Origin of the sequence: Kitasatospora sp. NPDC087271, from assembly GCF_044744605.1 — a bacterium.
Classification (GTDB): Bacteria; Actinomycetota; Actinomycetes; order Streptomycetales; family Streptomycetaceae; genus Kitasatospora.
In genome coordinates this window covers 156692-211478 of the sequence record NZ_JBIUYQ010000010.1, presented here as the reverse complement: position 1 = coordinate 211478, position 54787 = coordinate 156692, and the positions used below count along the sequence as shown (strand labels likewise).

46 protein-coding genes and 1 riboswitch (1 of these 47 only partly in view) are annotated in these 54787 nt (G+C 72.4%); of the genes, 21 read left to right on the top strand and 25 right to left on the bottom strand.

Going from position 1 to position 54787, the window contains the following annotated elements:
• From ACIO9K_RS19345 to ACIO9K_RS19320, 6 genes are all read left to right on the top strand, one after another.
• A partial coding sequence (locus ACIO9K_RS19345; RefSeq protein ID WP_400331289.1) for a carbohydrate ABC transporter permease occupies positions 1-943 on the top strand: 943 nt, incomplete at its 5' end.
• Positions 940-1767: a carbohydrate ABC transporter permease gene (locus tag ACIO9K_RS19340; RefSeq protein ID WP_363619338.1), complete on the top strand. Its 828-nt coding sequence runs from the start codon at positions 940-942 to the stop codon at positions 1765-1767. The genes ACIO9K_RS19345 and ACIO9K_RS19340, both read left to right, overlap by 4 nt.
• Positions 1768-1772: 5 nt before the next feature.
• A complete protein-coding gene (locus ACIO9K_RS19335) occupies positions 1773-3326 on the top strand; it encodes a glycoside hydrolase family 3 protein (protein WP_400331286.1) in 1554 nt (517 codons plus the stop codon).
• Between the two features lie 431 nt (positions 3327-3757).
• Positions 3758-5053 carry an extracellular solute-binding protein gene (locus ACIO9K_RS19330; RefSeq protein ID WP_363588830.1) on the top strand — a complete coding sequence of 432 codons (1296 nt, stop codon included), beginning with the start codon at positions 3758-3760 and terminating at the stop codon, positions 5051-5053.
• A gap of 191 nt (positions 5054-5244) precedes the next feature.
• Positions 5245-6303, top strand: coding sequence for an SIS domain-containing protein (locus ACIO9K_RS19325; protein ID WP_063347859.1), 1059 nt, complete (start codon positions 5245-5247; stop codon positions 6301-6303).
• A 468-nt stretch (positions 6304-6771) separates the two neighbouring features.
• Positions 6772-8292: a PAS domain-containing sensor histidine kinase gene (locus ACIO9K_RS19320; protein WP_363588832.1), complete on the top strand. Its 1521-nt coding sequence runs from the start codon at positions 6772-6774 to the stop codon at positions 8290-8292.
• 507 nt (positions 8293-8799) lie between these two features.
• Here ACIO9K_RS19320 and ACIO9K_RS19315 read toward each other — a convergent pair.
• Both ACIO9K_RS19315 and ACIO9K_RS19310 read right to left on the bottom strand, forming a co-directional pair.
• The gene (locus tag ACIO9K_RS19315; RefSeq protein WP_014138019.1) at positions 8800-9051 is read right to left on the bottom strand and encodes a WhiB family transcriptional regulator; all 252 of its coding nucleotides are present in this window, start codon (positions 9049-9051) and stop codon (positions 8800-8802) included.
• A 383-nt stretch (positions 9052-9434) separates the two neighbouring features.
• Positions 9435-10406 (bottom strand): diacylglycerol kinase family protein, encoded by a 972-nt coding sequence (locus ACIO9K_RS19310; protein WP_363588834.1) that lies wholly within the window; start codon positions 10404-10406, stop codon positions 9435-9437.
• A gap of 50 nt (positions 10407-10456) precedes the next feature.
• On the opposite strand from ACIO9K_RS19310, the gene ACIO9K_RS19305 reads away from it, so the two are divergent.
• Entirely contained in the window at positions 10457-10885 is a 429-nt protein-coding gene (locus ACIO9K_RS19305) for a hypothetical protein (protein ID WP_363588836.1), read from the top strand.
• Positions 10886-10933: 48 nt separating this feature from the next.
• Here the strand turns inward: ACIO9K_RS19305 and ACIO9K_RS19300 are convergent, their stop codons facing one another.
• The 7 genes from ACIO9K_RS19300 to sodN all read right to left on the bottom strand — a co-directional run bounded on the left by ACIO9K_RS19300 (position 10934) and on the right by sodN (position 16884).
• On the bottom strand, positions 10934-11938 hold the full coding sequence (locus tag ACIO9K_RS19300; protein ID WP_363588838.1) for an RNA polymerase sigma factor SigF: 1005 nt from the start codon (positions 11936-11938) through the stop codon (positions 10934-10936).
• A 159-nt stretch (positions 11939-12097) separates the two neighbouring features.
• Positions 12098-12508 carry an anti-sigma regulatory factor gene (locus ACIO9K_RS19295; protein ID WP_350879653.1) on the bottom strand — a complete coding sequence of 137 codons (411 nt, stop codon included), beginning with the start codon at positions 12506-12508 and terminating at the stop codon, positions 12098-12100.
• 249 nt (positions 12509-12757) lie between these two features.
• On the bottom strand, positions 12758-13237 hold the full coding sequence (locus ACIO9K_RS19290) for a GNAT family N-acetyltransferase (protein WP_363619335.1): 480 nt from the start codon (positions 13235-13237) through the stop codon (positions 12758-12760).
• A gap of 71 nt (positions 13238-13308) precedes the next feature.
• Positions 13309-14304 carry an ABC transporter substrate-binding protein gene (locus ACIO9K_RS19285; RefSeq protein ID WP_400331278.1) on the bottom strand — a complete coding sequence of 332 codons (996 nt, stop codon included), beginning with the start codon at positions 14302-14304 and terminating at the stop codon, positions 13309-13311.
• Between the two features lie 21 nt (positions 14305-14325).
• On the bottom strand, positions 14326-15090 hold the full coding sequence (locus ACIO9K_RS19280) for an ABC transporter ATP-binding protein (protein ID WP_363588844.1): 765 nt from the start codon (positions 15088-15090) through the stop codon (positions 14326-14328).
• The gene (locus ACIO9K_RS19275; protein ID WP_400331275.1) at positions 15090-16172 is read right to left on the bottom strand and encodes a FecCD family ABC transporter permease; all 1083 of its coding nucleotides are present in this window, start codon (positions 16170-16172) and stop codon (positions 15090-15092) included. Before ACIO9K_RS19275 ends, ACIO9K_RS19280 begins: the two co-directional genes overlap by 1 nt.
• 89 nt (positions 16173-16261) lie before the next feature.
• Positions 16262-16400: riboswitch (cobalamin riboswitch) on the bottom strand.
• A gap of 88 nt (positions 16401-16488) precedes the next feature.
• Positions 16489-16884: a superoxide dismutase, Ni gene (gene sodN, locus ACIO9K_RS19270; RefSeq protein ID WP_063347853.1), complete on the bottom strand. Its 396-nt coding sequence runs from the start codon at positions 16882-16884 to the stop codon at positions 16489-16491.
• A 223-nt stretch (positions 16885-17107) separates the two neighbouring features.
• Here sodN and sodX point away from each other — a divergent pair, with 223 nt between their 5' ends.
• A complete protein-coding gene (sodX, locus tag ACIO9K_RS19265) occupies positions 17108-17542 on the top strand; it encodes a nickel-type superoxide dismutase maturation protease (protein ID WP_363588859.1) in 435 nt (144 codons plus the stop codon).
• A gap of 26 nt (positions 17543-17568) precedes the next feature.
• Here the strand turns inward: sodX and ACIO9K_RS19260 are convergent, their stop codons facing one another.
• The 4 genes from ACIO9K_RS19260 to ACIO9K_RS19245 form a co-directional block, all read right to left on the bottom strand.
• Complete coding sequence (locus ACIO9K_RS19260) at positions 17569-18159, bottom strand: CGNR zinc finger domain-containing protein (RefSeq protein ID WP_363619332.1); 591 nt, start codon at positions 18157-18159, stop codon at positions 17569-17571.
• A gap of 113 nt (positions 18160-18272) precedes the next feature.
• Positions 18273-19070 (bottom strand): amino acid ABC transporter ATP-binding protein, encoded by a 798-nt coding sequence (locus ACIO9K_RS19255; protein WP_363588850.1) that lies wholly within the window; start codon positions 19068-19070, stop codon positions 18273-18275.
• A complete protein-coding gene (locus ACIO9K_RS19250; RefSeq protein ID WP_350879646.1) occupies positions 19067-20041 on the bottom strand; it encodes an amino acid ABC transporter permease in 975 nt (324 codons plus the stop codon). The genes ACIO9K_RS19255 and ACIO9K_RS19250 overlap by 4 nt, the downstream gene beginning before the upstream one ends.
• Before the next feature lie 37 nt (positions 20042-20078).
• Positions 20079-21008, bottom strand: a complete 930-nt coding sequence (locus ACIO9K_RS19245) for an ABC transporter substrate-binding protein (protein ID WP_363619331.1) — start codon at positions 21006-21008, stop codon at positions 20079-20081.
• Positions 21009-22016: 1008 nt separating this feature from the next.
• On the opposite strand from ACIO9K_RS19245, the gene ACIO9K_RS19240 reads away from it, so the two are divergent.
• Positions 22017-23210 carry an NADP-dependent malic enzyme gene (locus tag ACIO9K_RS19240; protein WP_363619330.1) on the top strand — a complete coding sequence of 398 codons (1194 nt, stop codon included), beginning with the start codon at positions 22017-22019 and terminating at the stop codon, positions 23208-23210.
• Positions 23211-23335: 125 nt separating this feature from the next.
• Complete coding sequence (locus ACIO9K_RS19235; RefSeq protein ID WP_363588857.1) at positions 23336-24298, top strand: zinc-binding dehydrogenase; 963 nt, start codon at positions 23336-23338, stop codon at positions 24296-24298.
• Between the two features lie 169 nt (positions 24299-24467).
• On the opposite strand, the gene ACIO9K_RS19230 is transcribed toward ACIO9K_RS19235, so the two are convergent.
• The 6 genes from ACIO9K_RS19230 to ACIO9K_RS19205 form a co-directional block, all read right to left on the bottom strand.
• Entirely contained in the window at positions 24468-25499 is a 1032-nt protein-coding gene (locus ACIO9K_RS19230) for a PadR family transcriptional regulator (protein WP_363619329.1), read from the bottom strand.
• A gap of 1 nt (position 25500) precedes the next feature.
• Complete coding sequence (locus ACIO9K_RS19225; protein WP_363619328.1) at positions 25501-26409, bottom strand: DUF4097 family beta strand repeat-containing protein; 909 nt, start codon at positions 26407-26409, stop codon at positions 25501-25503.
• Positions 26410-26634: 225 nt separating this feature from the next.
• The gene (locus ACIO9K_RS19220) at positions 26635-26814 is read right to left on the bottom strand and encodes a DUF6104 family protein (protein WP_063347844.1); all 180 of its coding nucleotides are present in this window, start codon (positions 26812-26814) and stop codon (positions 26635-26637) included.
• 110 nt (positions 26815-26924) lie between these two features.
• Positions 26925-30695, bottom strand: coding sequence for a multifunctional oxoglutarate decarboxylase/oxoglutarate dehydrogenase thiamine pyrophosphate-binding subunit/dihydrolipoyllysine-residue succinyltransferase subunit (locus ACIO9K_RS19215; RefSeq protein WP_363619327.1), 3771 nt, complete (start codon positions 30693-30695; stop codon positions 26925-26927).
• A 282-nt stretch (positions 30696-30977) separates the two neighbouring features.
• Positions 30978-32108, bottom strand: coding sequence for a HAMP domain-containing sensor histidine kinase (locus ACIO9K_RS19210; RefSeq protein WP_363619326.1), 1131 nt, complete (start codon positions 32106-32108; stop codon positions 30978-30980).
• Positions 32109-32200: 92 nt separating this feature from the next.
• Positions 32201-32938, bottom strand: coding sequence for a response regulator transcription factor (locus tag ACIO9K_RS19205; protein ID WP_063351140.1), 738 nt, complete (start codon positions 32936-32938; stop codon positions 32201-32203).
• Between the two features lie 563 nt (positions 32939-33501).
• Between ACIO9K_RS19205 and ACIO9K_RS19200 the strand changes: the two genes are divergently transcribed.
• The 4 genes from ACIO9K_RS19200 to ACIO9K_RS19185 all read left to right on the top strand — a co-directional run bounded on the left by ACIO9K_RS19200 (position 33502) and on the right by ACIO9K_RS19185 (position 38725).
• Positions 33502-34299, top strand: coding sequence for a rhomboid-like protein (locus tag ACIO9K_RS19200; RefSeq protein ID WP_363619325.1), 798 nt, complete (start codon positions 33502-33504; stop codon positions 34297-34299).
• A gap of 168 nt (positions 34300-34467) precedes the next feature.
• Entirely contained in the window at positions 34468-36864 is a 2397-nt protein-coding gene (lon, locus tag ACIO9K_RS19195) for an endopeptidase La (protein ID WP_363581929.1), read from the top strand.
• 79 nt (positions 36865-36943) lie between these two features.
• Complete coding sequence (locus tag ACIO9K_RS19190; RefSeq protein ID WP_363619324.1) at positions 36944-37486, top strand: GtrA family protein; 543 nt, start codon at positions 36944-36946, stop codon at positions 37484-37486.
• Between the two features lie 18 nt (positions 37487-37504).
• On the top strand, positions 37505-38725 hold the full coding sequence (locus ACIO9K_RS19185; protein ID WP_400331265.1) for an ROK family protein: 1221 nt from the start codon (positions 37505-37507) through the stop codon (positions 38723-38725).
• Positions 38726-38794: 69 nt separating this feature from the next.
• Here the strand turns inward: ACIO9K_RS19185 and ACIO9K_RS19180 are convergent, their stop codons facing one another.
• A complete protein-coding gene (locus ACIO9K_RS19180) occupies positions 38795-39847 on the bottom strand; it encodes an ABC transporter permease (protein WP_363581935.1) in 1053 nt (350 codons plus the stop codon).
• A 112-nt stretch (positions 39848-39959) separates the two neighbouring features.
• Here ACIO9K_RS19180 and ACIO9K_RS19175 point away from each other — a divergent pair, with 112 nt between their 5' ends.
• Positions 39960-40409, top strand: coding sequence for a MarR family transcriptional regulator (locus tag ACIO9K_RS19175; RefSeq protein WP_363581937.1), 450 nt, complete (start codon positions 39960-39962; stop codon positions 40407-40409).
• Positions 40410-40618: 209 nt separating this feature from the next.
• Positions 40619-42166: an MDR family MFS transporter gene (locus tag ACIO9K_RS19170; RefSeq protein ID WP_063347836.1), complete on the top strand. Its 1548-nt coding sequence runs from the start codon at positions 40619-40621 to the stop codon at positions 42164-42166.
• Between the two features lie 102 nt (positions 42167-42268).
• On the opposite strand, the gene ACIO9K_RS19165 is transcribed toward ACIO9K_RS19170, so the two are convergent.
• Together ACIO9K_RS19165 and ACIO9K_RS19160 are read right to left on the bottom strand one after the other, a co-directional pair.
• Positions 42269-42517 carry a hypothetical protein gene (locus ACIO9K_RS19165; protein WP_063347835.1) on the bottom strand — a complete coding sequence of 83 codons (249 nt, stop codon included), beginning with the start codon at positions 42515-42517 and terminating at the stop codon, positions 42269-42271.
• 26 nt (positions 42518-42543) lie between these two features.
• Entirely contained in the window at positions 42544-43728 is a 1185-nt protein-coding gene (locus tag ACIO9K_RS19160) for an anion permease (protein WP_400331260.1), read from the bottom strand.
• A 333-nt stretch (positions 43729-44061) separates the two neighbouring features.
• Between ACIO9K_RS19160 and ACIO9K_RS19155 the strand changes: the two genes are divergently transcribed.
• Positions 44062-45681 (top strand): NlpC/P60 family protein, encoded by a 1620-nt coding sequence (locus ACIO9K_RS19155; RefSeq protein WP_400331258.1) that lies wholly within the window; start codon positions 44062-44064, stop codon positions 45679-45681.
• 53 nt (positions 45682-45734) lie between these two features.
• Here ACIO9K_RS19155 and ACIO9K_RS19150 read toward each other — a convergent pair whose 3' ends face one another.
• From ACIO9K_RS19150 to ACIO9K_RS19140, 3 genes are all read right to left on the bottom strand, one after another.
• Positions 45735-48020: an FdhF/YdeP family oxidoreductase gene (locus tag ACIO9K_RS19150; RefSeq protein ID WP_400331255.1), complete on the bottom strand. Its 2286-nt coding sequence runs from the start codon at positions 48018-48020 to the stop codon at positions 45735-45737.
• Between the two features lie 198 nt (positions 48021-48218).
• Positions 48219-50270: an FAD/NAD(P)-binding protein gene (locus ACIO9K_RS19145; RefSeq protein WP_400331252.1), complete on the bottom strand. Its 2052-nt coding sequence runs from the start codon at positions 50268-50270 to the stop codon at positions 48219-48221.
• Positions 50267-51250: an amino acid ABC transporter permease gene (locus ACIO9K_RS19140; RefSeq protein WP_363619318.1), complete on the bottom strand. Its 984-nt coding sequence runs from the start codon at positions 51248-51250 to the stop codon at positions 50267-50269. The genes ACIO9K_RS19145 and ACIO9K_RS19140 overlap by 4 nt, the downstream gene beginning before the upstream one ends.
• A 659-nt stretch (positions 51251-51909) precedes the next feature.
• Between ACIO9K_RS19140 and ACIO9K_RS19135 the strand changes: the two genes are divergently transcribed.
• The 4 genes in view from ACIO9K_RS19135 to ACIO9K_RS19120 are tightly spaced (at most 28 nt apart) and all read left to right on the top strand, a layout consistent with a single transcriptional unit that may run on beyond the window.
• A complete protein-coding gene (locus tag ACIO9K_RS19135; RefSeq protein ID WP_400331249.1) occupies positions 51910-53079 on the top strand; it encodes an LLM class flavin-dependent oxidoreductase in 1170 nt (389 codons plus the stop codon).
• Entirely contained in the window at positions 53076-53588 is a 513-nt protein-coding gene (locus tag ACIO9K_RS19130; RefSeq protein WP_363619316.1) for a GNAT family N-acetyltransferase, read from the top strand. Before ACIO9K_RS19135 ends, ACIO9K_RS19130 begins: the two co-directional genes overlap by 4 nt.
• Before the next feature lie 10 nt (positions 53589-53598).
• Entirely contained in the window at positions 53599-54549 is a 951-nt protein-coding gene (locus tag ACIO9K_RS19125) for an ABC transporter substrate-binding protein (protein ID WP_363619315.1), read from the top strand.
• Between the two features lie 28 nt (positions 54550-54577).
• Positions 54578-54787: the 5' portion of an amino acid ABC transporter permease gene (locus ACIO9K_RS19120; RefSeq protein ID WP_363619314.1), read on the top strand. 894 nt of this gene lie beyond the right edge of the window; 210 of the gene's 1104 nt are visible here — the first part of the coding sequence; it begins with the start codon at positions 54578-54580; its stop codon lies beyond the right edge, outside the window.

Genomic DNA, 54787 nt, shown 5'->3' with positions numbered 1-54787 from the left:
CGGCGGTGCCAAGGGCTCCGCCCCGAAGGGCACCAGATCCGCGGACGGCCCCGGCCTGGGCTCCCGTCTCGCCCCGTACCTGCTGCTGCTGCCCGCCACCGTGGCGACCGTCGCCCTGCTCGGCTGGCCGCTGGTGAAGACGGTCCTGCTGTCGTTCCAGAACCTCAACAAGCGCCAGTTCGTCCAGCACCTGACCGAGTGGAACGGCTTCGACAACTACAAGGAGCAGCTGACCGACCCGGACTTCTGGGCGGTCACCGGGCGCACCGTCGCCTTCACCCTGGTCAACGTCGTGCTGATCATGGCCGGCGGCACCCTGATCGGCCTGCTGCTCAACCGCCTCGGCAAGCGGATGCGGCTGCTCCTCTCGGTCGGCCTGCTGATGGCCTGGGCGATGCCCGTGGTCGCCGCGACCACCGTCTACACCTGGCTGTTCGACCAGCAGTGGGGCGTCGTCAACTGGTTCCTGGACAAGCTGGGTTGGCACGCGATGGCCGACTACAACTGGATGAGCGACCAGTACTCGACCTTCTTCGTGGTGATCCTGCTGATCGTCTGGCAGTCGGTCCCCTTCGTGGCGTTCAACATGTACGCCGGACTGACCACCATCCCCAAGGAGCTCTACGAGGCCGCCCGGATGGACGGCGCCGGCGCGTCCAAGATCTTCGGCTCGGTGATCTTCCCGAACCTGAAGCCGTTCTTCCTGGCCACGACGTTCCTGGAGATCATCTGGGTCTTCAAGGCCTTCACCCAGGTGTACGCGATCAACGGCGGCGGCCCCGAGAACCTGACCCGGACCCTGCCCGTGCACGCCTTCCTGGAGGGTTCGTCCGGGCAGCACTACGGCATCGGCTCCGCGATCGCGGTGCTCACCATCCTGATGCTGGGCGCGATGATGGCGTACTACTTCCGCATCATGATCAAGCAGGAGGACGAGCTGTGAGGCGCTCGCTCATCGGACGTACCTGGCCGAACGTGATCGCGGTCGTCCTCTTCGTCTTCTTCATCTTCCCCGTCTACTGGATGATCGCGACTGCCTTCAAGCAGGACAACGACATCATCAGCAAGACGCCGGTCTTCATCCCGTTCAACGGGACCCTCGACCACTTCACCACCGCGATCAACGCGCCCAACTTCTGGACGTACGTCACCAACAGCCTCGTCGCCACCATCGGCGCGGTGCTGATCTCGCTGGTGATCGCGACCCTCGCGGCCTTCGCCATCGCCCGGATGAAGTTCCGCGGCCGCAAGGCCTTCGTCCTGGTCGTCATGGTCGCGCAGATGGCGCCGTGGGAGGTCATGACCATCGCGGTCTACATGATCTCGCGCGACAACGAGATGCTGAACAGCCTCGTGCCGCTGACCTTCTTCTACATGATGATGGTGCTGCCCTTCACCATCTGGACGTTGCGCAGCTTCATCGCGGCGGTGCCGAAGGAGCTGGAGGAGTCGGCCATGGTGGACGGCTGCACCCGCTCCCAGGCCTTCGTGAAGGTGATCTTCCCGCTGCTGGCCCCCGGTCTGATGTCGACCTCGCTGTTCGGCTTCATCACCGCGTGGAACGAGTTCCCGCTCGTCCTGATCCTCAACAAGGAGGAGGGCAAGACCCTCCCGTTGTGGCTGTCGTCCTTCAAGACCGCCTTCGGCAACGACTGGGGCGCCACCATGGCCGCGTCCACGATGTTCGCCATCCCCGTGCTGATCCTGTTCGTCTTCCTGCAGCGCAAGGCGGTCGGTGGACTGACCGACGGCGCCGTGAAGGGCTGAGAAACGTGAGCATCCTCGTCCCCACCGCTCCGGTCAGCGACCAGCTGCACCGCGACGCCCTGACCGTCCTGCAGCCCGGCTTCGTCGGCACCGAGCCGCCGCAGTGGCTGCGCCGCCACCTCGCCGCCGGGCTCGGCTCGGTCGCGCTGTTCGACCGCAACGTGGTCGACCTCGACCAGCTCGCCAGGCTCACCAAGGCGCTGCGCGAGGAGAACCCCGACCTCCTGATCGCCATCGACGAGGAGAGCGGCGACGTCACCCGGCTGGAGGCGGGCTCCGGCTCGTCCTGGCCCGGCAACCTCGCGCTCGGCGCGATCGACGACCCGGCGCTGACCCGGGACGTCGCCCGCGAGCTGGGCCGGGCGCTGGCCGCGGCCGGCGTCAACTACAACTGGGCGCCCACCGCGGACGTCAACTCCAACCCGCGCAACCCGGTCATCGGCGTCCGTTCCTTCGGCGCCGACCCGGAGCTGTGCGCCCGGCACACCGCCGCCTGGGTGGAGGGCCTCCAGTCGGCCGGCGTGGCCGCCTGCTCCAAGCACTTCCCCGGCCACGGCGACACCGCCGTCGACTCGCACCACGGGCTGCCGGTCATCGACGTCGACCTGGACGTGCTGCGCTCCCGCGACCTGATCCCGTTCCAGGCGGCGATCGCGGCCGGCACCAAGGCCGTGATGACCGCCCACATCATGATCCCGGCGCTCGACCCGAAGCTGCCGGCCACCCTCAGCCCGCTCGTGCTGCGCGACCTGCTGCGCGCGGCCCCGGCCGACGGCGGCCTCGGCTACCAGGGCCTGATCGTCAGCGACGCGATCGAGATGGGCGCCATCGCCGACACCTTCGGGATGGGCGACGGCACCGTGCTGGCCCTGGCGGCCGGCGCGGACGCGATCTGCGTCGGCGGCGGGCTGGCCGACGAGGACACCGTGCTGATGCTGCGCGACGCCATCGTGGCGGGCGTGCGGGCCGGCGTGCTCTCCGAGGAGCGGCTGGCGGACGCCGCCGACCGGGTCCGCTCGCTCGGCAGCTGGGGCCGGATCTCGGCCCAGGGTGAGCGGCCGGAGCCGGACCTCGCGGTCGGCCTGCGGGCCGCCCGCCGGGCGCTGAAGGTGGTCCGGGCGCCGGGCCGCGAGCCGCAGCCGGTGTCCGAGCGCCCGTTCGTGGCCTCGTTCTCGGACGAGCCGAACATCGCCGTCGGCGACGTCACCCCGTGGGGCGTGGCCGGCATGCTGGCCGACCGCTTCCCCGGCACCCGCACCCGCGCGGTCTCGGCGGCCGAGGCCGCCCCCGAGCTGCTGGACGCCCTGGTCGCCGAGCTGGCGGCCGGCGCCGAGGGCCGCCGCCTGGTGCTGGTGGTCCGGGACGCGCACCGGCACGCCTGGATGTCCGCCGCGCTGGGCCGCCTGGTGGCGGCCCGGCCGGACGCCGCGGTGGTCGAGATGGGGCTGCCGCAGTCCGAGCCGGTCGGCGCGCTCTACATCGCCACGCACGGCGCCGCCCGGGTCTGCGGGCTGGCGGCCGTGGAGGTGCTCACCGGGCAGCCGGGAGCCATCGGCTGAGACCGAGGGGGGCGTCACCGGGAGTGTCCGGGAGGCGCCGGCCGACGGGCCCGTCATGCGCATGTCGCATGGCGGGCCCGTTCCGTTTCCCCGCCGTTGACCTGCGGATTCGCCAGGTGACCGTGCTCCCTCAAGTGGGCCTTAAATCCACCTTAAGTTCCACTTAGGGTGACGATACGGCGACTGATCGCCACGGGGTACAACAGCTCTGCAACGGCCGTGGCGACGAGGCCATTTGGCCGTTGACACCACCTATGGTCTAGGCCAGAGTCCAGTCATCCGGTTCGAAATTCAACCTCACCGGATGTGGTATCGGCCCTCCCCGAAGCTCTTCGCCCCTGCCCGGACCCTCCGTTGCGGGCGCCATCACGCTGCCGGCGGGCAACACGGCTCTAGCACCCTCGGAGGATGGCGTGAAGAAGCGTCAGCTCATGTCGACGTTCGGAATCACTGCCCTGGCGATCGGGCTGACGGCCTGTTCGTCGGCCGGCACGGCGTCGAAGGACGGCAAGAGCCCCGGCGCCGACCCGAAGGCCGCGAGCGGCACCGTCACCGTCTGGCTGATGGACGACGCCCAGAAGAACTGGCCCGACCTGGTGCAGCAGGTCAACGACCAGTTCGCGGCGAAGTACCCGAACGTCACCCTCAAGCTCGCCTACCAGGGTTGGGCCGACAAGGTGACCAAGCTCGACAAGGCGATCGCCGACGGCTCCGCGCCCGACGTGGTCGAGCTGGGCAACACCGAGACCATGAAGTACGTGCTCTCCGGCGCGCTGGCCCCGGTCGACCGGACCACCTTCGACAACTCCGACAGCTGGATCAAGGCGCTCGCCAACACCTGTACGTACCAGGACAAGCTCTGGTGCGTGCCCTACTACGCCGGCGCCCGGGTCGCCATCTACAACGCCGCCACCTTCCAGCAGGCCACCGGCAGCGCCGAGTTCCCCAAGACCGAGGCCGACCTGACGGCGGCCCTGGACAAGGTCGCCGACAAGAACAAGGCCGACAAGAGCTACTCCTCGCTCTACCTGCCCGGCCCGTACTGGTACGCCGCGATGAGCTACGTGGCCGCGTACGGCGGCAGCATCGCCAAGTTCGACAGCTCCGGCAACTGGCACGGCACCCTGCACGACGCCAAGTCCCAGCAGGGCATCAGCCACTTCGTCGACCTGGTCCGCAAGTACACCAAGGGCGACCTGACGGTGAACGAGCAGAACCAGTTCGAGTCGATGGCCCGTGGGCGCGCCGGGTCCTTCTACGGCAACGGCTACGAGGCGGCCAGCGTCGTCGCGCCGGGCACCGGCGACCCGAGCCTCAAGGACACCGTCAAGATGGCCACCATGCCCGGCCCGGACGGCAAGCCGCTGCCCACCTTCATCGGTGGCTCCGACCTCGCGGTCACCGCCAAGTCCACGCAGGTCGAGCTGGCCACCGACTGGGTGCGGATGTTCACCAGCACCAAGTCCCAGCAGACGCTGGCCGACAAGGACATCCTGCCGAACAACCTCACCCAGCTGAACCCGCTGAAGAACAAGCCGACCACCGCGGCGGCGGCCAACGCCGTGCCGGACGCCTGGTTCACCCCGCTGGCCCCCGGCTGGGGCGCGATCGAGAAGCAGAAGATCCTGCCCGACATGCTGACCGGCATCCTCAAGGGCAAGTCGGTGGACCAGGCCACCAAGGACGCCGACGCCGCGATCGACCAGCTGATCAACAAGGCGTCCTGACCCCGCGCCGCCGTCCAGGTCCTAGGGCCCGTCCCGTCCGGGGCGGGCCTTCGGGTGTGCCCGCCGGGGGCGGCCCCCGTAGGATTGCGGCAGGAAACCACCGCAGCGAGTGTGCGGACTCGCCGCCGTAGAGGTCCCCGTCGGGCAACCTGCCCGGAGGGGTCGAACCATCTCATCGGAGGCACATCCTGATGTCCGACCCGCAGACTGTTTCCGTCCCCGGCCGGATCATGGCGGCGGAGATGGCCGAGCAGCCGGCCGTCCTCCAGCGCATCCTCGACGAGGGTGCCCCGAAGATCCGCCAGATCGCGGCCGAGATCGCCGCCCGCAACCCTCGCTTCGTCCTGCTGACCGCGCGCGGCACGTCCGACAACGCGGCGCTGTACGCCAAGTACCTGATCGAGATCCTGCTCGGCAAGCCGGCCGGTCTGACCTCGATGTCCACCACCACCGCGTACGGCGCCAAGCCGGACCTCACCGACGTCCTGGTCGTCACCGTCAGCCAGTCCGGCGGCTCGCCCGACCTGGTGGCCTCCACCAAGGCCGCCCGCGAGGCCGGCGCCATCACCCTCGCCGTCACCAACAACGCGTCCTCGCCGCTGGCCGAGGTCTCCGAGTTCCACATCGACGTGCTGGCCGGCCCGGAGAAGGCGCTGCCCGCCACCAAGACCTACACCGCCGAGCTGCTGGCGCTCTACCTGCTGGTCGAGGGCCTGCGCGGCGGCGACGGTGCGGCGGCCAAGGAGCTGCCCGGCCTGGCTGCCGGCGTCCTGGCCCGCCACGCCGAGGTGAAGGCGCTGGCCGAGCGGTACCGCTTCGCCCAGCGCCTGGTCATCACCTCGCGCGGCTACGGCTACCCGACCGCCCGCGAGGCGGCGCTGAAGCTGATGGAGACCACCTACATCCCGGCCTCCCCGTTCTCCGGCGCCGACCTGCTGCACGGCCCGCTGGCCATGGTGGACAACGTCTCGCCGGTCATCGCGATCGTCCCGGACGGCAAGGGCGGCGAGGCCCTGCAGCCGGTGCTGGACCGCCTGCGCGGTCGCGGCGCGGACCTGGTCGTGGTCGGCCAGCAGGCGCAGGTGGACGCCGCCTCGGCCGGCTTCGCCCTGCCGGCCGGCGTGCCGGAGGAGGTCCAGCCGATCCTGGAGATCCTCCCGCTGCAGCTGCTGGCCTACGAGGTCACCATCGCCCGCGGCCAGGACCCGGACGCCCCGCGCGCCCTGGCCAAGGTCACCGAGACGCACTGAGGCACGGCGCCACGCGATCGGGCCCCTGTCCACAGGCTGTGGACAGGGGCCCGACTCGTTGAGCGGCGGAACATGGCTTCGGCGGGGGAGCGCCCGGGGAACGCGTCGCACCCCCGGAGCCCGGCGCACCCGGAAAGCACTACGGGCCACGGCGCCGACACGGGACCCTCAACCCATGCGGCACCGCAGCCCGGAGCTGTCGTCGGTCGCCGGAGTCGATCGAGAACTGTGCGGGGTCCTCGTTCGGCGGCGTCCGACCGAGGAAAGGCCTCGCGCGGTCAGGGCAGTTGCGCGGTGGGCCTCTCCTTGGTGCCCTTTCATTGTGGACTAGACCAATCTGGGTTGTCCAGGCCGCTCCGGAAATTGGTCTGGACAACTTCGGGCAGTGGGCTCCGCCGCAGGCCCGGCGCGTGATCCGTTCCCCGGTCCGCCGCGCCCCGCCCCGACCGGCGGCGCTACCCTCGCCATGTGCCCTCGCTGAACGAACTCGTCCGCCGCCACACCACCCTGACCGGGGCCGATGTGGAATGGCTCCACATGCTGGTCTCGGAGTGGCAGCTCCTCTCCGACCTCTCCTTCGCCGACCTGGTGCTGTGGATCCCCACCTGGGACGGCATCCGCTACGTCTCGGTGGCGCAGATGCGGCCCAACACCGGCCCCACCTCCTACCAGGACGACATGGTCGGCCACCTCGTCCCGCGCGGGCGCCGCCCGCTGCTGGACGCCGCCTTCGACGAGGGCCGGATCGTGCGCGAGGGCGACCCGGAGTGGCGCGAGGAGGTGCCGGTCCGGGTCGAGTCCATCCCGGTCCGGCGCGAGGGCAAGGTGCTCGGGGTGATCGCCCGCAACACCAACCTGCTGACCGTCCGCACCCCCAGCCGGCTGGAGCTCACCTACCTGCAGAGCGCCTCCGACCTGGCCCAGATGATCGCCGCCGGCAGCTTCCCCTTCCACGGCGTCGAGCAGATCGACATGGACGCCGCCCCCCGGGTCGGCGACGGCCTGATCCGGCTCGACGCGGACGGCATCGTCACCTACGCCAGCCCCAACGCCCTGTCCGCCTACCACCGCCTCGGCCTCACCACCGACCTGGTCGGCAGCCACCTGGGCCGGGCCACCGCCGAACTGGTCCCGCCCTCCCGGGCGGCCGTGCACGAGGCGCTGGTGAAGCTGGCGAGCGGCTGGGCGCCGCGGCAGACCGAGGTCGAGGTGCAGGGCGGGGTGGTGACCCTGCGGGCCATCCCGCTCAAGCCCAAGGGCACGCTGACCGGTTCGCTGGTGCTGTGCCGGGACGTCACCGAACTGCGCCGCCGCGACCGCGAGCTGATGACCAAGGACGCCACCATCCGGGAGATCCACCACCGGGTGAAGAACAACCTGCAGACCGTCGCCGCCCTGCTGCGGCTGCAGTCCCGCCGGATGGAGTCGGAGGCCGGCCGGGCCGCGCTGGACGAGGCGGTGCGCCGGGTCGGCTCGATCGCGATCGTGCACGAGACGCTGTCCCAGGCGCTGGACGAGCAGGTGGCCTTCGACGAGATCGCCGACCGGGTGCTGGCGATGGTGATGGAGCTGTCCCAGGACGGCCGGGTGGCGACCCGCCGCAGCGGCAGCTTCGGCATCCTGTCCGCCGAGGTGGCCACCCCGCTGTCGATGGTGCTGACCGAACTGCTGCAGAACGCTCTGGAGCACGCCTTCGGCCCGTCCGCCTCCGGGAACCTGGAGGTCAGTGCGCTGCGCGGGCGGGCCCCGGCGACCGGGGCGGGCTGGTCGGACAGCTGGAACGGCGGCGCCCGGCCGGAGGAGTTCCTGCTGATCACGGTGCAGGACGACGGTCGCGGCATGCCCGAGGGGTTCGACCCTCAGACGGCCGGCAACCTCGGCCTGCAGATCGTCCGCACGCTGGCCACCGGTGAGTTGGGCGGCACCTTCGACATGGTGGCCGGTCCGGACGGCGGCACCAAGGTGATCCTGGAGATCCCGGTCCGCTGATCCGCCGGCCGGCCTGGCCCGCCGGGCTGCGGTGCGGCGCGGTCCGCGGAAAGGTGCATCGAGGCGCGCGGTGGGGGCGTGCACTCGGCGAAAAGCGCCGGGTGCCCACCTCGCGAGCCCGGCGCGGGCGGCCCGCGCGAGGGCGTGCCGGGGTGCGGGCGCGCCGGGGCGCGCACACGGACCGGGGCGCGAAAACAGAAACGAGGCCCTGTCGACCGGGGGGGGGTGGGTCGACAGGGCCTCTCAACCCGTTCCGGCCGTCGGGGGGAGTCGGCCGGAACGGGGGCTCTGGGTGGTGCGACACCTCGCCCGTGCGTTGCACACGGTGAGCGCCACAGCTCCACGATATTGCTCTAAGTGAACAGTATCAAGTGGCTGGACGGTCCGGTGTCGCGGGACCTCGCCAGGCAAGGCCCTTTGTGCGGAAGGCTTCACCAGGAGGTGCAGGGAAGCCTTTGATCATGTGTTGATCGGTGTTTCGGTTACTGCTGGTGTTACGGCGTGTGATCAGGCGGTGCGGGCGCGGTTGCGGGCGGCACGGCGCTTCATCGCGCGACGCTCGTCCTCGCTCATACCGCCCCAGACGCCGGCGTCCTGGCCGGTCTCAAGAGCCCACTGCAGGCACTGCTCCATGACCGGACAGCGGCGGCACACGGCCTTGGCTTCCTCGATCTGCAGCAGAGCAGGACCGGTGTTCCCGATCGGGAAGAACAGCTCCGGGTCCTCTTCGCGGCAGACAGCGCGGTGGCGCCAGTCCATGGTCGTCCAACTCCTCCTGCCGGCGGGGGGCACCCGGTCGGCATAATCGATGGCTTGTGAATGTGGCTTGTGAATGTGAACGCTTTCACGAATCCCGCAACAGCAAAAGAGACCAAAGGCCCGCCGGGGCCCGGGTGGTCTGTGCTGGGGAGGGATTCGGCGATTCGAGGGACGCTCCGCGGTCGACACCCGCCAGGTTCTGAGGTTGCCGTCGCTGCGATGCGTCCCGATCGCCATGTAGAGGTTCGCAAACCTCGGGCCCGGATACAACCCCCTTCAGGGAGGAATTTTTGATTCTTCGGTGTCGCCTAGCTCACAGCCAGTACTTCTATGGAGTGAAGGGGGCTTGTGCGTTCGAGAAGAAGGGTGAAACCCCCTTCCGGTCACACAATCACACGCAGTGCCCGCCGTACGCCTGTGAAACTGACGCGACTCCTGTCTCCAAGGTGGTCCCCGTCAACCTGGAACGGGGCCGGTTCCTCTGAAACCAAGGTGAAGTGTCTGACGTCGTGATAGGAGACGACGTGCTTGCCGGACGGGCCGGCCGGCGGGGCGCCTTCGCTCGAAGAGGCGTACGACCGCAGGATCTGACGGATCGTTCGGACGGTGCCGAACGCCGTCATCCGGGTGATCCCGAAGACGTCGAGATCGGTGTCGAAGGAGGCGAGCGGTGAGGGATACACCGGGCGGTTGCCGAGGAACGTCCACGGCGAGGTGTTGCTGACTATGGCCAGGGCCAGGCCCGGCACGCCCTCGCGGCCCGGTAGTTCCAGGGCCACCGGGCCGGAACGACGCTGCTCACGCTGGGTGACGTAGTGCCGCAGCGCCTGCCCCACGTAGAGCGCGTGGGTGGACTTGCGCCCCAACCGGCGCTGCTCCTCGACCCGGCCGACCACCCCGGCGTCGAAGCCCAGGCCGGCGGTGAAGGTGAACCAGCGGTCCGGCAGTCCGTCGGTCATCGCCTTGCCCAGGCCGACCGGCCGCTCACTCCCGTGCTCCAGCGCGTACAGCAGGGCGCCGGTGGCCTCCACCGGGTCGTTGGGCAGGCCCAGCGCGCGGGCGAACACATTGGTCGAACCGCCCGGCACCACGGCCAGTCGCGGGACCTTCTCGCCCGGGCCGTGCGCGAGCAGCCCGTTCACCACCTCGTTCACGGTGCCGTCACCGCCGAGCGCCACCACCAGGTCGACCGTGCCGTCCTCCGAGGCCTCGCGGGCCAGGTCGCGGGCGTGGCCCCGGTACTGCGTCTCGGCCACCTCCAGCTTGAGGTCGCTGCGCAGCGCGTGGATCAGTACGTCCCTGGTGCGGCCACTGGTGGTGGTGGCCTTGTGGTTCACGACCAGGAGAGCGCGCATGGGGAAAGCCTACGGGTCGGTACGGGCCAACCGGCGGCTACCCTGCTGGAGTGACCGCAGAATCCTCCGCACCCGTACCCACGGCGGGCCCGGCCCGCCCCCTGCCGCTGACCGTGGGCGCCGCCATCACCGCCCTGGAGGGCGCCGCGCTGGCCGTCGTCGGCGTCTGGGACATGGTGTCCGCGCTGTCCGGCCAGTCCAAGCAGCTCGCCCTGAACGAGTTCGGCGGCCTGGTCATCGTGCTGCTCGGCGTGCTGCCGGTGCTGGCCGCCCGCGCGCTGCTCAAGGAGCGCCGCTGGGGCCGCAGCCCGGCCGTGCTCACCAACTCGATCTGCCTGCCGATCGGGTACTACATGCTGGAGAGCGGCGGCGCGATGATCGGCGTCGGCGTGCTGGTCGGCCTGCTCGGGCTGGTCGGCATCGGCGCGCTGCTGAACCCGAAGTCGACGGCGGCCCTGTACGCCTCGCACGAGGGCTGAGCGCACAGGGCCGCCGGGGGTCGGCCGCCGGCTGGGCGGCCGTCAGTCCTACTCCTCCACCAGGAGCTTCTCCCGCAGCTGGGCCAAGGTCCGGGCCAGCAGGCGGGACACGTGCATCTGGGAGATCCCCACCTCGGCGGCGATCTGCGACTGGGTCATGTTCCGGAAGAACCGCAGCACCAGGATCTTCTGCTCCCGGGGCGGCAGTTGGGCCAGCAGCGGCTTGAGCGACTCGCGGTACTCGACTCCCTCCAGCGCCTCGTCGGTGGCGCCGAGGGTGTCCGCCACGGCCGGCGACTCGTCGTCGCTGTCCGGGACGTCCAGGGACAGCGTGGAGTACGCGTTGGCGGACTCCAGGCCCTCCAGGACGTCCTCCTCGGAGATCCCCAGGTGCTCGGCGAGCTCGTGCACCGTGGGGGAACGCCCGTGCCGCTGGGAGAGCTCGCTGGTCGCCGTGGTGAGCGACAGCCGCAGCTCCTGGAGGCGGCGCGGCACCCGGACCGCCCAGCCCTTGTCACGGAAGTGCCGTTTGATCTCGCCGACGATGGTCGGCGTGGCGTAGGTGGAGAACTCGACCCCGCGCTCGTGGTCGAAGCGGTCCACCGACTTGATCAGGCCGATGGTGGCGACCTGGGTCAGGTCGTCCAGCGGCTCGCCCCGGTTGCGGAACCGCCGGGCCAGGTGCTCGACCAGCGGGATGTGCATCCGCACCAGTTGGTTGCGCAGCTCGACGCGCTCCGGGGAGCCGTCGGGCAGCGCGGACAGCCGGACGAACAGCGCGCGGGCCGCCTCCCGGTCCGGTGCGCCCGAGCGGTGCGGGGCCGGGGCCGGCGCCTGGGTGGGCACCGCGGTGCGCAGGTCCGCGGCCTCGTCCGCCGGATCGGACGGGGGCGGGGATGCGGGCGACGGTTCAGACGTCGGCTCGGTCGGGTGGCTCATCCGGTGGGCGTCCTTCGGGTGCGCATCGTCGTTGGCGGCGAGGCCAGGAACGCTCGCCTGGGTCGGTACGGCAGGTCCCGCCGTCGCGAGGCCGGTACGGTCCAGATCACTCACGGCCATTCCCCCGTTCCGTTCCGGGAGCACCGGGGCCCTCGGGCCCCGGCATCGTCTCGTTGGTCGTACCGCGTGGGGGGCGGTACCGGGCGCCGCCCGCCCGGCCCCTGATCGGGGACCGGGCGGACGGCCCTTGTGCGGTGCTGGTCGACGCCCCGGCTAGTGGGCGACGGGGCCGCCGCGCTTCTTGTGCAGGCTGATCGACACGGTCTTGTCCTCGCCGACCGAGGAGTCGACCTCGCCGGCCAGGGCGGAGAGCACCGTCCAGGCGAAGGTGTCCCGTTCGGGTGCCTTCCCGTCGGTGGTGGGGGCGGCGACGGTCACCTTCAGCGAGTCGCCGACCAGCCGGAACTCGCAGGTCAGGACGGAGCCGGGCACCGCCTGCTGGAGCAGGATGGCGCAGGCCTCGTCGACCGCGATCCGCAGGTCCTCGATCTCGTCGAGGGTGAAGTCGAGCCGCGCCGCCAGGCCGGCCGTCGCTGTTCGCAGGACCGAGAGGTAGGCACCCGCCGCGGGCAGCCGGACCTCCACGAAGTCCTGCACTCCGGGCTCGCCGTCGATCTGGGACACCCTCACCTCCTGGGTGACGCGCTGTGCTTCCGGGCCGGTGGCCGCGGCACTGTCTGTTGCTTGGCTCAACTGCTTCGCCCCAACTGTCCAGAGGGGTGGTGCGGTACGTACCGGTCATACCCTTCGCGGGGCGACCGGACGCCGCGTATCCGCCTGAGACCTTACCGCCTTCCGCACGCCGGCCGGGGCTCGGGAGTCACTCATGGTAAGCCATCGCGACGCAGGGTGGCAGGGGTTCGGGCGGTCCGTTCAGTGACCGCCGCCGGCGGCGGCGAGGGCCTCGCCGGTGAGCCGGTAGACGGTCCAGTCGTCCATCGGCACCGCGCCGAGGGACTTGTAGAAGTCGATCGAGGGCGTGTTCCAGTCGAGCACCGACCACTCCACCCGCGCGTAGCCGCGTTCGACGGCGATCCGCGCCAGTTCCAGCAGCAGCGCCTTGCCGTGGCCGCCGCCGCGGGACAGCGGGCGGACGTACAGGTCCTCCAGGTAGATCCCGTGGGTGCCGCGCCAGGTCGAGAAGTTGAGGAACCAGACCGCGAAGCCGACCGGCTCGCCGGTGGCGTCGTCCTCGGCGATCAGGGCGAACAGCGCGGGGTTGGCGCCGAAGAGGGCGTCGCGCAGCTGCTCCTCGGTGGCCACGGCCTCCTCCGGGGCCTTCTCGTACTCCGCGAGCTCGCGGATCAGGGCGAGGATGACGGGAACGTCGGTCACGACGGCGGTGCGGATCATGCCGCGAGCCTACTGCGCGCCCCCGCCCCCGGCCCAGGCCCGGATCGGGGCCCGGGCCGGGGGCGGGCGGGTCAGCGGGCGGGGACGGTGCGCAGGTAGTCGGCCAGCGCGGTGATCGCGGCCGGGTTGCGCGGGCTCTCCACCAGGTCGACGTAGTCCAGGACGAAGATCCGGTCGTTCCTGACCGCCGAGACGCCGGCCAGCGGCGGGAAGGACTTCAGGAAGGCGCGCTTGGCGTCGGCGCCGGTCTCGCCGTAGTTGTTGATCAGGATCACCTCGGGGTCGCGCTGGACCACGCTCTCCCAGCCGACGGTGACCCAGGTGTCCGAGAGGTCGCCCATCACGTTGGTCCCGCCGGCCTTGGCGATGATCTCGTCGGCCGCGGCGAACTTCCCGGCGGTGTACGGCTTGTCCTGCCCGCTGTCGTACAGGAACACGGACGGCCGGCGCTCGGGCTGCGGGGCGGCGGCGACCTGCGCCTTGAAATCGGCGACCAGCTTGTCCGCCCGGTCGCGGACGTCGAAGATCTCGCCGAGGTTGGCCAGGTCGGTGTGGAGCGCGTCCAGCGGGGACATCACGCCGCGCTCGGTGCCCTTGCCGCTGCGGCAGGACTCGCTGAGCACGTACGAGGGGATGCCGAGGTCCTTGAGCGCCTGCGGGGTGAAGCCGCGGCCCTCGTCGAAGCCGTAGTGCCAGCCGGCGAAGACCAGGTCGGCCTTGGCGCCCAGCACGATCTCCTTGGTGATCTCCTTCTTGGAGAGCCACGCGGTCTGCTGGTAGCCGTCCTTCCAGGCGACCTGGTCGACCCGGCCCTTGTCGTCGGGCATCACGTAGCCGGCCATCCGGTCGGCCAGGCCGAGGGCGAGCATCAGCTCGGTGATGCCGACGTCGTTGGTCACCGTCCGGGCGGGCTTCTGCGGGAAGGTGAGCTTGGTGCCGCAGTTCTCCACGGTCACCGGGTAGTGGGCGGAGGCGGCGGTGGCGTCGCCGCTCGGGGCGATCTCGGCGCCGCAGGCGGTGAGCCCGAGGGTGAGCAGGGCGGTGATGGCAACGGCCTTGGTGCGCACGGGGGTTCCTTCGGGGGTGGGTCAGATCCGGTCGAAGAGCAGTTGGACGGCGCCGGTCACCGGGTGCCGGACGGGGGTGGCCCGGACGCCGAACACCTCGGCCAGCAGGGCGGGTCGGAGCACCTCGGCGGGCGGCCCCGAGGCGACGATCCGGCCGGCCCGCAGCACGTACAGCAGGTCGCAGTGGCCGGCCGCCAGGTTGAGGTCGTGCAGCGCGGTGAGCACCGTCGGGCCGGCCTCCCGGACCAGGGCCAGCACGTCCAACTGGTGGCCGATGTCCAGGTGGTTGGTGGGCTCGTCCAGCACCAGCAGCCGGGGCTCCTGGACCAGCGCGCGGGCGATCAGCACCCGCTGCTTCTCGCCGCCGGACAGGCTCAGGAAGCCCCGCCCGGCCAACTGCTCGGCGCCGACCTTGCGCAGCGCCTCCGTGCAGCGCGCGTGGTCGTCCGCACCCGGGCCGCCCAGCCCGCGCCGGTGCGGCAGCCGGCCCATGGCGACCACCTCGGCCACCGTGAAGTCGAACTCGGCGGAGTGCTCCTGGGGGAGTGCGGCCACCCGCCGGGCGGCCTCGCGCGCGGTCAGCGCGTGCAGGTCCGCGCCGTCCAGCCGGACGGCCCCGGCGGCCGGCCGCAGCGCCCGGTAGACGCAGCGCAGCAGCGTCGACTTGCCGCTGCCGTTGGGCCCGACCAGTCCGACCACCTGCCCGGCGGCGGCGTCCAGGGCGACGTCGTGGACCAGCCGGGCGCCGGCCAGCTCGACCGAGACGGAGTCCAGGGCGAGATCCATCAGCGGCCTCCGAAGGAATAGCCGCGACGGCGCATCAGCAGCAGGAAACAGGGCACCCCGAGCACCGCGGTGACCACCCCGACCGGCAGTTCGGCGGGCGCCAGCAGGGTGCGCGAGACGATGTCCACCCAGACCAGCAGCAGCGCCCCGGCGAGCGGCGCGACCAGCAGCACCCGGCGGTGCCCGGCGCCGACCAGCATCCGGGCCAGGTGCGGCACCATCAGCCCGACGAAGCCGATCGCCCCGCTGACGGCCACCACCGTGCCGGTGACGGCGGCGGTCACCACGAAGAGCTCGCGGCGCAGCCGGTCCGGGTCCACGCCCAGCGAGGCGGCCGTCTCGTCGCCCATGGCGAGCGCGTCCAGCCGGCCGGCGGCGCAGGCCAGGTACGCCAGGCCGGCCAGCACGGTGGCGGCGGCGATCGGCACCGAGCCCCAGGTGGCGCCGCCGAGGCTGCCGAGCAGCCACATCATGGCGTCCCGGGCGGCCTCGCCGCGGGCGGCCGCGAAGACCATCAGCGCGGTGGCGGCGGAGAAGCCGTAGGAGAGCGCGGTGCCGGTGAGCACCAGCCGCAGCGGGGTGAGCCCGTAGGCCGTGCGCGCCGCGAGGTAGACCAGCACCATGGCGACCAGCGCGGAGCCGAACGCGGAGGCCGAGATCGCCCACACCCCGAGCGAGGCGAAGGCGCCGAGCAGCAGCACGGCGTTGGCGCCGACGGCCGCGCCGGAGGAGATGCCGAGCACGAACGGGTCGGCCAGCGCGTTGCGCACCAGGGCCTGGACGGCGACCCCGGTGGCGGCCAGCCCGGCGCCGACCACCGCGGCCAGCACGGCGCGCGGCAGCCGGATCTCCCAGACGATCGCGTAGGCGGCGGCCTCGTCCGCCTCCAGCCGTCCGCCCGTCAGCCCGGCGGCCAGCAGCCGCAGGGCGCGGGGCAGGCCGATCCCGGAGGCGCCCAGCGCCACGCCGCAGAGCAGCGAGAGCAGCAGGGCGGCGGCCAGGCCGACGGCGAGCGGGAGGGCGGGTATTCGGCGGGCGGGCGGGCTCGTTGCGCCACTGCCCGCGGCTGCGGTGCTGCTCACGGTGCGCCTTGCCTCGGGCCGCGGGTGCGCGGGGGCGGCACCGGTCGGGCGCGGGCCCGGGCGCCATCCCCTCGCAGTCCACGGCGAGTTGTCGGGAGTTCAGCGGCCGGGGGCGATCGGGCTGGCGCGGCCCCGGGGCCGTGCTCACCGTTGCGGGTCAGCGCCGGATTCACACCGGACTTCCCCCTCGGACGCCCTGGCAGCATAACAGCCACTCAGGCTAGGCAACCCTTACCGGGCTCGGATGGGGCGTGAACGCACGACCGCCCCCGTCCGGGCTCGCGGACGGGGGCGGTCGGGTGGCGACGCGTCAGGCTCAGGCCTGCTTGGTCTCCCAGAAGATCTTGTCGACCTCGGCGATCAGGTCCAGCAGGGCCTGGCCGGTGGCGGGGTCGGTGGACGCCTTGGCGGCCGAGGCGGCCTTCAGGGTGTCGTTGATCAGCTGGTGCAGCTGCGGGTACTTCTCGAAGTGCGGGGCCTTGAAGTAGTCGCTCCACAGCACCGAGATGTGGTGCTTGACGGCCTCGGCACGCTGCTCCTTGATGATCAGGGCGCGGGTGCGGAAAGCCGGGTCCTCGTTGGCCTGGTACTTCTCCTGGGTGCCCTTGACCGACTCGGCCTCGATCCGGGCCTGCGCCGGGTCGTACACGCCGCAGGGCAGGTCACAGTGGGCGTGGGCGGTGGCGCGCGGTGCAAACAGACGAGAGAACATGGGAGTCCTTCCTTAGATCGTCTTCCCGCGCCCGAGATTACCCTTCCGCGCCCGGGGTTTCGCGATCGGGCGGTGGGCCTAGGGCAAAAGGCGGACCCGGAACCGGGGTAATCCGGACATCGAACGGATCGAACGGGGTGACGGTCCGTACGGCAGACTGGGACCGGGCGGTCCGGGAGGAGGAGTCGTGGCGCGGAGCACGGAACCGGCGGACGCGGAACCGATGGGCACGGAACCCCGGGGGCGGGGCGGCGGCGCGGTGCCGTTCGGGCTGGTCGACGTGGCGGGCCCGTCGATGGTCCCGACCCTGCGCGAGGGCGACCAGTTGCTGGTGCGCTACGGCGCGCCGATCCGGCCCGGCGCGGTGGTGCTCTTCCGGCACCCCTTCCAGCAGGACCTGCTGGTGGTGAAGCGGGCCGCCGAGCGGCGTCCGAGGGGCTGGTGGCTGCTGTCCGACAACCGGCCGGTGGACAGCGACAGCCGCAGCTACGGCCCGGTCCCGGACGAGCTGGTGCTCGGCCGGGTACTGCTGCGGCTGCGCCCGCGCCCGGCCTGGCTGGCGCCCGGGCGGCGGCTGGAGCGGCTGCTGCTGGGCACCCGGCTGGCCCGGGTGCCGGGCCTGGCCCGCCGCCTGGGCGTCTGGGCGGACGAGCTCTGACCCCCTGGGCCCGGCCCGGACAGGACCTAGCCGGCGGCGCCGAGTGCCGCGGCCTCGGCCTCCTGGCGCTTGCGGGTCCGGTACGCGGCGACGTTGGCGCGGGTCGCGCAGCGGTCCGAGCAGTAGCGGCGGGAGCGGTTGGTCGAGGTGTCCAGGTAGGCGTTGCGGCAGGGCGCGGCCTGGCAGATGCCGAGCCGGTCGGCGCCCAGCTGGGTCAGGTGGACGGCCAGGCCCATGCAGGCGACCGCGCTGAAGTGCGCGGTGGCGGTGGGCGAGTTGTCGGCCAGGTGCAGGTGCCAGCGCGGCCGGCCGGCGTCGTCCAGGTAGTCGTGCCCGGAGACCAGCGGGCTGACCGGGTACTCCATCAGCAGGCTGTTCAGCAGGTCGACGCCCCGGATCTCGTCGCCCTCGGCGGCGGCCTCGAAGACCCCGCGCAGCCTGGTCCGCACCGCCCGCAGCCGGGGCAGGTCGGACTCGTCGGCCTGTGCGGCGGCCCGCGAGGAGTCGGAGAACAGGCCGCGCACCGCGTCCACGGACGTCAGCGTGTCGGTGCCGCGCCCGGGCTCCTCGGTGTTCACCAGCCGAACGGCGAGATCGGCGTACGAGGCGAGCTCCACGGAGGTCCTTCCAGAAGGTCGGTAACGGGCTGATTGCGTCCAGCCTATTACCTGGGTGGGGAAAACGTCGGCGCCCGGCAGGAGCAGCCTGCCGGGCGCCGGTCGGTACGGTTCTACAGCACCTTGGAGAGGAAGGCGCGGGTGCGCTCGTGCCGGGGGTCGGTGAGCACCTCGCGGGGGTTGCCGGACTCGACCACCACGCCGCCGTCCATGAACACCAGCGCGTCGCCGACCTCGCGGGCGAAGCCCATCTCGTGGGTGACGACCACCATGGTCATGCCCTCCTCGGCGAGGCCGCGCATGACGTCGAGGACGTCGCCGACCAGTTCGGGGTCGAGCGCCGAGGTGGGCTCGTCGAACAGCATCAGCTTGGGCTTCATGGCCAGCGCGCGGGCGATCGCGACGCGCTGCTGCTGGCCGCCGGAGAGCTGGGAGGGGTAGTTCTTCGCCTTGTCGGCGAGGCCGACCCGCTCCAGCAGGACCATCGCCCGCTCCCGGGCGGCGGCCTTGCTCTCGCCCTTGACCTGGACCGGGGCCTCCATGACGTTCTCGACGGCCGTCATGTGCGGGAACAGGTTGAAGCGCTGGAAGACCATGCCGATGTCGCGCCGCTTGACGGCGACCTCGCGGTCCTTGAGCTCGTAGAGCTTGTCGCCCTTCTGCTGGTAGCCGACCAGTTCGCCGTCCACCCAGAGGCGTCCGCCGTTGATCTTCTCCAGGTGGTTGATGCACCGCAGGAAGGTCGACTTGCCGGAGCCGGAGGGGCCGATCAGGCAGAACACCTCGCCCTGCTTGACCTCCAGGTCGATGCCCTTGAGCACGTGCACGGAGCCGTAGGACTTGTGGACGCCCTCGGCGCGCACCATCGGCTGTCCGGTGGCGGCGGCCGGGGTCTTGCTCAGGTCGGTCATACGTGACCACCTCCCTCGAGCCCCGGGACGACGTCGGCGCCGGTCTTCGGGGCGGGCTTCCCGGCGAACAGGCCCCGCAGCCGCTGCAACGGGGTGGGCGGGAGGGTCCGGTTGGAGCCGCGGGCGTAGTAGCGCTCGATGTAGTACTGGCCGATGGTCAGCAGCGAGGTGAAGAACAGGTACCAGAGGCTGACCACGATCAGCAGCGGGATGTTCTGGTAGTTCCGGGAGTAGATGACCTGACCGGCCCGGAAGATCTCCTCCAGGGAGATCACGCTGACCAGCGAGGTGGTCTTGAGCATCGAGATGGTCTCGTTGCCGGTCGGCGGGATGATCACCCGCATGGCCTGGGGCAGGACGATCCGGCGCATGGTCTGGAACCGGCTCATGCCGAGCGCGTGGGCGGCCTCGGTCTGGCCCTCGTCCACCGACTGGATGCCGCCGCGGACGATCTCCGCCATGTAGGCGGCCTCGTTGAGGCCGAGGCCCAGCAGGGCGGCGACGAAGGTCGGGATCAGGACGTTGGTGTCCGCGGACCAGAACTCCGGCCCCCACGGGACGCCGATCGACAGCTTGGCCCAGATCAGGCCGAGGAAGTTCCAGAACACCAGCTGCACCAGCACCGGGGTGCCGCGGAAGACCCAGATGTACATCCAGGCGGTGCCGGAGAGCAGGGGGTTCGGGGACAGGCGCATCACGGCGAGGACGATGCCGCCGATCACGCCCATCAGCATGGAGAGGACGGTCAGTTCCAGCGTGACGACCATGCCGTGCACGATGCTGTCGTGGAACAGGTACTGCCCGACGATGTCCCACTTGAAAGCGGGGTTGGTGAAGAGGGCGCTCAGCAGCATCGCCGCGAGCAGGGCGATGACGACGGCGCCCACCCAGCGTCCGGGGTGGCGGACCGGGACGGCCTTGATGGTCTCAGGCCGTCCCTCCTCCGCCTTCCCCTTGTCCAGAGAGTTCACGGTGTGGCCTCGGGGGAGAGATGGAGCAGGCGGACGGTCAGTTCACGGCGCCGTTGACGGTCGACTTGTCGAGGGCGCCGGACTCGACGCCCCACTTGGTGAGGATCTGCTTGTAGGTGCCGTCGTCGATCAGCGACTGGACGGCGCCCTGGATCGCGGGGGTGAGCTTGGAGCCCTTGGCGACGGCGACGCCGTAGGGGGCCACGCCGTAGGTGGAGCCGAGCTTCTCCAGCTGGCCGCCGGCCTGCTTGATCGCGTAGTCGACGACCTGGGAGTCGGCCATCATCGCCTGGTCGCGGCCGGAGACGACGGCGTTGGTGACGTCCGTCTGGAGGTCGAACTTGTCGCCGTCGTTCTGGATGCCCGGCTTCCCGTTCTTGGCGCAGTCCGGGTTGCGGGTGTCCTTGATCTCGTCGGCCTGGGTGGTGCCGGTCTGGACGGCGACCTTCTTGCCGCACAGGTCGGCGGGGTCGACCTTGTCGGGGTTGCCCTTCTTGACCGCGATGGCGCTGCCGGAGTTGAAGTAGGTCACCATGTCGACGATCTGCTCGCGCTCCTTGTTGTCCGTGAAGGACGACATGCCGAGCTGGAACTTGTTCGACTGGATGCCGGGGATGATCGCGGTGAAGCCGGAGTCCTGGACGTCGGCCTTCAGTCCGAGCTTGGCCGCGATGGCGTTGGCCAGGTCCACGTCCATGCCGATGACCTTGCCGCTGTCGTCCTTGAACTCGTCCGGCGCGTACGAGGCGTCCGCGCCGACCACGAGCTTGCCGGAGGACTTGACGTCGGCGGGGACGAGGGCGGCGAGCTTGTCGTCGGCCTTGACCGCGTTGACGGTCGCGGAGGCGTTGGGCGCGCCGCTGCCACCGTCGCTCTTGCTGCTGCTGCAGCCGGTCAGGACGAGGGTGACGGAGGCGGCAACCGCGCCGGCCGCGAGAAGCCGGGTGCGCTGGGTACGGGCGGTCATGAGGGGGATCTCCTCCTGAGGGAGAGGGGCGGGCGGAGCGCGCCGCGGGGGGCGGCACACCGGGGTGGCAGGGCCGTGCGGCGCTGTACGGGTGTATTTCGCTGTACGTCGTCGTACGTGCAGGGCCGGGTGGTGCGGTGCCTGCGCGGCAGGGCCGCCCAGGTTGCTACGGGGTACTGCTTCCGCCACCCTCCGCCGAGGTGGACGTCGAGCGAACCGCCTCGACCAGTGGCCGGCTCGATCCGAGATGGGGGGAATCCTGCCATCTGTGGACGGTCGGATGGCCCTCATCCAGATCAAAATCGGATAACGAGGGCCCGGGCTGTCCGCTATTCGGACTTATTCCGTGTTCCTGTCACCCCGTGCATAAGTATGCAGATCCCCCCGCCCGGTGCCCGGAGGCCCGCCGCCCCGGCTCGGATGCCGCCGTCGACCACGGCGCAGGGGCGTGCGGCCGCCACGGTGACGCGTGGGTGTACGCGAAATGGCGGACACGCGATCCGGCCATCCCGCCCTGCCGGGCCCGGCGGCGGGTGTGTCAGAATTCGGTACCGGGTGACCCCCGAACGCTCGAACCAGACCGACGAGTCCCGACAGGCTCGGGGTGTCCGGGAACGGAAGTCATCACGTGGCTCCGTATCCGGGACGCCGACTCCCCAGCGCGTCTGCGTTCACTCCTGCGGGTGCGCGTGCCGCCATCACCGTTGCCGCCGCCGGGGCCCGGCGCTTCCGACGCCGGGACCCAGTGACGCGACAGCTCGGCGATGAACTGCACGTGACGAGGACGAAAAGGCATAGGTGCGATGCCTTGGTCCGTCCTACGCTCGGCCCGGAAGCACTACGCGGACCAACAAGACCCATAAAACCCTCATCCGAGGGCGCCGCCCGACGGCAGCGCCCCGACCCAGCCCCCGGGTCCGCTTCGGCGTACCCGGTTTCCGGTTTCCGGACGGGTCGTCCTGTCCGTCGGTCGCGCACCCTCGCCAGATCAATGACGAAGAGGTCATCGTGGCAGCGGAGATCATCAGCAGCACCCAGGACACCGTCGATCCGGTCGACGCCGTTTTCGCGCTCCACCGCGGCGGCAAGATGGAGATCCGGGCGACCGTCCCGGTGCGCGACGCGGACGACCTGTCCCTCGCCTACACGCCCGGTGTCGCCCGCGTCTGCACGGCCATCGCCGAGCAGCCGGAGCTGGTCAACGACTACACCTGGAAGTCCAACACCGTCGCCGTGGTCACCGACGGCACCGCCGTGCTGGGCCTCGGCGACATCGGCCCGGAGGCCTCCCTGCCCGTGATGGAGGGCAAGGCCATCCTGTTCAAGCAGTTCGGCGGCGTGGACGCGGTGCCGATCGCGCTCGCCTGCACCGAGGTCGACGAGATCGTCGAGACCGTGGTGCGGCTGGCGCCCTCCTTCGGCGGCGTCAACCTGGAGGACATCTCCGCCCCCCGCTGCTTCGAGATCGAGCGCCGGCTCCAGGAGGCCGTGGACATCCCGGTCTTCCACGACGACCAGCACGGCACCGCGATCGTCACCACCGCCGCCCTGTGGAACGCGGCCAAGGTGACCGGCCGTGAGATCGGCTCGCTGCGGGCCGTGATCTCCGGCGCCGGCGCGGCCGGCATCGCCATCGCCAAGATGCTGGTGGCGGCGGGCATCGGCGACGTCGCGGTCTGCGACCGCAAGGGCGTGGTGTACGACGGCCGCGGCGACCTCACCGACGTCAAGGCCGAGATCGCCGAACTGACCAACCGCACCGGCCTCAGGGGCACCCTGGCCGACGCGCTGTCCGGCGCCGACGTGTTCATCGGCGTCTCCGGCGGCACCGTGCCGGAGGAGGTCGTCGCGACCATGGCCGCGGGCGCGTTCATCTTCGCGATGGCCAACCCCACCCCGGAGATCCACCCCGAGGTCGCGCACAAGTACGCGGCGGTCGTCGCCACCGGGCGCAGCGACTTCCCGAACCAGATCAACAACGTGCTGGCCTTCCCCGGCATCTTCGCCGGCGCCCTCCAGGTGCGGGCCAGCCGGATCACCGAGGGCATGAAGCTGGCCGCCGCCAAGGCACTGGCCGGTGTCGTCGCCGACGAGCTGACGCCGCAGAAGGTCATCCCCTCGCCGTTCGACGAGCGGGTCGCCCCGGCGGTCACCAAGGCCGTCGCCGAGGCCGCCCGGGCCGAGGGCGTGGCCCGGATCTGACGATCCGGGCGCCGCTGCCGGGCAGGACCCGGCGGGAGCGGTGCCGCCGACACGGCCGGGGCCGGGACACGCGTCACACCCGCGCGTGGTTCCCGGCCCCGGCCGGCGCGGCTATCGTCCGCAGCATGTTTGCTGCCTACGCCGCACGTATCGACGCCGATGACCCGCTCAGCGGACTGGAGTTGGGTGAACTCCCCGAGCCGCAGGCCCGCCCCGGATGGAGCGTGGTCACGGTCAGGGCCGCCAGCCTCAACCACCACGACCTGTGGTCGCTGCGCGGGGTCGGCCTGCCCGCCGGACGGCTGCCGATGATCCTCGGCTGCGACGCCGCCGGTGTCGACGAGCACGGCAACGAGGTCGTCCTCCACTCGGTGATCGGCCAGAGCGGCCACGGGGTGGGCCCGGACGAACCCCGGTCCATCCTGACCGAGCGCTACCAGGGCACCTTCGCCCAGCAGGTGGCCGTGCCCACCTGGAACCTGCTGCCCAAGCCCGCCGAACTCAGCTTCGAAGAGGCCGCCTGCCTGCCCACGGCCTGGCTGACGGCCTACCGGATGCTGTTCACCAACGCCGGGGTCAAACCCGGTGACACCGTCCTGGTGCAGGGCGCGGGCGGCGGCGTGGCGACCGCGCTGATCGTCCTCGGCAAGGCCGCCGGGCTGCGGGTCTGGGTCACCGGCCGGGACGAGGCCAAGCGCCGTCGGGCGGTCGAACTCGGCGCCGACGCCGCCTTCGAGAGCGGCGCCCGGCTGCCCGCCCGGGTGGACGCGGTGATGGAGACGGTCGGCGCCGCGACCTGGGCGCACTCGGTGAAGGCGCTGCGCCCGGGTGGCACCGTCGTCATCTCCGGTGCCACCTCCGGCCCCAACCCGAGCGCCACCGAGCTGAACCGGATCTTCTTCCTGGAGCTCAAGGTGGTCGGCTCGACGATGGGCACCAAGGAGGAACTGGCCGGGCTGCTCTCGCTGTGCGCGACCAGCGGCGTCCGGCCGGTGATCGACTCGGTGCTGCCGCTGGCAGAGGCCCGGGACGGCTTCGCGCGGCTCGCCAAGGGCGACGTCTTCGGCAAGATCGTGCTGACGCCGTGACGCCGTGACGCCGTGACGCCGTGACGCCGTGACGCCGTGACGTCTTGCGGCCCTGGCGCCGTCCGGCCCTGGCGCCGTCCGGCCCTGACGCCGGTGCGGCCCTGACGCGGACCGGCCCGGCACGCTCCGCGGAGCGTGCCGGGCCGGTGGTGGTCCGGCGGCCTGCCGGTCAGCCGAGCAGGCGCTTCAGCCGCTCGCCGGCCGAGCCCAGCACCGAGCGGGCCTCGGCCAGCTTGTCGCTGCTCACGCCGCCGTCCCGGGCCGCGTCGCGGACCTGGTCGCGGAAGCGGTCGAGCAGCCGCTCCAGTTCGCGGGCCGGGTCGCCGGCCGGGTCGGTCCGCGCCCACGGCGGCAGGTCGGCCGGGGCGGTCGGCGTGGTCGGCTCGTCCTTGTCCAGGTCGATCCGGGTGACGGTGACCTCCTCGGCCGGCCCGTCGGCCGACTGGCCCCAGCGGGCCGCGTCGGCCAGCCCGGACAGGCCCTTGGTCAGCTCGGCCAGGCCCTCGGCCAGGCCGGTCGGCCAGTCGCCCTTCGCGGCGTGCTCCCGCACCTGCTGCTCGACCCGGCGCTTGATCCGCAGCGCCTCCTGCTGAGCGGCCGTCCGCGAGGCCTTGGCCTGCTCGCGCAGCCTGCGGGCCTCCTCCTCGGCGGCCTTCGCCTTGGCCTTGGCGGCCTTCTCCTGCTCCCGGGCGCGCTTGGCCTGGTCCTTGGCCTGCCGCTTGAACTGGGCGAACTCCTCCTTGGCGCGCTGCCAGGACTCGTTGTCGCCCCACGGTCCGGACCACGGGTCCCCGCCCTCGGCGCGGTCCGGCCGGGGGGCCTGCCGGGCGGCCTGCCACAGTTCCTCGCGCAGGTCCTTGGCGCTGTCCCGGACGTCCTCGCGGATCGCCCCGGCCAACTGCGCCACGGAGTCGTGGATCTCCACTTCCAGGTCGTCCAACTCGCCCTGTCGGGCTTCCAGTTCGGCGCGCCCGGCGTCGGTCAGCCGGTAGACCTTGCGGCCGCCCTCGGTGCTGTGGGTGACCAGGCCCTCCTGCTCCAGCTTGGCGAGCCGGGGGTAGACCGTCCCGGCGGAGGGCGCGTACAGGCCCTGGAAGCGCTCCTCCAGCAGGCGGATCACCTCGTAGCCGTGCCGCGGGGCCTCGTCGAGCAGCTTCAGCAGGTAGAGCCGGAGCCGGCCGTGGCCGAACACGGGCGTCATCTCACGCCTCCTTGGTGAGGTCGGGCTTGCCGAGTCCGGCCGGGAGCTCCTTGACGACCACCGGCGCCTCGTCCTCGGGGTCGGGGCGGCGCAGCACGGTGACGCCGCCGGAGACGGTCGTCACGGCGAGGCTGCCCCGGCCGTCGCCGAGCTGGCCGGACAGGCGCTTGGCGCCCCAGCTGCCGCTGAGCTTGAGGCCGTCGAAGGTGCTGGAGATGTCGCCGCTGGTGGAGCCGGCCTCGACCTTGGCGTCGGCCAGCGAGGGGATCCGGATGACGACCGGGCCGCTGACGGTGGTGACCTTGACGTCGGCCGGGTTGGCGACGTCGAGGTCCAGGGTGACGGCGCCGGTGACGGCGTTGGCCTGGACCCGGTCGGCGGTGCCGGCGACGACGGTGAGCTGGCCGGAGACGGTGTTGACCTTGAGCTGGCCGGCCACCGACTGGGCGTCGACGTCGCCGGTGACGGTGTTGGCCTCGGTGCGGCCGGTCAGGCCGACCAGGGTGGCGTCGCCGCTGGCGCTCTGCACCGAGACGTGCCCGGTGATCCCGGAGACGGTGGCGTCGGCCGAGACGGTGCCGACCTTGACCTCGGCGTCGGCCGGGACGGTCAGGGTGACGCCGGCGACGCGCTTGCGCTTGAAGGAGCTGAAGAAGCCCTTGACCGCGTCGACCGACCTGAGCCGGTCGCCGAACTCGCCCCAGCTGTTGATGTCCTTGTAGGTGACCGTCAGGACGCCGTCCACCAGGGTCACGTGCAGCGGCTCGCCCTGGAGCTCGGTGACCTCCAGGCGGGCCGGGCCCTCGGCCGCCACCACGTTCACCGTGCCCTCGATGATCCGCACGTGCAGCGCCCGGACCGCCTCGTCGATGGTGATCCTCTCGGGTCCCTCGACCGTCCACTGGCTCATCTCTGCCGCCTCCCGTTGCCGATCGCGATGTATCGCGTTCTCTTCCAAAGACGATATATCGCGTGACGCGCAAGTCAAGCGCGCCGTCCCGGATCCCGCCCCTGAGCCGTCCCGGAGCCGCCCCCGAGGCGCCCCCTACGGGCGGGCGCGGGTACGTGAGGGGCCCGGCAGGCGATCGCCTCCCGGGCCCCTCATCAGCGGTTCAGTGCGACGGCACCGCACCGGTCACTCGTCGTCCTCGTCGTCGAGCCGGGCCAGCCAGGTGGCCAGCCGCTCGACGGGGATCTCGAAGTCCGGGTTGAGGTCGACGAACTCGCGCAGTCGCTCGGCCAGCCACTCGAAGGTGACCTCCTCGTCGCCGCGCCGGTTCTGCAGCTCCTCGATGCCGCGGTCGGTGAAGTACACGGGTTCACTCCGGTCCGATGGGGATTGACCTGGTCAGGATAGTCGGGGACGCCCGCGGCCCCCGTCTCCCAGGGGAGGACGGGGGCCGCGGGCGTCGGTGCTCCAGCGCCTCAGAGCGAGTAGACCTCTTCGATCAGCGCCTGCTGCTCGGCGGCGTGCCGCTTGGCCGAGCCGACCGCCGGGGACGAGGCCGTCGTGCGGGCGACGCGGCGCAGCCGCGAGCCGTTGGCGCTGCGGCCGACGACGACCTGGAGGTGGTCGACCAGGTTCATCGCGATGAACGGCCAGGCGCCCTGGTTGTCCGGCTCCTCCTGCGCCCAGACGAACTGGACGTCGTCGCCGTAGCGGGCGAGCTCCTCCTGGAGCTCGGCCACCGGCAGCGGGTAGAGCCGCTCGACCCGGACGATCGCGGTGTCGGTGACGCCGCGCTCGGTGCGGGCCGCCGCCAGGTCGTAGTAGAACTTGCCGGCGGTGATGACGACCTTGCGCACCTGCGCCGGGTCGACGGTGTTGTCGCCGATGACCGGGCGGAAGGAGCCGGACAGGAACTCCTCGGTCGCACTCGCCGCGGCCTTGAGACGCAGCATCGACTTCGGGGTGAAGACGACCAGCGGCTTGTGGTGCGGGTTGTGCGCCTGCCAGCGCAGCAGGTGGAAGTAGTTCGACGGCAGGGTCGGCATGGCGACCGTCATGTTGTTCTGCGCGCACAGCTGCAGGAAGCGCTCCGGGCGGGCGGACGAGTGGTCCGGGCCCTGGCCCTCGTAGCCGTGCGGCAGCAGCAGGGTGACGCCCGAGTGCTGGCCCCACTTCTGCTCGGCGGAGGCGATGTACTCGTCCACCACGGTCTGCGCGCCGTTGACGAAGTCGCCGAACTGCGCCTCCCACATGACCAGCGAGTTCGGGCGGGTCAGCGAGTAGCCGTACTCGAAGCCCATCGCCGCGTACTCCGACAGCAGGCTGTCGTAGACGGTGTAGCGGGCCTGGTCCTCGGTGAGGTACTGCAGCGGGGTGTAGTCCTCGCCGGTGTTGCGGTCGATCAGGACGGCGTGCCGCTGGCCGAAGGTGCCGCGGCGGCTGTCCTGGCCGGCCAGGCGGACCGGGTGGCCCTCCATGAGCAGCGAGCCGATGGCGAGGGTCTCGCCCGTCGCCCAGTCGATGGTGTTGTCCTCGACGGAGGCGGCGCGGCGCTGGAGCTGCGGCAGCAGGCGCGGGTGGACGGTCAGCCAGTCCGGCAGGTTGACCTGCGAGGCGGCGATCCGCTTGACCATCTCCTGGGAGATGCCGGTCTGGATGTTGACCGGGAAGTCGGCGACCGGCTTGCCGGCGGTGGCCGGGGCCGGGGTCTGGGCGGCGTCGCGGACCTCGGCGAAGACCTTCTCCAGCTGGCCCTGGAAGTCCTGGAGCGCCTGCTCCGCCTCTTCCATGGTGATGTCGCCGCGACCGATCAGGCCCTCGGTGTACAGCTTGCGCACCGAGCGCTTCTTGTCGATCAGGTCGTACATCAGCGGCTGGGTGAACGACGGGTTGTCGGCCTCGTTGTGACCGCGGCGGCGGTAGCAGATGAGGTCGATCACGACGTCCTTGTGGAACGTCTGGCGGAACTCGAAGGCGAGCCGCGCGACGCGGACCACGGCCTCCGGGTCGTCGCCGTTCACGTGGAAGATCGGGGCCTCGATCATCCGGGCCACGTCGGTGCAGTACATCGAGGAGCGCGAGGACGCCGGGGCGGCGGTGAAGCCGACCTGGTTGTTGACCACCAGGTGGATCGTGCCGCCGGTGCGGTAGCCGCGCAGCTGCGACATGTTCAGGGTCTCCGCGACGACGCCCTGGCCGGCGAAGGCCGCGTCGCCGTGGATCTGGATCGGCAGCACCGGGAAGGTGGTGCCGCCCTGGTCCAGGATGTCCTGCTTGGCGCGGGCGATGCCCTCGACGACCGGGTCGACCGTCTCCAGGTGGGAGGGGTTCGCGGCGAGCGAGACCTTGATGGTCTCGCCGTCCAGGCCGGTGAAGGTGCCCTCGGAGCCGAGGTGGTACTTCACGTCGCCGGAGCCGTGCATCGACTTCGGGTCGAGGTTGCCCTCGAACTCGCCGAAGATCTTGCCGTACGGCTTGCCGACGATGTTGGCCAGCACGTTCAGGCGGCCGCGGTGGGCCATGCCGATGACGGCCTCGTCGAGGCGGTGCTCGGCGGCGGCGTCGATGGTGGCGTCCAGCAGCGGGATGAGCGACTCGCCGCCCTCCAGCGAGAAGCGCTTCTGCCCGACGTACTTGGTCTGCAGGAAGGTCTCGAAGGCCTCGGCCGAGTTCAGCCGGCGCAGGATGCGCAGCTGCTCCTCGCGCTCGGGCTTGGAGTAGGGCTTCTCCAGGCGCTCCTGCAGCCACTTGCGCTGCTTCGGGTCCTGGATGTGCATGTACTCGACGCCGACGGTGCGGCAGTACGTGTTGCGCAGCAGGCCGAGGATGTCGCGGAGCTTCATCATCTTCTGGCCGCCGAAACCGCCGACCGCGAACTCGCGCTCCAGGTCCCACAGGGTGAGGCCGTGGGTGGTGACGTCCAGGTCGGGGTGCTTGCGCTGCTTGTACTCCAGCGGGTCCGTGTCGGCCATCAGGTGGCCGCGCACGCGGTACGCGTGGATCAGCTCCATGACGCGGGCGGTCTTGTTGACCTCGTCGTCGTGGGTGGTGGCGACGTCGGTGGCCCAGCGGACCGGCTCGTACGGGATCCGCAGCGACTCGAAGATCTCGTCGTAGAAGCCCTTCTCGCCGAGGAGGAGGCGGTGGATCTCGCGCAGGAACTCGCCGGACGCCGCGCCCTGGATGACGCGGTGGTCGTAGGTCGAGGTCAGCGTCATGATCTTGGAGACGCCCAGGCGGGACAGGGTCTCCGGGGCGGAGCCCTGGAACTCGGCCGGGTACTCCATGGCGCCGACGCCGACGATGGTGCCCTGGTTCTGCATCAGGCGCGGCACGGAGTGCACGGTGCCGATGCCGCCGGGGTTGGTCAGCGAGACCGTGACGCCGGTGAAGTCGTCCATGGTCAGCTTGTTGGCGCGGGCCCGGCGGACGATGTCCTCGTAGGCCTGCCAGAAGCCGAAGAAGTCGAGGGTCTCGGCCTTCTTGATGGCCGCGACGACGAGCTGGCGGTCGCCGTTCGGCTTGACCAGGTCGATGGCCAGGCCGAGGTTGACGTGCTCGGGCTTGACCAGGAAGGCCTTGCCGTTCTCCACCTTGTAGCTGTAGTTCATGCCCGGGGCGGCCTTGATGGCCTGGACCAGGGCGTAGCCGATCAGGTGGGTGAAGGAGACCTTGCCGCCGCGGGCGCGCTGCAGGTGGTTGTTGATGACGATGCGGTTGTCGATCAACAGCTTCGCGGGCACCGCGCGGACCGAGGTCGCGGTCGGCACCTCCAGCGAGGCGTCCATGTTGGTGGCGACGGCCTTGGCCGGGCCGCGCAGCTGGATCAGCTCGGGGCCGGCGGGCGCGTCCGCCGCGGCGGCGGCCGGAGCGGCCGGAGCGGCCGGGGCGGCGGCCTTGGGGGCCGGGGCCGGGGGCGCGACGGGAGCTGCGGCGAGCGGCGCGGGGGCCGGCGCCGGTGCGGCCGGGGCGGCCGGTGCGGCGGGGGCGGTCGCGGCCGGAGCAGCAGCAGCGGGCGCGGGGGCAGCGGCAGGGGTCGGCGTGGGGCCGGCCTGGGTCGCGGCCTGGGTCACTGGGGTCACCTCGGTACCGGGCTTGTAGTCGGCGAAAAAGTCCCACCAGGCTCGGTCGACCGAGTTCGGGTCCTGGAGGTACTGCTGGTAGATCTCATCGACGAGCCACTCATTGGGACCGAAGCCAGTGGAGCTAGCCGAGCTATTGGGGGTTTCAGGGGACTGTGGCGACACGGCGGCAACCGCCCTCTTCCGCTTCCTTTTGGGATGTTTGGACAGCGGGGATTAAGGCTACGCCCCTGACCAGTGATCGCGCAGTCCCCGGGCCCCAGGCGTCGCCCAGATCACAGTCCTGACCTGCAGTTTGGCTGAAAATGTGCGTTAGAAAGCCGTATCTGAGGGGAAGCGATCGCCTCCACCCATGGGGCATATCCGGGCAAAACCGAACAAAGCCCCATGCGGATCATCCAATGATCTTCGTGTACGTCTGTGTCGCTTCTGTGACACATCCGACCCTCAGCGTTGCCCCGGCAGCCGGACCTCGATCCGGCAGCCGCGCGGCGACTCGGCGACCGCGATCCGACCGCCGTGCAGGTCCACCGCCCAGCGGGCGATGGCCAGGCCGAGGCCGGTGCCGCCGTCCGCGCCGGGCCCCTGGGCGGTCGCGGTGCCGCTGCGGCTGAACCGCTCGAACACCCGGCCGCGGTCGGCCGGCGGGATGCCCGGGCCCTCGTCCTCGACCTCCAGCAGCAGGCCGCCGGGCCCGCCGTCGGGCCGCGCGCGCACCGTCACGGTGCCGCCGGGCGGGGAGTGCTTGCAGGCGTTGTCGACCAGGTTGGCGACCACCTGGTGGAGCCGTTCCGGGTCCGCCACGCCGGTCAGGCCGGTCGGGCTGACCTCCAGCGCCAGCCGGACGTCGCCGCGCCGGGAGAACGCCCCGCCGGCCGTCGCGCCGTCCACGGTCACCCCGCGCAGCACGCCGTCCAGGAACTCGCGCACCTCGAAGGGGCGGGCGTCCAGGTCGACCACGCCGTCGTCGATCTTGGAGAGGTCCAGCAGGTGGGTGACCAGGCGGCCGAGCCGCTCGGTCTGCTCCAGGGCGGCCCCCAGGGTCGCCGGATTGGGCTGGACGACGCCGTCCACCACGTTCTCCAGCACGGCGCGCAGCGCGGCGATGGGCGTGCGCAGCTCGTGCGAGACGTTGGCGACCAACTCGCGGCGGTGCCGGTCGGCGGCCCCCAGATCGGCGGCCATCTGGTTGAAGGTGGTCGCCAGTTCGCCGATCTCGTCGCGCGAGTTCACCTCGACCCGGCGGCTGTAGTCGCCGGAGGCCATCGCGCGGGCGGCGGCCGTCATCTCGCGCAGGGGGGCGGTCAGCCCGTGCGCGAGGAACTGCATGAAGAGCAGCGAGGCGATCATGGAGAAGACCATGATGATCCGGATCTGGGTCTCGGACCGGATCGCCACGACCACCATGCCGGTGGCCAGGAAGACGGAGACGATCACCAGCAGGGCGAGCTTGCCCTTGATCGAGCGGACCGGGTCGAGCGGACGGATGTCGGCCCAGACCCGGCGGGCGGCGCGGGCGGCCAGCGTCTGCGACCGCGTGCCGCCGGTGTCCCCGTTGCGTTGCTGTGGAAAGGTCATTGGTCCCCTGTGATCCCCGCGTACGTCCCCCGCGTGGTGCGCGGCAGTTCGGGACACGGGCCCCCCGGAGGCCCGTCGCCCGAGGCTCGCCGCTAGGAGAGCGGGGCCTCCAGCGCGTACCCGACGCCGTGGACGGTACGGATCCAGCTCGCGCCGATCTTGCGGCGCAGCGCCTTGACGTGGCTGTCCACGGTGCGGGTGCCGGACGCGTCCGTCCAGTCCCAGACCTCGGCCAGCAGCTGCTCGCGGGTCAGCACGGCGCGCGGCTGCGCGGCCAGGCAGGCGAGCAGGTCGAACTCGGTGGGCGTCAGGTGGACGTCGCCCGAGGCGAGCCGGACCCGGCGCTGCACGTGGTCGATCTCCAGCTCGCCGAAGCGCAGCGAGCCGAGCGCGGGCGTGCGGGCCGCCTGCTGGGCGCGCTCGACGCGGCGCAGCAGCACGTTGACCCGGGCGGCCAGTTCGCGCATCGAGAACGGTTTGGTCATGTAGTCGTCGGCGCCCACGCCGAGGCCGACCAGCAGGTCCGTCTCGTCGTCGCGCGCGGTCAGCATCAGCACCGGCACCGGGCGCTGCGCCTGGATCCGGCGGCACACCTCGAGGCCGTCGAAGCCGGGCAGCATGATGTCGAGGACCACCAGGTCCGGCTGCCAGGTGTGGAAGCCGTCGACCGCGCCCGGCCCGTCGTGGGCCACGGCGACCTTGAAGCCCTCCGCGCCCAGCCGGGCCGCGATCGACTCCGCGATCGTCGGTTCGTCCTCCACCACCAGCACTCTGCGTTGGCTGCTCACCGTGCCGCCGCTGTGGTTGTTGTCCTGCTGAAGTTCTGTCACGGTCACGCCACCGCCCCCAGGGCTGCGGGCCGGCCACCTGTGGGGATGGCGGGCTCCGCTCGTAGTCTTGTTCCGTCGTGGACTGTGCCGGGTCCGCCGTCCCGTCGTGCGTGCGGGTCGGCGGGCGGATTGTCGCCCGCCCACTTCTCCCGCGCACTTCGCAGCGTACGGACAGCGGATGCCTCCCGGCAGGTGGACCGGACGTTTCCGGCCCGTGGGCCGGCTGTCGGGCCGCCCTCGGAGCCCACTGCACGAGTGGGCACGGGCCGATACCTTACCCGGCGATTTTTCTCTGCGTAACGGTACGTATGCAGTCGAGTTGACGCCAAGTCGCCGGTCAGAGCCCCTGTCGGCACGCTCGCCGAAAGAAGGTCTGGACCAATATCAGGAATCCGGTCGACCGGTTTCCTGACGGTCTTCACCGGCTTTTCTCAGATGCCTCTCAGAACCTCGACGTAACGTGGCCACGACAACGCCCCGCAGGGCGGGATCCGCGGCGCGCGCCGGTACGTTGGGCACCTGGGTGAGGGGCCGGTGGCTGCCGGCGTGGAGCGGAGGGCGGCATGGCTGGACTGCGGCGAGGTGCCGGACGGGTCGGGGCGCCGCCCGTCGGCCCGCCGTACGGGATGCTCCGGCACGGTCTGCGCACCGGCGTCGTCGAGTGGCTGCTGGCGCGGGTGCCGACACCCCGGCGAAACCCCTTCACCCTCGGCTATCTCGCCGTGGTGGGCGCCACCACGACCTTTGCCAAACTCGCCGATCCGGAACTCGTGCAGCGGCTGCAGGAGGCCTCCAGTTCCGACGGCCACAACCTCCTGCAGCACCCCCTGCGCGCGCTGGTGCTCAGCGGCTTCTGGGTGGCCGGCGAGGTGTGGATGCCGTACCTGTGGGGATTCGCCGTCACCCTCGCGCCGCTGGAGCGCCGGATCGGCCCCGCCCGGGCGGCGGCGGTCTTCGCGATCGGGCACGTCACGGCCACGCTGCTGTCCCAGGGCGTGGTGATCACCGCGGTGGAGGCCGGGCGGATGGAGGCCGGGGCGCTGGACTACCTGGACATCGGCGTCAGCTACGGCGTGCTCACCTGTCTGGGTGCGGTGGCCGGGCTGCTGCCGTGGCGCGGGCGGCTGGTCGCGCTCGGCGGCGCCGGGCTCCTGATCGCCGAGCAGATCCTCACCGAGCGGGACCTGGTCACCGCCGTGGGGCACCCGGCCGCGGTGCTCACCGGGGTGGCGCTGTGGCGCTGGCTGCGCCGGGCCCAGGCCCGCCGGCCGCGGCCGAAGCCGCGGACGCGCCGGGTCGAGGCGCCGGCCGCGGGCTCCTCGCCCGCGCCGGGCGGCGCTCCGGTCCTGGACGTGCGCTGACCCTTCCGGGTGTCGCCCCCCGGGCGCTTTTGACGGCACTTCCCGCACCCTCCCCCCGCTCGCTCCACACCCGCTCCCGTTCGCTCACGGCGAACACCGCCTCGGGAACATCCGGCGCGCGCCAGGCCTTAGTCAGGTCGACTCAACTTCACTGACTGGGGAGAGATCATGGCATCGACGTCCACACCGCTCACCCTGCCCGTGCTGCCGCTCGACGACGAGGTCGTCCTGCCGGGCATGGTCGTCCCGCTGGACCTCAAGGACACCGAGGTGCGCGCCGCGGTCGAGGCCGCCCGCGCGGCGGCCACCGGCACCGGCAAGCCGCAGGTCCTGCTGGTCCCGCGGGTGGACGGCTCGTACGCGGCGGTCGGCACCCTGGCCACCGTCGAGCAGGTCGGCCGGCTGGCCGACGGGGAGCCGGCCGCGCTGGTGCGCGCCGTGCGCCGGGTCCGCATCGGGGCCGGCACCACCGGCCCCGGCGCCGCCCTCTGGGTGGAGACCACGCCCTTCCGGGAGTCCTCGGTGGACACCCCGGTGGCCGGCCGGGCCGCCGAGCTGGTCAAGGAGTACAAGGCGCTGTCCACCCAGTGGCTGCGCAGGCGCGGCGCCTGGCAGATCGTCGACCGGGTGGCCCAGATCGAGGGCGTCGGCGAGCTCGCCGACAACATCGGCTACGCGCCCTTCGCCACCGCCGAGCAGAAGCTCAAGGTGCTGCTGGAGGCCGACCAGGTCGCCCGCCTGGAGTACGCGCTGACCCTGCTGCGCGACCACCTCGCCGAGGAGGAGGTCAACGACACCATCCGCAAGGACGTCGAGGAGGGCGTGGCCAAGCAGCAGAAGGAGTTCCTGCTCCGCCGCCAGCTGGAGGCCGTCCGCAAGGAACTGGCCGAGCTCAACGGCGACCCGGCCGACGAGGAGGGCGACTACCGCGCCCGGGTCGAGGCCGCCGACCTGCCCGAGAAGGTCCGCGACGCGGCCCTCAAGGAGGTCGACAAGCTGGAGCGGGCCTCCGAGCAGTCCCCCGAGGGCCCCTGGATCCGCACCTGGCTGGACACCGTCCTGGAGCTGCCCTGGAACGAGCGCACCGAGGACGCGTACGACATCGCCGGCGCCCGCGCGGTGCTGGACGCCGACCACGCCGGTTTGGCCGACGTGAAGGACCGCATCGTCGAGTACCTCGCGGTGCGCAAGCGCCGGGCCGACCAGGGGCTCGGGCTGGTCGGCGGCCGGCGCGGCGGAGCGGTGCTGGCGCTGGTCGGCCCGCCCGGCGTCGGCAAGACCTCGCTCGGCGAGTCGGTGGCCCGCGCCATGGGCCGCACCTTCGTCCGGGTCGCGCTCGGCGGCGTCCGGGACGAGGCCGAGATCCGCGGCCACCGGCGCACCTACGTCGGCGCGCAGCCCGGCCGGCTCGTGCGGGCGATCAAGGAGGCCGGCTCGATGAACCCGGTCGTCCTGCTCGACGAGATCGACAAGGTCGGCTCCGACTACCGGGGCGACCCGGCCGCCGCCCTGCTGGAGGTGCTGGACCCGGCGCAGAACCACACCTTCCGGGACCACTACCTGGAGGTCGAGCTCGACCTCTCGGACGTCGTCTTCCTCGCCACCGCCAACGTGCTGGAGGCCATCCCCGAGCCGCTGCTCGACCGGATGGAGCTCGTCCGCCTCGACGGCTACACCGAGGACGAGAAGGTCGTCATCGCCCGCGACCACCTGCTCCCGCGCCAGCGCGAGAAGGCCGGACTGGGCGGCGACCAGGTCAGCGTCGACGAGGCGGCGCTGCGCCGGCTGGCCGGGGAGTACACCCGGGAGGCCGGCGTGCGGAACCTGGAACGCTCGATCGCCCGGGTGCTGCGCAGGATCGCCGCCCAGGCCGAACTCGGCGAGCGCGAACTGCCCGCCGCGATCGGCCCGGACGAGCTGCGCGCCCTGATCGGCCGGCCCCACCACGTGCCGGAGGCCGCCCAGGCGCCGGCCGAGCGGCGCACCGCCGTCCCCGGCGTGGCCACCGGCCTCGCCGTGACCGGCGCCGGCGGCGACGTCCTCTACATCGAGGCCTCGCTCGCCGACGCCGAGACCGGCGGCACCGGACTCACCCTCACCGGGCAACTGGGCGACGTGATGAAGGAGTCCGCGCACATCGCGCTCTCCTACCTGCGCTCGCGCGGCGCCGAACTGGAGCTGCCGGTCACCTCGCTGCGCGACCGCGGCGTGCACCTGCACGTCCCCGCCGGGGCCGTCCCCAAGGACGGGCCGAGCGCCGGCATCACCATGACCACGGCGCTCGCCTCGCTGCTGTCCGGCCGCAAGGTGCGCACCGACCTGGCGATGACCGGCGAGGTGTCGCTGACCGGGCGGGTGCTGCCGATCGGCGGGGTGAAGCAGAAGCTGCTCGCCGCCGACCGGGCCGGCGTCACCACGGTGATCATCCCCAAGCGCAACGAGGCCGACCTGGACGACGTCCCGGCCGAGGTGCTGGAGCGGCTCACCGTCCACCCGGTGGCGGACGTGCGGGAGGTGCTGGAGCTGGCCCTGGAACCGGCCAAGGTCCTGGCCGCGGCGGCCTGACCGGGCCGCGCCGGGTCGACGGGCGGACCGACGGGAGGATCGACGGGAGGACGGCGTCTGCGCGTGCCACACTGCGGAGATGCCGTCCCCCACGCAGCGCGCCCTGGCCCGGGTGCCGGCCCGGCTGCGTCCGTTCCTGGTGCGGCACCGCAGGCTGGTGAAGTTCCTGCTGGTCGGCGGCGCCTGCTTCACCCTCACCCTGGTGATCGACTTCGAGCTGAAGTTCACCGTGCTGGAGCACAAGCCGGTGGTCGCGCTGACGATCGCGACCGTGATCTCGACCGTCGTCTCCTACGTGCTCAACCGTCGCTGGGCCTTCCGGACGGCCGGGCACCCGCGCGAGGCACTGCTGTTCTTCCTGGTCAGTGCCATGGCGATCGCCGTCAACGACCTGCCGCTGGCACTCTCCCGCTACGCCCTGGACCTGCGCGAGCCGTACGTCGGCCCGTTCGTCCAGGAGACCGCGGACTTCCTCAGCGGGATGGTCGTCGGCACCTTCGCCGCGATGCTGTTCCGCTTCTGGGCGATGCAGCGGTGGGTCTTCACCCGGCCCGCCGAACGGGCGCACCCGAGGTACGAACCCGGTTACGCTGCACCCGAGATGCCGCGGGATGCGCCATGAGGCCGTGAGGTGAGGGTTATGCGCGGGGAACCGGACGCGGTTCGGAGCGGGCCCGCCAGCCAGCAGGGGATGCGCCGGGCCAACCTGGCCCTGGTGCTCGGGGTGATCGCGCGCGCCCCGCGCTCCCGGGCCGAGGTGGCCGCCGAGACCGGCCTGACCAGGGCCGCCGTCTCCTCGCTCGCCGAGCAGCTGATCGCCGGCGGCCTGGTCGTCGAGGAGGGCCCGGCCGCGCCCAGCGGCAAGGTCGGCCGCCCCGGCACCGCGCTCGGGCTCAACCCGCTCGGGCCCGGCGGCCTCGGCGCCGAGATCGGCGTGGAGCACCTCGGCGCCTGCGTGGTCGACCTGAGCGGCGAGGTCCGGACCTGGCGCCGCCGCGAGGTCCGCAACCGGGGGCGCCGGCCCGCCGCGGTCATGGCCGACCTCGCCGAACTGCTGCACGCGGCCGTCGCCGAGTCGGGCCTGCGCCCGGCCGGGCTGACCCTGGCCGTCCCCGGGCTGGTCGGCACCTCCGGCGGGGTGCTCCAGCGGGCCGCCAACCTGGGCTGGCGGGACGTCCCGCTGGCGGCCGAACTGCGCCCCGCGCTGCGCGCGGCCGGCGCGGCCGAACTGGCCGAGCTGCCGGTCGAGGCGGACAACGAGGCCAACCTGGGCGGGCTGGCCGAACGGTGGCTGGGCGGCGGCCCGGAGGACTTCCTGTACGTCTCGGCCGAGGCCGGCGTCGGCGCGGCGATCGTGGTCGGCGGGCGGCTGCTGCGCGGGGCGCGCGGCTACGCGGGCGAGTTCGGCCACGTGCCGGTCCACCCGGACGGCCACCGCTGCGCCTGCGGCGCGCACGGCTGCCTGGAGCAGTACGCGGGGGAGGCGGCCGTGCTGCGGGCGGCCGGGCCGGCGGGCGCGCGGGGCGACTGGGTGACACTGCTCGCCGGGCGGGCCGGGGCCGGGGACGAGCCGACCCTCGCGGTGCTGGCCGGGGCCGGTTCGGCGCTGGGCATCGCGGTCGCCGGGGCGGTCAACCTGCTGGACCCGGCCGAGGTGGTGCTGGGCGGCGGCTACGCCCGGCTGGCGCCCTGGCTGCTGCCGGCGATGCGGGCCGAGCTGGCCGCCCGGGTGACGGTGCGGCCCTGGTCGGACGAGCGGCTGACGGTGTCCCGGCTGGGCCGGCGCGGGCCGCTGCTGGGCGCCGCGGTGGGCGTGGTGCGGGCGGTCGTCGCGGACCCGGGCCGGCTCGCCGGCGGCTGACTCCCGGCCCGGGACGCACCGGAGCCCCCGGCCGGGCGGCCGGGGGCTCGGGGTGAGGAACGCGGGGGATCAGGCCTCGGAGGACGCCTCGGCGGCGACGATCTCGCGGCCGCCGGAGCGCGGGCCGCGCAGCACGGCCAGGTAGGCGACGCCGATGCCGATCAGCGCCCAGACCACCAGGACCACGATCGGCATGCCCAGGTTGGTGGAGCCGAAGTAGGCGATCGACTTGGTGGCACTGGTCCCGGCGCCGTTCGGGATCAGCGAGCCGATGGCCCGCCAGAACGGCGGCATCATCGGTGCCGGGTAGACGCCGCCGGCGCTCGGGTTGCCCAGCACCACGAAGATCAGCACCGCGACGCCGATGCCGATGACGTCGAACAGGCACTGCAGCGCCATGGTGAACGCGCCGACCGTGAACACCACCAGGGCGCCGATGCCGGTCAGGGCCAGGATCGAGCCGGGCAGCGCGTCCAGCACCGGTCCGGCGATGATCGTGCCGCCGAGGCCGGCGCCGACCGAGTACAGCGCCAGCACGCCGAGGCGGATCAGCAGGCGGTGGACGTTGGCGGGCTTGGAGCCGGCGCTGATGCCGAGGATCGAGGCGACCAGGTAGCCGCCGACGCACCAGCCGATGACCAGGTAGAACGCGGAGAGGCCGTTGGTGTCACCCTTGGCGAGCGGCACGACGTCCTCGACCTTGACGGTGCGGCCCTGGGACTTGTCCAGCGCGGTGGTGATGGACTCGGCGGCCTTGGCGGCGGAGGTGCCGCGGGCGCCGCCGACCAGCAGGGTGTCCTCGGTGCCGGTCGGGTTCACGACCAGCGCGGCGTAGATCTTCTGGTCCTTGATCTGCTGGGTGGCCGTCTCGGCGTCCGGGGCGGTGACGGCCTTGACGGCGTCGTCCGGCACGGATTCCAGCCCCTGGACCAGCTTGGGGGTGACCTGCGGCGGGGCGACCACCGCGATCGACAGCTCGTGCGGGGCCGGGTGGTGCAGCGCCCCGACGTACGAGGTGATGAAGCCGAGCTGCAGCAGCAGCACGCCGATCACGAGCAGTGCCGCACGCGGTGTGACCGCGCCCTTCAGTTCAGCGACGAAACCCTGCCCCGGGGCGGCCATCCACATCTCCTTGTGTATTGGGGGAAAACGGATACTTCATACCATGAACTAGTTGGCTTGTCGCACCCCGCGCGCCGCGTTCCGGCCAGTGCGGCTGCGGGATACTGGCGCGGTGAGTGACGAGGAATCCCTGCTGGCGGTGGAGCGCGAGGTCGCGCTGATGTTCCGGCGGGGCCGGGCCCGAGTGGCGGAGCTCTCACGCCGGGTGCACCCCGAGCTGGAGGGGATGGCCTACAGCATGCTCGGCTACATCGAGCAGGCCGGGCGGGTGCGGGTGACGGACGTCGGCGTGCACTTCGCGGTCGGCAAGGCCACGGTGAGCCGGCAGATCCGGGCGCTGGAGGAGCTGGGCCTGGTGGCCCGGGAGACGGATCCGCTGGACCGCCGGGCCGCACTGGTCTCGCTGACCGAGGACGGGCGGCGGCGCTACCTGGCGGCCCGGGACGTCCGGATGCGGCGGGTGCGGGAGCTGCTGGGCAGCTGGTCGCCGGAGGACGTGGACCGCTTCGCGGTGCTGCTGCACCGCTTCAACGACGTGATCGGGGATCCGCCGGCGGAGTGACCGGTGGCCGGGCCCCGGGGCGGGGCCGGTCCGTGGCGGTTGGGACCGGGCCTGGGGCGGCGGCCGGGGCGGCGGCCGGGGCGAGGCCTTTACTTGGGCTTGAAGAAAGTTGCCTTAGTCAACCATCGGGCCTATGGTTGCGTAAGGCAACGATTTTCCCTGCCCGCGCACCCCCGCCCCCCGCTCACTCCTCCCGCCGAAGGACCCAGATGACCGTCACAGCCGAGGCGACCGTCGGAGCCGCCGTCGACGATCAACCGATGACCCACCGGCAGGTGATGGAGGCGCTGTCCGGCCTGCTGCTCGGCCTCTTCGTGGCCGTGCTCTCGTCGACCGTCGTCTCCAACGCCCTGCCGCACATCCTCACCGACCTGCACGGCGGCCAGTCCGCCTACACCTGGGTGATCACCGCGGCCCTGCTGACCCTGACCGCCTCCACCCCGATCTGGGGCAAGCTCTCCGACCTCGTCAGCAAGAAGCTGCTGCTCCAGATAGCCCTGCTGATCTACATCGCCACCTCCGCCCTGGCCGGCCTCTCCCAGAACACCGCCGAGCTGATCGCCTGCCGCGCCCTCCAGGGCATCGGTGCCGGCGGTGTGGTCGCGCTGGGCCAGATCTGCCTGGCCGCGATGGTCCCGCCGCGCGAACGCGGCCGTTACAGCGGCTACTTCGGCGCGGTCTTCGCGCTGGCCACCATCGGCGGACCGCTGATCGGCGGCGTCATCGTGGACACCTCGTGGCTGGGCTGGCGCTGGTGCTTCTACGTCGGCATCCCGTTCGCGCTGGCCGCGATCCTGGTGGTGCAGCGCACCCTCAAGCTGCCGGTGGTCAAGCGCAAGGCGAAGATCGACTACCTCGGCGCGCTGGTCATCACCGGCGCCGTCAGCCTGCTGATGATCTGGATCACGCTGGCCGGCACGAACTACGACTGGCTGTCCTGGCAGACCGCCGCGATGGTCGGCGGCGGCCTGCTGCTGGGCGCCCTGGCCGTGGTGATCGAGCGCCGCGCCGCCGAGCCGATCATCCCGCCGGACCTCTTCAAGTACCGCACCGTCACCCTGGCCGCGGTGGCCAGCGTGCTGGTCGGCGTCGGGATGTACGGCGCGACCACCTTCCTCAGCCAGTACTTCCAGCTGGCCCGCGCCAAGTCCCCGACCATGGCCGGCCTGATGACCCTGCCGATGATCCTCGGCCTGGCGCTCGCCTCCACCGTCGCCGGCCGGCTGATCACCAAGTACGGCAAGTGGAAGGCCTACCTGGTCGCCGGCACGGCGCTGCTCGCGATCGGTTTCGGCCTGCTCGCCACCGCCCGCGCCGACACCGACTACAAGCTGCTCTGCGTCTACATGGCGATCACCGGCATCGGCCTCGGCCTGACCAGCCAGAACCTGGTGCTCGCGGTGCAGAACACGGTGCCGCGCCACGAGCTCGGCGCGGCCAGCTCCGTGGTGACCTTCTTCCGCACCATGGGCGGCGCGATGGGCGTCTCCGCGCTCGGCGCGCTGATGAACAGCAAGGTGACCCACTACCTCGCGGAGAACCTGGCCGCCGCGCACATCCCGGCCGCGAGCGCGGCCGGCGGCGGGGGCATCCCGGACCTGCACAAGCTGCCCGCCCCGATCGTCCCGCTGGTGACGGACGCGTTCGGGCACGGCGTCGGCACCGTCTTCCTGTGGGCCGCGCCGTTCGCGGCGCTGGCCTTCGTCACGGTGCTGTTCATCCGGGAGACCGCGCTGAAGACCAGCCAGCAGGGCTGACTCCGGGCGGGGACGCGCGAACGGGCCGGGGAGTGTGGATCACACTCCCCGGCCCGTTCGGTTCGTCCCGCGCGCGGACGGCGGGAACCGTCGGACCGCGCCCTACGGCGCGGCGATCAGGACCAGGCCGTAGACGACGGCCGCGGCGCAGAGGCCGAAGCAGGCGTAGGCGCCGGCCAGGGCCAGCCGGCCGCCGCCCGGCTCCTGGGCGGCCTCGCCCTCGCGGGCGCTCAGCGCGGCCTCGCGGCGGGACAGGGCCAGGATGCCGAGCGCGAAGACGGAGACCACGGCGACGGTGATGCCGAAGCTGGCACCGGCGGTCTGGGCCAGGGCGTTCCACTTGATGTGCATGGCGGGTGCTCCTCAGCCTGCGGCGCTCAGGCCGCGACCGTGGTCGAGGCGGGGGTGGGGGCGTTCGCGGTGGCGGCGGTGGCGGGGATCTCCACCGGGGTGACGTCGTTGACGTCGTTGACGTTGTCCGCGCTGACCGGCTGGCGGCGGGAGATCAGCCACATCGCGCCGGAGCCGGCCACCAGCACGGCGCCCACCAGGACGATGCCCCAGGTGCCCTGGCGGACCAGCAGCGCGGCACCGCCCGAGACCAGCGCGGCGGCCGGCAGGGTCAGTGCCCAGGTGTAGACCATGCGGCGCACCAGGCTCCAGCGCAGCTCGGCCTTCGGGCCGCCGAGGCCGGCGCCCATGATGCCGCCGGAGCAGACCTGGGTGGTGGAGAGGCCGAAGCCCATGTGCGAGGAGGTCAGGATGACGGTCGCGGCGGCCGACTCGGAGGCGAAGCCCTGCGGTGCCTTGATGTCGGCGAGGCCCTTGCCCATCGAGCGGATGATCCGCCAGCCGCCCATGTAGGTGCCGAGCGCGATCGCGGCGCCCGCGGAGATGATCACCCAGGTGGGCGGCAGCGCGCCGTGCGGCAGGGCGCCGACCGACACCAGGGTCAGGGTGATGATGCCCATCGTCTTCTGGGCGTCGTTGGTGCCGTGCGCGAGCGAGATCAGCGAGGACGAGAAGATCTGGCCGGTCTTGAAGCCCTTGGTGGCGGTGGCCTCGTTGCCCTTGCGGGTGATCGCGTAGGCCAGCTTGGTGGCGCCCCAGGAGGCCAGGCCGGCGACCAGCGGGGAGGCGATCGCCGGGATCAGGATCTTGGAGAGGACGGTGTCGAAGTTGACGCCGTTCATGCCGACGCCGACCACGGTGGCGCCGATCAGGCCGCCGTACAGCGCGTGCGAGGAACTGGACGGCAGGCCGCGCAGCCAGGTCAGCAGGTTCCAGAGGATCGCGCCCGCCAGTGCGGCGAAGATGATCTCGGGGTGGATGCCGCTCTTCTCGTTGACGATGCCGCCGGAGATGGTGGTGGCGACCTTCACGGACAGGAACGCGCCCGCGAAGTTGAGGACGGCCGCGATGGTGACCGCGACCTTCGGCCTGAGGGCTCCCGTCGCGATGGAGGTGGCCATCGCGTTGGCGGTGTCGTGGAACCCGTTGGTGAAGTCGAAGGCGAGCGCCGTGATGATCACAACGGCTACCAGGAACGAGATGTGTTCCATACCCAAACAATCGTCGTAGTTGTCGCACGGACGTTGGTGTCGTCGCGACCGTAGGTCTGTTTGGTAAACGGAAGGTGAACTGAGCCGGGAATCGTGGTTCCGCTGGTGTCCCAGTGGTGTCCGGAAGCTTTCGGAGGGGTGTCGGCGGTCGCGCTGAGCTGGACATTAGCGAAGTTCGCCCCGGTTCGCGCCGGTTTGCTGAGAGCTGTCTCACAGATCAACCGAGAATTAACCTCCCAGTCCGGATGCGCCCTGTTTCCGGTGAGTAACCCGTGGGAGGATCTGCGGGATCCGGGGACGCCGGTGACAGGCTGGGGCGGGGAGGACCAACCCATGGGCGGGGCTGCACAGCGCACTGAATCGGCAGTCGTACGGCCCTGGCTGCGGGCGGCACTGCGCTGCGGAGCCGCCCTCGCGGCCGCCGCGCTCGCCCTCCCGCTCGCCGCGCAGGCCGCGTACGCCGCCCCCGATCCGGGCGCCTCGATCACCGCGGCCAGCCCGGGCGACGACCCGCTCGCCGCCGCCAAGGCCACCCTCGGCCCGCTGCTCGACCAGCTGCACACGCTCTACCAGAGCGCCGAGACCGCCACCGAGCAGTACAACGGCGCCGTCGCCAAGGTCGCCGAGCAGCAGGCCGCGCTCACCGACCTCCAGGGCCGGCTGGACCGCCAGCAGAAGCAGGTCGACGCCGGCACCGACATCGCCTCCCAGCTCGCCGCCGCCCAGTACCGCAACGGCGCCGCCTCCGCCTACGCCGAACTGCTGCTCTCCAAGGACCCGTACGAGGCCGTCACCATCGCGGAACTGCTCACCGCCGCCAGCCGCTCGCAGTCCGAGTTCCTGGACCGGCTGAAGACCGACCGCGAGGCCCTCGCCGGCCTGACGAAGCAGACCGAGGACGCGCTCAGGACCTCCCAGACGCTGGTCACCCAGCAGGACGCCGCCAAGGCCAAGGTCGCCACCGACCTCGCCTCCGTCGAGCAGCTGGTCTCCTCGCTCACCGGCGCCCAGCGCACCGAACTGGAGAAGCTGGAGAAGGCCAAGGCCGACGAGGCCCAGCTCGCCTTCCTCGCCTCCGGCGCCCTCGGCAAGGGGGAGCGCACCCCGTCGGCGGCCGGCCGCACCGCCGTCGCCTTCGCGCTCGCCCAGCTCAACAAGCCGTACCTGTGGGGCGGCGCGGGGCCGGACTCCTACGACTGCTCGGGCCTCACCTCGCAGGCCTGGCTGCACGCCGGGCTGCCGATCCCGCGCACCAGCCAGGAGCAGTGGGCCCAGCTCCCGCACATCGCGCTGAACCAGCTCCGCCCCGGTGACCTGGTCATCTACTTCGAGGGCGCCACGCACGTCGCGATGTACATCGGCGGCGGGCTGGTCGTCCAGGCACCCCGGCCGGGCGCCGTCATCAAGGTGTCGCCGATCGGCTCGATGCCGATCCTCGGGGCGGTGCGGCCCGACCCGTCCGGCGCGGCGGACGAGGCCGGCGGCAGCTGGAAGGTGCCCGACCTGCCCGCCGGCTGGGACACCGTCACCCCGATCGCGCCCAGCCCGGCCAACCAGGTCCCGACCGCCCCGGCCCCCGGCACGCCCGCCAACCCGCCGGCCACCGCGGGCACGCCGTCCACCACCCCGGGCACGCCCGCGGACACCGGCACCGGCACGCCGTCCGGCACCGGAACGCCCACCGACCCGGGGACGCCGTCCGGCACCGGCACCACCGCCCCCGGAACGCCCACGCCCACGCCGACGCCGACCGGGACCGGCACCGGGACCGGCACGCCCGCCCCGACCGGGACGGGCACCCCGGCGCCGACCGGCACGGGCCCGGCGACGCCCACCCCGACCGGCGCCGGCACCCCGGGTTCCACCGGCACCGCCGCCTCCACCACCACCGGCTCGGCGAGCGCCGGGGCCCCGGGCAGCGCCACCGCGACACTGCCGCTCGGCACCAACTGAGTCATGAGGAAGGCCGCCCGGCGTCCGCGGACACCGGGCGGCCTTCGCGTGCGTCACGCCGGGGCGCCGGTGTCCGGCTCGAAGCGGACGACCACGGCCTTGGAGGTCGGCGTGTTGCTGATGTCGGCGGTGGAGTCCAGCGGGACGAGCACGTTGGTCTCCGGGTAGTAGGCCGCCGCGCCGCCGCGGGCCACCGGGTAGTGGACCACCCGGAAGTGCGGGGCGCGCCGCTCGACGCCGTCCCGCCACTCGCTCACCAGGTCGACGAAGTCGCCCTCGGCCAGGCCGAGTTCGGCGGCGTCGGCCGGGTTGACCAGGACCACCCGGCGGCCGCCCTTGATGCCCCGGTAGCGGTCGTCCAGGCCGTAGACGGTGGTGTTGTACTGGTCGTGCGAGCGCAGCGTCTGCAACAGCAGGCGGCCCGGCGGGACCTCGGGGGCGGTGAGCGGGTTGACGGTGAAGTTGGCCTTCCCGGTCGCGGTGGGGAAGGTCCGGGAGTCGCGCGGGCCGTGCGGCAGGGTGAAGCCGCCGGGGCGGCGGACCTTCTCGTTGTAGTCCTCGAAGCCGGGGACGACCCGGGCGATCCGGTCCCGCAGGGTGTCGTAGTCGGTGGCGAAGTCCTCCCACGGCACGGTGTCCCCGGGGCCGAGGACGGCGCGGGCCAGCCGGCAGACGATCGCGGTCTCGGAGAGCAGGCCGGGGGCGGGCGGGCGCAGGCCGCCGCGCGAGGAGTGCACCTGGCCCATCGAGTCCTCGACGCTGACGAACTGGGCGCCGGCGCCGGTGACGTCCCGGTCGGTGCGGCCCAGGGTGGGCAGGATCAGTGCGCGGGCGCCGGTGACCACGTGCGAGCGGTTGAGCTTGGTGGAGACGTGCACGGTCAGCCGGCAGCGGCGCATCGCCGCCTCGGTGACGTCGGTGTCCGGGGTGGCCGCGACGAAGTTGCCGCCCATCGCGAAGAACACCCCGACCCGGCCGTCGCGCATCGCCCGGATGGTGTCCACCGAGTCGAGGCCGTGCGCGCGCGGCGGCTCGAAGCCGAACTCCTCGCCGAGCGCGTCCAGGAAGGCCGTCGAGGGCCGCTCGAAGATGCCCATCGTCCGGTCGCCCTGGACGTTGCTGTGCCCGCGCACCGGGCAGACCCCGGCGCCCGGGCGGCCGACGTTGCCGCGCAGCAGCAGGAAGTTGACCACCTCGCGGATGGTCGGGACGGCGTGCTTGTGCTGGGTGAGGCCCATCGCCCAGCAGACGATGATCTTCCGGGAGCCCAGCACCAGCCGGCCGAGCTCCTCGATCTGCTCCCACGGCAGGCCGGTCGCGGCGAGCACCTCGGCGCGGTCGGTCGTGCCCGCCTGCGCCTCGAACTCCTCGAAGCCGTGGCAGTGTTCGGTGACGAAGGCGCGGTCGACGCCGTCCTGCTCCAGGATCATCCGGTTGAGCGCGCGGAACAGCGCCAGGTCCCCGCCGAGGCGGATCTGCAGGAACAGGTCGGTCAGCTTGGTGCCGTGGCCGACCAGGCCGCGCGCGTGCTGCGGGTTCTTGAAGCGCTCCAGGCCGGCCTCCGGCAGCGGGTTCACGCTCACGATGGTGGCGCCGGTCCGCTTGGCGCGCTCCAGCGCGGAGAGCATCCGGGGGTGGTTGGTGCCCGGGTTCTGGCCGGCCACGATGATCAGGTCGGCCTGGTAGAGGTCCTTGAGGCTGACGCTGCCCTTGCCGACGCCGAGCGTCTCGGTGAGCGCCGAACCGGACGACTCGTGGCACATGTTGGAGCAGTCCGGCAGGTTGTTGGTGCCCAGCCGGCGGGCGAACAGCTGGTACGCGAAGGCGGCCTCGTTGCTGGTCCGCCCGGAGGTGTAGAAGGCGGCGCCGTCCGGGGTGTCCAGGGCGCGCAGCTCCTCGGCGATCAGCGCGAAGGCGTCGTCCCAGGAGACCGGCGTGTAGTGGGTGGCGCCCTCGTCGAGCAGCATCGGTTGGGTGAGGCGGCCCTGCTGGCCCAGCCAGTAGCCGGAGCGCCCGGCCAGCTCGGCGACCGGGTGGGCGGCGAAGAACTCGGCGCGGATCCGGCGCTCGGTGGCCTCCTCGGCGACGGCCTTGGCACCGTTCTCGCAGAACTCCGCCGTGTGCGTCTTCCCCGGCTCCGGCCAGGCACAGCCGGGGCAGTCGAAGCCGTCCGGCTGGTTGACCTTGCGCAGCGTGGCGAGGGTGCGGAGGGGGCCCATCTGCTCGGCGGCCATCCGCAGGCTGTGGCCGACCGCGGGCAGCCCGGCCGCCGCGTGCTGGGGCGCGGACACCTCGGGGGCGTCCTGCGCCGGGTCGCTCTGCGGGGCCTGCTTGGCCATGACCGCTTCTCCTCGGCTCTGCTCGTCCGGCGGCCGCGACACCGGGGCCGTCGGGCCCGCCGCTTCGTCACGGGGGCTCAGGGCCCATCCTTCCATCCGGGTGAAGGCGGGGGGAGGGGGGCTGAACGGGCGTCGGTGGAGTCGGAGAGGCGGGGGTGGGCCCTGAACCCGCGGCCGGGCCCACCCCGGGGCCCGCCTTCAGGCCCCCCTCGTCCGGCCGGAGGGCGGGCGCGGCGGTGGCGGGGTGCGCTGACCGCACGGCGGAGCAGGGGCGGCGACCGCCGACAGCGCGGCGAGGCGGGTGCCCTGGCGGCGGCGGGCGGGCGGGGGATCGTCGACGGGCCCCGGGGCGGCGGCCGGGAGCGCGGCCAGCGCCCGCAGCAGCGCGCGGGCGGCGGCGTCGTTCTGCCGGAATCCCGGGGAGTTGGTGCGGGGCCGGGCGAAGGCGGCGGCGGCGCGCAGGCTGGTGTGCGGGCCGAGTGCGGTGCGCCGGGGGTGCGGGGCGCCGCCCAGGGCCGGGTCGAGCAGGCGGCTGTCGCCGGGGGCGATGGTGACCAGGCCGGAGCGGTGGGTGTAGTCCTCGTCGGCGACCACCTCCTCCACGAGCCGCCCGGCGCGGTGCAGTTCGCGTAGCACCGGGTCGAGGGTGCGGGTCAGCTGGTGCTTGGGCAGGTACGCCTCGACCAGGGCGGTGGCGGCGACGGTGTGGCCCGGCACGGTGGCGCCGCCGGCCCGCCAGGTGCCGGTGGCCTCGTCCCGTTCGACCCGGACGCCCGCGCCCAGGAAGCGCACGATCCCGGCCTCGGAGAGGGCGAGCAGCTGGCGCAGCCGGAAGCCGGGCGGGCCGGAGGCGAGGTAGCTGAAGTAGCCGAAGAACCACCCGTCCACCTCCTCGGCGACCGAGCGGGCGGTGAGCCGGCCGGTCGCGAGGATGCGCGGGAGCTGGCCGAACAGCGAGAGCAGGGCGAGGAAGGCGCCGAGGTCGGCGCTGTGCGCGGGGTCGGCGCGGCGGTCGGCGTCGGCGGTGACGTAGGCGCGCAGGTGCTGCTGGAGCTCCTCGGTGGAGCCGAGTTCGAGGCCGGCCAGCGGGTGGTCGAGCCGTTCGAAGTCGATCCGGTCGGCCGGGTCGGGTACGGCCTCGGCGACCAGGGCGGCCAGGGCGGGGGAGTACCAGTCGTGCCGGTCGAACCGGGCCAGGAACTCCGGCCAGGGCAGCGCGGTGCGCTCGGGGTGGGCGTGGAACAGCTCGTGGTAGTGCCCGAAGGCGGTCTCCTTGGCCATCAACGGCCAGAAGTCGCGCCGGAGTTCGAGCGGACCGCCGGTGGCGAGGACGGCGTCCACGGCGGCCGCGTCGAAGTACCGGGGGAGCGGGGCGGGCGGCCCCTGGAGGCGGTAGCCGGTCTTGGAGTGGTACGGGACTCCGCGCCGGGAGCCGAGGTGCAGCACCGGTTCGCGGCCGGACGGGCGGTAGCGCAGCCCGTCCCCGGTGGGCTCGAAGCGGCCGCCGCGCCCTTCGGTGAGCAGGGCGACCAGGTCGACGGAGGCCAGGCCGAGGCCGCGCAGCACGACGTGCTCGCCGGGGGCGATGCCGTCCAGGTCGGCGTCGGCGGAGTAGGCGGGCGGGAGGTGGAAGCGGCCGTGCCGGGCGGCGAAGTCGGCGTCGGCGGCGTACCGGGGGTGCGGGGTGGAGTCGAGGTGGCCGAGGGTGAGGGCGACGTGGTCGGCGGTGAGCGTGCGGCCGGTGAGGTGGACGGTCTGCGGGCCGTCGGGCGGGCCGTCGATCCGCCGGACGGTGTCCCGGTGCACGGTGACCGTGACGTGCGGGGGCAGGTCGGCGACGGCGCGGCGGAACGCCCAGTCCAGGTAGGCGCTCTGGGCCCGGCGGGTGGGGAAGTCGGTGGGCGCGAGGGCGTCCAGTTCGGCCCGGACGGCCGGGTCGGCGACCTCCCGGTAGGGCGCGAACTCCCGCCGCCGGAGCGCCCATTCGGCCAGCGAGGGGCCCGGGCGGACCGGCCCGTCGATGGTCGAGCGCTCGTCGGTGAACATGGTGACGTCCTCGGCCATCGAGTTCATCCGCAGCAGCGGGGACTGTTCGTGGCGCCAGATCCGGCCCGCGCCGGGCGGGTGCGGGTCGACCAGGTGGACGTGCAACGGCCGTTCGGCGGGCAGGAGTTCGGCCGCGTTGGCGGCGATCCGCTCCAGCAGCCCGGTGCCCCGCGGGCCCGCGCCGACGATCACCAGGACACTCATGCCGCCACCTCGCGCAGCCGCCGCAGGGCGGCCCGGGCCCGCTGGAGCGGGGTGGGCGGCAGGCCGTCCCGGGTGGCGCCCTTGGCGTAGTGGCGCTCGACGTAGTACTGGCCGACGGACAGCAGGGTGGTGACCACCAGGTACCAGATGGTGGCGACCACCAGCATCGGGATGACCCGGTACGACTGCAGGTAGACCAGCTGCACCGAGTAGAGCAGGTCGGAGACGGCCAGCACGCTGACGATGCTGGTGCCCTTGAGCGCGCTGATCAGCATGTTCCCGGCGGTCGGCACGATCGAGCGCATCGCCTGGGGGACGACGATCCGGCGCAGCACCCGCCACCGGCCGAGGCCGAGCGCCGAGGCGGCCTCCAGCTGGCCGCGGTCGACGGACAGGATGCCGCCGCGGATCACCTCGGCGGCGTACGCGGTCTCCAGCAGGGTGAGGCCGATGACGGCGGTGAGGGTGGGGCCGATCAGGTTGACGGTCTTGACGGTGACGAACTCGGGGCCGAACGGGATGCCCAGGCCGAGGGTCGGGTAGAGCGCGCCGATGTTGAAGAAGAACAGCAGCTGCACCAGCGGCGGGGTGGAGCGGAAGATCCAGATGTAGCCCCAACCCAGGGTGCGCAGCACCGGGTTGCCGGACATCCGCATGACGGCGAGGCCGGTGCCGAGGACGAAGCCGAGGGCGAGGGTGACGGCGGTGAGCCAGAGGGTCAGGGTGAGGCCGTTGAGCACCGACCCGGCGGTGAACCAGTCGGCGACCACGTCCCACTGGAAGGCCTTGTTGCGCACCACGGAGTTGACGGCCATCGCGGCCAGCAGCAGCGCGATCCCGGCGCAGACCCACTGCCCGGGCCGGCGGCGGGCGACGATCCGGGCGCCGGGGTCGGGCGGCGGGCCGGGGCGGTCGGGGGCGGTGGCGCCCGCGGGGGCGGGGGTGGAGCGGGCGGTGAGGAGGTCCTGCGGGGTGGCCATGGCGGCGGCTCCTGGCGGAGGTGCGGGCGGGCGGGAGGTACGGGTGTGGTCACGTACGGCCGTCGCACCGGCCCGCGTCCCTCAACACGGCCGGCGCTGTGCACTGCACTCCGCCGTGATCGTACGCATGCGCGATCGACGGCTGTCAAGGGTGGTCCGGGCCCCGACCGGGGCCCGGCGCGGACCGGTCGCAGGACGACAGGAGATCGCAACAGAGCGGCAATGATGGGTGGTTGACGGACCACTTGGCGGGCTGTTCAACTTGAGGCCATGTACGCCGAGCAGCCCCTGGTCACCCGCGACCACATCGACTTCGGTCGGGTGTGGTCCGCGGCGTGTCGCGGCTGACCCGGCAGCGGGCCGCCCGTCCGGCCCCGATCTCCCGCGGGGAGCCCTCCCTCGGTCTGCCCCGCCGCGGGCCGGGACCAGCCGTCCGCAGCTGACGGCGTCCCAGGCGCACGCTGCCGTCCGACGACCTCGCACTGAACTCCGGCAGTACTCCCTCGTCCACGCCTGCCTCCCACCTCCTCCCGCCGCGCGCGCCGACCCCACCGTCGGCGCGGCCGCCGCGCACCCGTTCCACGGCCGCCCCGCCCCGGCCGGCTCCGGCCTGCCCACCCGCAGTCCACCGGACTCCGCTCACCCCGAAAGGTTCCGCCATGCCCGTCGAATTCCTCGGTATCGCCGCCACCGGCGACGGCTCGGAGACCACCCCCCGCTCCACCGCCGCCTTCGACCGCGACTACACCCTGCGGCTGGCCCGGGCCCACGAGGACCACGGCTGGGACCGGGTGCTCTTCGCGTACGGCGCCGGCTCCCCGGAACCCGCGGCCGCGGCGGCCTTCCTCGCCTCGCACCTGGACCGGCTGCAGATCCTGCTGGCGCACCGGCCGAACGTCTCCTACCCGACCTTCGCCGCCAAGACCTTCGCGACCCTGGACCAGATCAGCGACGGGCGGCTGACCGTCCACTTCATCACCGGCGGCAGCGACCACGAGCAGCAGCGCGAGGGCGACTTCCTGTCCAAGGACGAGCGCTACGAGCGCACCCGCGAGTACATCGGCATCGTCAAGAAGGCGTGGACCAGCCGGGAGCCCTTCGACCACGAGGGCGCCCACTACCGCTTCAACGACTTCGTCTCCGACGTCTTCCCCGTCCAGCAGCCGCGCCCCGGGGTCTCCTTCGGCGGTTCCTCGGACGCCGCCTACGCGGCCGGCGGCGCCGAGGCGGACGTCTACTGCCTGTGGGGCGAGCCGCTGGCCCGCACCGCCGAGCAGATCGAGCGGGTGAAGGAGGCGGCCCGGGCCGCCGGGCGCACCGACGTGCCGCGGATCCAGGTGGCGTTCCGGCCGATCATCGCGCCGACCGAGGAACTGGCCTGGGAGAAGGCGCACCGGACGGTGGCCGCGATCAAGGCCCGCCGGGAGTCCGGGGAGCTCGTCCGCCGGGGCCGCCCGCTCGGCGCCGCAGCGCCCGAGAACACCGGCTCCCAGCGGCTGATCGAGATCGCCGAGGCCGGCGAGCGCTACGACCGCGCGCTGTGGACCCCGACCGCCGCGGCCACCGGCGGGGCCGGCAACTCCAACGCCTTGGTCGGCACCCCGGAGACGGTCGCGGAGGCGCTGCTCGACTACTACGACCTCGGCGTGGACATCCTCTCCGCCCGCGGCTACCACCTGCTCGACGACGCGATCGACTTCGGCCGCCACGTCATCCCGATCGTCCGCGAGGAGGTCGCCAAGCGGGACGCCGCCAAGGCCGCGGCGGCGGCCGAGCGCGCCGAGCGGACCGAGCGGGACCGGCACCAGCTGATCGCGGTGCAGGCGTGAGCGCTCCGGACCGGTGGGCCGGCCCGGCGGCCGGGTTCCGCCGGGTCACCATCGACGACCCGCTGGTCGAACCGCTGCTGCGCGAGCTCACCCACGAGTACGTCAGCCGCTACGGCCCCGAGGCGCACCAGGAGATGACCCGCTACCCCCGGGACGCCTTCGCCGAGCCGCACGGCGTCCTGCTGCTCCTGCTGGAGGACGGCGAACCGGTCGCCGGCGGCGCGTACAAGCGGTACGACGAGCGCACCGCCGAGCTGAAACGGATGTGGACGCACTCCGCGCACCGCCGCCGCGGCCTGGCCCGTCGGGTGCTGGCCGAGCTGGAGCGGACGGCGGCCGCCGCCGGCTACGCCCGGATCTACCTCACCACCGGTCCGCGCCAGCCGGAGGCCAGGGGCCTCTACCTGGCGTCCGGCTACACCCCGCTGTTCGACGTCGCCGCCGATCCCCTGACGATCGGCCCGCTCCCCTTCGAGAAGCACCTGACGGTGCTGGCTCCGACCCCCTGAAAGGCCCCCCGTGAGAAGCACCACCGTCCGCCGCCGCCTGCTCGCGGCCACCGCCCTGCTGCCGGTGCTGGCGCTGGCCGCGTGCGGCTCGGACCCGAAGATCGCGGGCCCGGCGGGGGCGAGCGGGCCCGCCGCCACCGCCGTCTCCCAGGACGTCGTCTCCGGCCTCGCGAAGTCGGACGCCGCCGCCGCGCTGCTGCCCGAGGAGGTCCGCAAGGCCGGCACGCTGACCTTCGGCGCGTCCTTCGGCTCGCCGCCCACCGCCTTCTACGCCGACCAGGCCACCAAGAAGCCGGCCGGGATCGACGTGGACTTCACCGATGCGGTGGCCAGGCTGCTCGGCCTGACCGTGCAGCGCCAGGAGGCCGCCTTCGAGACCATCCTGCCCGCCCTGGACAGCGGCAAGTTCGACGTCGGCACCGGCAACTTCGGGGTCACCACGGCCCGGTTGAAGACCATCGACTTCGTCACCTACATCGACGACGGCCAGGGCTTCGCCGTCCGCAAGGACAACCAGGGCGTCCAGCCGGTCACCGACCTGCTCCAGCTCTGCGGGCTGACCATCGGCACCGGCGCCGGCACCACCTTCGAGACCACGCTGAACGCGAAGCGCACCGCCTGCACCGACGCCGGGAAGAAGCCGTACGAGGTCAGGGCGTTCAGCGACCCCGGGGCCGTGCTCACCGGCCTCCAGCAGGGCCGGGTCGACGTCCTGATGTCCACCATCAACGGCCTGCGCTACCAGGCCGCGCAGGAGGCCTCCGGGACGCGCTTCCTCGGCGAGTTCCACCGGCTGGACGTCGGCTTCGCGTTCAAGAAGGGCTCGAAGCTCACCCCGGCCTTCCAGGCGGCGGTCAACCAGCTGATCAAGGACGGGACGTACGAGCGGATCCTCAAGAAGTGGGGGGTCGCCGAATCGGCGATCAAGGAGTCCCTGATCAGCCCGCCCGAACACCAGTGATCCCCGGGTCTGCCGAAGGAGCCCCCCGATGACCGCCAGCACCGCCGCGACGTCCCAGGCCCAAGCCCAGGCCCAAGCCCAAGCCGAGGCCCAAGCCCAGGCCCAGGCCCGGGTCGAGCGGGCACCGGCGTCCGGACCCGATCCCGGTCCGGGCCCCGGCCCCCGCCTGGACCTCGACGAACTGGCCGCTCTGCGGGCCGTCCCCGCCCGGCACCCCTGGCGCTGGGGGATCGGGGTC

Bases quoted from the DNA above. Each gene is read 5' to 3' on its own strand.
- ACIO9K_RS19225 (WP_363619328.1), bottom strand. From the start codon at position 26,409: ATGAGCCAGTGGACGGTCGAGGGACCCGAGAGGATCACCATCGACGAG.
- ACIO9K_RS19200 (WP_363619325.1), top strand. From the start codon at position 33,502: ATGGCTGGACTGCGGCGAGGTGCCGGACGGGTCGGGGCGCCGCCCGTC.
- sodN (WP_063347853.1), bottom strand. From the start codon at position 16,884: ATGTTCTCTCGTCTGTTTGCACCGCGCGCCACCGCCCACGCCCACTGT.
- ACIO9K_RS19330 (WP_363588830.1), top strand. From the start codon at position 3,758: ATGTCGACGTTCGGAATCACTGCCCTGGCGATCGGGCTGACGGCCTGT.
- lon (WP_363581929.1), top strand. From the start codon at position 34,468: ATGGCATCGACGTCCACACCGCTCACCCTGCCCGTGCTGCCGCTCGAC.
- ACIO9K_RS19170 (WP_063347836.1), top strand. From the start codon at position 40,619: ATGACCGTCACAGCCGAGGCGACCGTCGGAGCCGCCGTCGACGATCAA.
- ACIO9K_RS19315 (WP_014138019.1), bottom strand. From the start codon at position 9,051: ATGGACTGGCGCCACCGCGCTGTCTGCCGCGAAGAGGACCCGGAGCTG.
- ACIO9K_RS19190 (WP_363619324.1), top strand. From the start codon at position 36,944: ATGCCGTCCCCCACGCAGCGCGCCCTGGCCCGGGTGCCGGCCCGGCTG.
- ACIO9K_RS19155 (WP_400331258.1), top strand. From the start codon at position 44,062: ATGGGCGGGGCTGCACAGCGCACTGAATCGGCAGTCGTACGGCCCTGG.
- ACIO9K_RS19185 (WP_400331265.1), top strand. From the start codon at position 37,505: ATGCGCGGGGAACCGGACGCGGTTCGGAGCGGGCCCGCCAGCCAGCAG.
- sodX (WP_363588859.1), top strand. From the start codon at position 17,108: ATGGGCACGGAACCCCGGGGGCGGGGCGGCGGCGCGGTGCCGTTCGGG.
- ACIO9K_RS19325 (WP_063347859.1), top strand. From the start codon at position 5,245: ATGTCCGACCCGCAGACTGTTTCCGTCCCCGGCCGGATCATGGCGGCG.
- ACIO9K_RS19280 (WP_363588844.1), bottom strand. From the start codon at position 15,090: ATGGATCTCGCCCTGGACTCCGTCTCGGTCGAGCTGGCCGGCGCCCGG.
- ACIO9K_RS19135 (WP_400331249.1), top strand. From the start codon at position 51,910: ATGCCCGTCGAATTCCTCGGTATCGCCGCCACCGGCGACGGCTCGGAG.
- ACIO9K_RS19255 (WP_363588850.1), bottom strand. From the start codon at position 19,070: ATGACCGACCTGAGCAAGACCCCGGCCGCCGCCACCGGACAGCCGATG.
- ACIO9K_RS19180 (WP_363581935.1), bottom strand. From the start codon at position 39,847: ATGGCCGCCCCGGGGCAGGGTTTCGTCGCTGAACTGAAGGGCGCGGTC.
- ACIO9K_RS19150 (WP_400331255.1), bottom strand. From the start codon at position 48,020: ATGGCCAAGCAGGCCCCGCAGAGCGACCCGGCGCAGGACGCCCCCGAG.
- ACIO9K_RS19230 (WP_363619329.1), bottom strand. From the start codon at position 25,499: ATGACGCCCGTGTTCGGCCACGGCCGGCTCCGGCTCTACCTGCTGAAG.
- ACIO9K_RS19245 (WP_363619331.1), bottom strand. From the start codon at position 21,008: ATGACCGCCCGTACCCAGCGCACCCGGCTTCTCGCGGCCGGCGCGGTT.
- ACIO9K_RS19235 (WP_363588857.1), top strand. From the start codon at position 23,336: ATGTTTGCTGCCTACGCCGCACGTATCGACGCCGATGACCCGCTCAGC.
- ACIO9K_RS19290 (WP_363619335.1), bottom strand. From the start codon at position 13,237: ATGATCCGCACCGCCGTCGTGACCGACGTTCCCGTCATCCTCGCCCTG.
- ACIO9K_RS19210 (WP_363619326.1), bottom strand. From the start codon at position 32,108: ATGACCTTTCCACAGCAACGCAACGGGGACACCGGCGGCACGCGGTCG.
- ACIO9K_RS19140 (WP_363619318.1), bottom strand. From the start codon at position 51,250: ATGGCCACCCCGCAGGACCTCCTCACCGCCCGCTCCACCCCCGCCCCC.
- ACIO9K_RS19160 (WP_400331260.1), bottom strand. From the start codon at position 43,728: ATGGAACACATCTCGTTCCTGGTAGCCGTTGTGATCATCACGGCGCTC.
- ACIO9K_RS19310 (WP_363588834.1), bottom strand. From the start codon at position 10,406: ATGCGCGCTCTCCTGGTCGTGAACCACAAGGCCACCACCACCAGTGGC.
- ACIO9K_RS19165 (WP_063347835.1), bottom strand. From the start codon at position 42,517: ATGCACATCAAGTGGAACGCCCTGGCCCAGACCGCCGGTGCCAGCTTC.
- ACIO9K_RS19145 (WP_400331252.1), bottom strand. From the start codon at position 50,270: ATGAGTGTCCTGGTGATCGTCGGCGCGGGCCCGCGGGGCACCGGGCTG.